This window comes from Cellulosimicrobium sp. TH-20 (genome assembly GCF_002105775.1).
GTDB lineage: Bacteria > Actinomycetota > Actinomycetes > Actinomycetales > Cellulomonadaceae > Cellulosimicrobium > Cellulosimicrobium funkei.
The window spans coordinates 4,065,700-4,123,370 of the sequence record NZ_CP020857.1 but is presented as its reverse complement, the minus strand read 5'-3'; the positions used below and the strand labels follow the sequence as shown (position 1 = coordinate 4,123,370).

Sequence of the window (57,671 nt, the reverse complement as noted above, 5' to 3'; positions counted from 1 at the left end):
CGCCTCCGCGGGCGCGCGCTCTCCGGCAGGCCGGACCGTCGGCAGGTCGGAGCCGCCCGCGGCGACGTTGCTCGCGACGGCGAGCAGGAGCGTCGACTTGCCGACGCCGGGCTCCCCGGCGAGGAGCACGACGGCGCCCGGCACGATGCCGCCACCGAGCACGCGGTCGAACTCGGACACGCCGGTGGGCGTGGCGCGCGCGGCCTCGACGCTGATCTCGCCGATGGGGCGCGCGGGGGAGCGCGTGGGGGACACGGCCGTGGTGCGGGGGCCCGAGGCGGCCGGGGCGTCCTCCGTCACCGTGCCCCACTCCTGGCACTCGCCGCACCGTCCCACCCACTTCGCGGTGGTCCACCCGCACTCGCTGCAGCGGTAGGCGGGGCGGGCTCGCTTGGCGGCCGCGGAGCGGGCCGCGGTGGTCGACGACGTCACGCGCCCCAACCTAGCCAGCACCCCTGACACCGGCACGCCGCCGCACGCCGCGACGAGCGGGCGTCGGCGCGGGATGCTGGGCCCATGCGCAAGCGCGGCCTCCCGCACGACAGCCCGTGGTGGACGCCGATCCTCACGGTGACCTCGACGGCCGCGTGCCTCACGGTCTACTACGGCGTGCCGCTGCCCGACGACGACGCGCCCGAGGTGGTCCAGCTCGTCTCCTTCGGCGTCGGGCTGGCGCTGCTGTGCGGGCTCCTCGTGGTCCAGGTGCGGCGCCAGCTCCGCGCGTGGGAGACGCCGAGCGTGCGGGTCCAGTCCGTCATGGGCCTGCTGCTGCCGGTCGTGACGTTCTTCGCCCTCGTCTACTACCTCCTCGCGGATCAGTTCGTGGGGATCGAGAACCGGACCGACGCCCTGTACTTCGCCGTCGTGACGCTCGGGACGGTCGGCTACGGCGACGTCCACCCGACGGGCGAGGCCGCCAAGATGGTGGCGATGGTCCAGATCGTGCTGGACCTCGTCGTCGTCGGCGTCCTGGTGTCGATCGCCACGTCGCGCGCGCGGGCCCGGGCGGAGCACCGCGAGCGCGCAGTGCGCACCGAGCGACGCCCCGACTGACGTCGCCGGCCGGCGGCCCGTGGCCCACGGTCCCGGGCGGGCGGTTCCCGGCGGGCGGTCCCCGAGGCGGACGCCGGGGCACGACGACCGGGTGAACCCGCTCCGCCCGGACGACACCCCGCGTCACCGCAGGGGGTCGGGCCCGCGCGCGTCCTACGCTGGGCCGCGGGGCCACGCCCCGGAGGATCGGCGGCCCACGAGGACGGCCGGGAGCAGAGAGGTGCGCGCGATGAGCCAGCCGCCCGGCGGGGGCACGCCAGGACGGGCCGCCACCCCGGCGCGCCCTGGGGCGACGGCGGGCGCGTCGGGTCCCCGCCGTCCCGCCGACGCGACGGGCGCGCGGGACCGGAGGCACTCCCGCCCCCCGTCGGCGGCGGTGTACCGGCGTCGCCGGCTCGTCGTGCTGGTCGGTCTCTTGGTCGTCGTCGGTCTCGTACTGGCGCTCCTCGCCTGGGTGTGGCCCGGGTTCGCCCGCTCGGACGCCGCCGCGGACCCCGAGCCGACGGTCACCGTCACCGCCGACCCGCCCACGCCGACGCTCGAGCCCGTGGCACGCACCGGCACGACCGCGTTCGCGCAGGCGCTCCCGGACACCGTGCTCGACCTCGTGCTCCGCAGCGACTCGGCGACGGACGCGTGGACCGCCGCGCGCGCCCTGGAGGCGTACCAGCTCGAGTACGCCGACGGCGAGGGGGACGACGCGACCCGGGTCACCGTCGTCGCGGGCCAGTGGCCGACGTCTGCGGAGGCGGAGGCCGCGGCGGACGACCTCGTCGCCGCGGCGGGCACGCCCACGGAGGAGGGCGACGTCGAGGTCGCCGGGGAGGTCGCGGGCCGGTACGCCGTGACCGACGCGGGCGACGGCCGGGCGACCGTCACGTGGCGCAACGACACGGCCGTCCTCCAGGCGACGGGGCCTGCCGACGTCGTGGCCGACGTCTACGCCGCCTTCCCGCTCTGAGCACCGGGGCCCTCGCGGCGGCCCGGACTCTCCGGGTGCGCAAGAATGCCCTTCACCGACTCCCGGGAGCTGATCGCCCATGACCGACCTGCCCACCCCCTCCGCGCCCCGGCTCGCCGTCCTCGGCACGGGCGTCATGGGCGAGACCGTCCTCGCGGGTGCGCTCGCGTCGGGGTGGCGACCCGACGACGTCGTCGCCACGGTCCGCCGGCCCGAGCGCGCCGACGAGCTCGCCGCCCGCCACGGCGTCCGGACGACGCGCGACAACGTCGAGGCCGTGCGCGGCGCCGGGGTCGTCGTCGTCGCGGTGAAGCCGAAGGACGTCGGCGCGCTGCTCGCCGAGGTCCACGACGCGGTGGGCGAGGGCACGGTGGTCGTGAGCGTCGTCGTCGGCCTCCCGACCGCCTTCTACGAGGAGCGGCTGCCCGCGGGCACCGCCGTCGTGCGGGTCATGCCGAACACGCCGTCCGTCGTGGGCGCGGGCGTGAGCGCCGTGAGCGGCGGGAGCGCGGCGGACGACGACGACGTCGCGCTCGTCGAGCGGCTCCTCACCTCGACGGGCCTCGTCGTGCGCGTCGCGGAGAAGGACCAGGACGCCGTCGGCGCGCTCTCCGGCTCCGGGCCCGCGTACGTCTTCTACGTCATCGACGCGCTCGCCGAGGCGGGCGTGCTGCTCGGCCTGACGCGCGCGACGGCGCTCGAGCTCGCGACCGCGACCGTGCACGGCGCGGCCACGATGCTGCGCGAGACGGGCGAGCACCCGGCGATCGCGCGCGAGCGCGTCTCCTCGCCGGGCGGCACGACGGTCGCGGCCCTGCGCCGTCTCGACGCCGGCGGGGTGCGCGCCGCGTTCCTCGACGCGCTCGAGGCCGCGCGCGACCGCTCGGCCGAGCTCGCGGCGGCGCTCGCGGACGCCCCGGCGCCGCGCGCGGGGACCGAGGGGGCGGGGTCGTGAGCGACGGGCCGTCGCCCCGCACTCGCCCGCCCGCGATGTCGGACGTCGCACGGCTCGCCGGCGTCTCGCACCAGACCGTGTCCCGCGTGCTCAACGACCACCCGAGCGTGCGGCCCGAGACCCGCGACCGCGTCCTCGACGCGATCGCGACGCTCGGCTACCGCCGCAACAGCGCGGCGCGCGCCCTCGTGACGATGCGCTCGGGCACGATCGGCGTGGTGACCACCGGCTCCGCGCTGTACGGGCCGACGTCGACCCTCATCGCGGTCGAGGAGGCCGCCCGCGAGCAGGGCTACTTCGTGAGCGTCGCGACGATCCGGCGCTACGACGCCGACACGATGCACCGCGTGCTCGAGCACTTCATGGACCAGGGCGTCGAGGGCATCGTCGTCATCGCGCCGCAGACGGACGTCGCGGCGGCGGTCGACTCGTTCCGCGCACCCGTCCCCGTCATCATGATCGCCGCGCGCGACCTCCCCGCGGACGGCGAGGCGACCGACGTCGTGCGCCCCGCGCCCGGTGCGCTCGGCGCGCCGGGGGCGATCCTGTCCATCGCCGTGGACCAGCGCCTGGGTGCGCGCGTCGCGACGGAGCACCTGCTCGGCCTGGGCCACCGCACGGTGCTCCACCTGTCCGGGCCGCTCGACTGGTTCGACGCGCGCGAGCGCGAGACGGGCTGGCGCGCCGCGCTCGAGGAGCACGGCGCCCCGGTGCCCGAGCCGGTGCGGGGCGACTGGTCGTCGGACCGCGGGTACGCCGTCGGGCGCGAGCTCGCGGCCGCGGTCCGCGCGGGCGACGGCCCGACGGCGGTGTTCGCGGGCAACGACCAGCTCGCGCTCGGCCTGCTGCGCGCGTTCTGGGAGCAGGGCGTGCGGGTGCCGGCGGACGTCTCGGTGGTCGGGTTCGACGACGTCGCGGGCGCCGGGCACTTCATCCCGCCGCTGACGACGGTGCGCCAGCCGTTCGGGTCCCTGGGCCGCCGGTGCATGGGGATGATGATCGACGCGCTGGCGGGCGCGACGGTCCGCCCCGTCTCGATCCCGCCCGAGCTCATGGTGCGCGAGAGCACGGGCACGCCGCGCGACTGACCGCTCGCTCGCACGGACGAGCGCGGAGGGAGTTGGCCTCGCCGGTTGTGAGCGCTAACATTCGAAGGACACTCAACGACCGAGGCGCGACGCCGCGACGAGGAGAAGCAGCAATGGTGCAGCAGGACGAGGTCGGGCGCCGTCGGGCGGCCGTCGTGGCGGGGGACACCGCGCTCGGGATCGAGCTCGGGTCGACGCGGGTCAAGGCATGCCTCGTGGACGGCGACGGCACGCCGCTCGCGAGCGGGAGCCACGCCTGGGAGAACCGGTTCGAGGACGGCACGTGGACGTACCCGCTCGACGCCGTGGAGGCGGGGCTGCGCGAGTGCTACGCGCGCCTCGTGGCCGACGTCGAGGAGCGGTACGGCGTGCGACCCACGACGTACGGGGCGCTCGGCGTCTCCGCTATGATGCACGGCTACCTCGCGTTCGACGCCGACGGCGAGCTGCTCGTCCCGTTCCGCACGTGGCGCAACACCTCGACCGGCCCGGCCGCCGCCGAGCTCACCGAGCTGCTGGGCTACAACGTCCCGCTGCGCTGGTCGGTCGCCCACTGGTACCAGGCGATCCTCGACGCCGAGCCGCACGCGGCGTGCGTCGCGTCGCTCACGACGCTCGCCGGGTACGTGCACCGGCGGCTCACGGGCCGCCACGTGCTCGGCGTCGGCGACGCGTCCGGCATGTTCCCGGTCGACCCGGCGACGCGCGACTACGACCACGCGCTCCTCGCGCTCGTCGACGAGCGCGCCGCCACCCACCGGGCCGGGCCGAAGCTCGCCGAGCTGCTGCCGGACGTCCTCGTCGCGGGCGAGGACGCCGGGCGCCTGACCGCCGAGGGCGCGGCCTGGCTCGACCCCACCGGTTCGCTGGAGCCCGGCGTCCTGCTGTGCCCGCCCGAGGGCGACGCGGGCACGGGCATGGTCGCGACGAACGCCGTCGCGCCGCGCACGGGCAACGTCAGCGCGGGCACGAGCATCTTCGCGATGGTCGTGCTCGAGGGCCCGCTCGCCGCCGTGCACCACGAGCTCGACCTCGTCACGACGCCGGCGGGCGACCTCGTCGCGATGGTCCACTGCAACAACGGCGCGAGCGAGCTCGAGGCGTGGGCCGGCCTGCTCGGCGAGCTCGCCGCGGCCGTCGGCAGCGACGCGGGCCCGGACGACGTGTTCGGCGCGCTGTTCCGCGCCGCGCTCGACGGCGACGCCGACGGCGGCGGGCTGCTCGCCTACAACTACCTCGCGGGGGAGCCGATCACCGGGCTCGACGAGGGGCGCCCCCTGGTCGTCCGCACGCCCGGCAGCCGCCTGACGCTCGCCAACTTCGCGCGGACGCAGGTGTACGGCGCGTTCGGGACCCTCGCGCTCGGCATGCGCGTGCTCGCGCGGGAGGGCGTCCGGATCGACGGGATGCTCGCCCACGGCGGGATGTTCCGCACCGCGGGCGTCGCGCAGCGGCTCCTCGCGGCGGCGATCGGCGCGCCCGTCAGCGTGGGGCGCACGGCGGGCGAGGGCGGGGCCTGGGGCATCGCGGTGCTCGCGGCCTTCGCGCGCGCCTGCGCCGGGGAGCGCGCACCGGGCGCCGACGTGGGTGCGGACCTGGGCGACTACCTGCGCGACCACGTCTTCGCGGCGGCCGAGACCGTGACGGTCGAGCCCGACCCCGCGGACGTCGCCGGCTTCGCCGCGTACCTCGAGCGGTACGCGGCCGGGCTCGCCGTCGAGCGTGCCGCCGTGACAGCGCTGCCCACCCGCACCGGAGGAGAGGACCCCGCATGAGCACGCCCACCCCGTCCGCGGACGCGACGGCCGCGCGACCCGCCGTCCCGGCGGTGCCCGCGCACCTGCGCGACGCCGTCGACGCCGCCAAGGAGCGCGTCGCCGCGCTGCACGCCGAGCTGCCCCGCTGGGAGCTCGTGGTGTGGACCGCGGGCAACGTGTCCGAGCGCGTCCGGGACACCACGCGGCCCGACGGCGCGGGCGACCTGCTCGTCATCAAGCCGTCGGGCGTCGCGTACGACGACATCACCCCCGGCGCGATGGTCGTGTGCGACCTCGACGGGGCCCTCGTCGAGGGCGACCGGTCGCCGTCGTCGGACACGGCGGCGCACGCGTACGTGTACCGCCACCTGCCCGAGGTGGGCGGCGTGGTGCACACGCACTCGACCTACGCGACGGCGTGGGCCGCGCGCGGCGAGCCGGTGCCGTGCGTCCTGACGATGATGGCCGACGAGTTCGGGGGCGACATCCCCGTCGGACCGTTCGCGCTCATCGGGGACGACTCGATCGGGCGCGGCATCGTGGAGACGCTGCGCGGGTCGCGCAGCCCCGCGGTCCTCATGCGCAACCACGGGCCGTTCACCATCGGCAAGGACGCGCGCGCGGCGGTCAAGGCGGCCGTGATGTGCGAGGAGGTCGCCCGCACCGTGCACGTCAGCCGCCAGCTCGGCGAGCCCACGCGCATCGCGCAGGACGACGTCGACGCGCTCTACGCGCGCTACCAGCACGTCTACGGGCAGCAGCCCGCGCGCTGACCGGCGGGCCGCTCCGACCCGGTTCCCCGGGGCCGGCGGCGCACCGGCACGACACGCAGCACGACCACCGGGACGGGACCGCAGCGGTGCGGCCCTCGCCCACGACACGAGAGATGGACCGACATGAGCAAGCCCTACGCGGACCGCGAGATCTGGTTCCTCACCGGCAGCCAGGACCTGTACGGAGAGGAGACGCTGCGGCAGGTCGCCGAGCAGTCGCAGGAGGTCGCGCGCGCCCTCGACGCGTCGCCGGACGTCCCGGCGACCGTCGTCTGGAAGCCCGTCCTCAAGGACGCCGGCGCGATCCGCCGCGCGATGCTCGACGCGAACGCCGACGACCGCGTGCTCGGCGTCGTGACGTGGATGCACACGTTCAGCCCCGCGAAGATGTGGATCGGCGGTCTCGACCAGCTCCGCAAGCCGCTCCTGCACCTGCACACGCAGGCGAACGTCGAGCTGCCGTGGGACACGATCGACTTCGACTTCATGAACCTCAACCAGGCCGCGCACGGCGACCGGGAGTACGCGTACGTCGCGACGCGGCTCGGGGTGGCGCGCACGACGGTCGTCGGGCACGTCTCGAACCCGGCGGTCACCGCGCGCGTCGGCTCGTGGGTGCGCGGCGCCGCCGGCTGGGCGGCGACGCACGAGCTGCGCCTCGCCCGCTTCGGCGACAACATGCGCAACGTCGCGGTGACCGAGGGCGACAAGACCGAGGCCGAGCTCCGGTTCGGTGTGAGCGTGAACACGTGGGGCGTGAACGACCTCGTGCGCGCGGTCGACGAGGTCTCGGAGGCCGACGTCGACGCGCTCGTCGCCGAGTACGAGGACCTCTACGACGTCGTCCCCGAGCTGCGCAAGGACGGCGACCGGCACGCCTCGCTGCGGTACGCGGCCCGGCAGGAGATCGCGCTCGAGACGTTCCTCGAGTCCGTGGGCGCCAAGGCGTTCACGACGAACTTCGAGGACCTGGGCGACCTGCGCCAGCTCCCCGGCATCGCCGTCCAGCGCCTCATGGCCAAGGGCTACGGGTTCGGGGCCGAGGGCGACTGGAAGACGGCCGTGCTCGTGCGCGCCGCGAAGGTCATGGGCGAGGGGCTGCCCGGCGGCGCGTCGCTCATGGAGGACTACACCTACGACCTGACCCCGGGCAGCGAGAAGATCCTCGGCGCGCACATGCTGGAGATCTGCCCGTCGCTCACGACCTCGACGCCCCGCGTCGAGATCCACCCGCTCGGCATCGGCGGCAAGGAGGACCCGGTCCGCATGGTGTTCGACGCCGACCCGGGCGTCGGCGTCGTCGTGTCCCTCGCGGACATGCGCGACCGCTTCCGGCTCACGGCGAACGTCGTGGACGTCGTCCCGCCGAGCGCGCCGCTGCCGCACCTGCCGGTGGCACGTGCCGTGTGGGAGCCGCGGCCGGACTTCGCGACGTCCGCCGAGGCCTGGCTGACGGCGGGCGGCGCGCACCACACGGTGCTCTCCACGGCTGCGGGGATCGACGCGTTCGAGGTCTTCGCGGACATCGCGCGCACGGAGCTCCTGGTCATCGACGAGAACACGACGCGGCGGGGCTTCCGCGACCAGGTGCGGTGGAACCAGGTCTACTACCGCCTCGCGCAGGGCCTCTGACGCCTGGGGGAGCCGTCCGTGCACGGTCCCGTCACGGCCACCGGCCGTGACCGAACCGTGACGGGGCGGCGGCTTCCCCTGGAGCCGTGTGAGCGCTAACATCGTCTCTCGGGAGGCTGTGAGCGATCACATCCGCGGGCCCGGGGTCCTGCCCCTCGCCTGGCTCCGCAGCTCGAGCACGTCGCAGTGCCGAGCGGTGACCGGAATGGTTACCGAACGGTGATGCGGAATGCCGAGTGGGGGCTTGCGGGAGCGGCCCTGACACCGCTAGACATTGACACAAGCAAACATGTATCAACAAGAGTCAACAGTCCGATGAGGGGCTGGCACGACCCGACGGTCCTCGGCACGGCGCCGAGGTCGCATCTCAAGGAGGAGAGCATGTTCAGCACGACCAAGGCGCGCACGCGTCTGACGGGTGTCCTCGCCGGCGTGGCGGTCCTCGCGCTCGCGGCGTGCAGCAGCGGGGGCGGCAGCACGGACGGCAGCAGCAACGACGCGGGCGGCGACGGCGGCGGTGGCGGCGACACGATCTCCGTCGGCTTCTCGCAGGTCGGCGCCGAGTCCGGCTGGCGCGCGGCGAACACCAAGTCCATCCAGGACACGCTCACGGCCGAGAACGGCTTCGACCTCAAGTTCTCCGACGCGCAGCAGAAGCAGGAGAACCAGATCCAGGCGATCCGCTCCTACATCGCGCAGGGCGTCGACGTCATCGCGTTCTCCCCGGTCGTCGAGTCCGGCTGGGACGCGGTGCTCGAGGAGGCCAAGCAGGCCGGCATCCCCGTGATCCTCACCGACCGCGCGGTCGACTCCGAGGACGACACCCTCTACGAGTCGTTCATCGGCTCCGACTTCGTCCTCGAGGGCGAGATGGCCGGCGACTGGGTCTCCGAGAACCTCGCGACCGAGCCCATCAACGTCGTCGAGCTCCAGGGCACCACGGGCGCGGCGCCCGCGATCGACCGCAAGACCGGCTTCGAGAACGCCACGGCGGACAACCCCAACGTGACGATCATCGACTCGCAGACCGGCAACTTCACGCGTGCCGAGGGCAAGACGGTCATGGAGGGCTTCCTCCAGGCGCACGACGACATCGACCTCGTGTACGCGCACAACGACGACATGGGCCTCGGCGCCATCGAGGCCATCGAGGCCGCCGGTCTCGTCCCGGGCGAGGACATCAAGATCGTCACCGTCGACGCGGTCAAGGACGGCATGCAGGCCCTCGCCGACGGCAAGATCAACTTCATCGTCGAGTGCAACCCGCTCCTCGGCCCGGACCTGGCCGACATCATCAAGAAGGTCGTCGCGGGCGAGGAGGTCGAGAAGCGCATCGTCGTCAAGGACGAGTCCTTCACGCAGGAGCAGGCGATCGAGGCGCTCCCGACGCGCGAGTACTGAGCGCACCGCGCGCGCCGAGCGGGCGCCCCGGACCTCCGGGCACCCGCTCCGCACCGCCCCGGCGGGGCCGGTCGACGCCGACCGGCCCCGCCACCACGGACGGGTCGCGCGCCGGGAGAGCACGGCTCCCCGGCGCGCGGCCGACGCACCACCGCCGGCATGCCGACCCCGCCGGCGTCCTGAGGCGCCCCGGGGCCCGGCAGCCCCGCCGCCACCGCTGCACGGAAGGTCACCCATGACTACCGCCGTCCCCGACGGTCGGCCCGTCGTCGAGATGACCGGGATCTCGATCGAGTTCCCGGGCGTCAAGGCGCTCGACGGAGTCGACCTCACGCTCCGGCCCGGAGAGGTCCACGCCCTCATGGGCGAGAACGGCGCCGGCAAGTCGACGCTCATCAAGGCGCTCACCGGCGTCTACTCGATCGACTCCGGTCGCATCCTCGTCGACGGCGCCGAGCACACGTTCTCCGGTCCGGGCGAGGCCCAGGCCGCCGGCGTCTCGCCGGTGTACCAGGAGGTCAACCTCTGCGAGAACCTCTCGGTCGCCGAGAACATCATGCTCGGCCACGAGCCGCGCCGCCTCGGCGCGATCGACTGGCGGGCCACGCGCCGTCGGGCGGGGGAGATGCTCGCGCGCCTCAACCTCGACATCGACCCGGCGTCCTCGCTCTCGAGCCACTCCCTCGCCGTGCAGCAGCTCGTGGCCATCTGCCGCGCGCTCGTCGTCGAGTGCAAGGTGCTCATCCTCGACGAGCCGACGTCCAGCCTCGACGCGGACGAGGTCGCGCAGCTCTTCGCCGTCGTGCGGCGCCTGCGCGACGAGGGCGTCGCGATCCTCTTCGTCTCGCACTTCCTCGAGCAGGTGTACGAGATCTCCGACCGCATGACCGTGCTGCGCAACGGCAAGCTCGTCGGCGAGTACGTCACGGCCGAGCTGCCGCGCCTCGAGCTCGTCTCCAAGATGATCGGCACCTCGCTCGAGGTGCTCGAGGAGCTCGAGGAGGCGCCCAAGCGCTCGGTCGCCGACCGCGAGGCGACGCCGTTCGTCCAGGCGCTCGGCGTCGGCCGCAAGGGCTCGGTGCAGCCGTTCGACCTCGACGTCTACCCGGGCGAGGTCGTCGGGCTCGCGGGCCTCCTCGGCTCGGGCCGCACCGAGCTCGCCCGGCTGCTCGCGGGCGCGGACCGCGCGGACAGCGGCCAGGTCCGCGTCGGCGGCGCGCTCGCCCGGCTGCGCACGCCGCGCTCCGCGATGCAGCGCAAGATCGCGTTCTCCTCGGAGCACCGCAAGGCCGAGGGCATCGTGGGCGACCTGACGATCCGCGAGAACATCGTGCTCGGTCTCCAGGCCGAGCGCGGGTGGGCCCGGCGCCTGCCGCGCAAGCAGGTCGACGAGATCGTCGAGAAGTACATCAGCGCGCTCGCGATCCGCCCCGCCAACCCGGACGCGCTCATCAAGAACCTCTCGGGCGGCAACCAGCAGAAGGTGCTCCTCGCGCGCTGGCTCGCGACGGCCCCCAAGCTGCTCATCCTGGACGAGCCGACGCGCGGCATCGACGTCGGGGCGAAGGCCGAGATCCAGAAGCTCGTCGCCCAGCTCTCGGGCGAGGGCATGTCGGTCGTGTTCATCTCGGCCGAGCTCGAGGAGGTGCTGCGGCTCAGCCACCGCATCGCCGTCATGCGCGACCGGGTCAAGGTCGCGGAGATCACCAACGACGAGGACGTCACGGTCGAGGACGTCGTCGAGCTCATCGCGAGCGGAGGGCAGGAGTCATGAGCACCACGGCACCCGCCTGGCAGCGCGCCGTCCAGCACCGGCTCTTCTGGCCGATCGTCGCGCTGGTCGTGCTGCTGGCGGTCAACACGGTCAACCGGCCGAGCTTCCTGTCCATCAGGCTGCAGGACGGCCACCTCTTCGGGTCGCTCGTCAACCTGCTGAAGAACGGCGCGCCGCTGCTGCTCGTCGCGCTCGGCATGACCCTCGTCATCGCGACGCGCGGCATCGACCTGTCGGTCGGCGCGGTGGTCGCGATCTCCGGGGCCGTCGCGCTGAGCTTCATCGCGTCGTCGCCCACGCCGGACAGCCTGACGACCGTCCTCGTCGCCGTGGGGATCGCGCTCGCGCTGTCCTTCGTCCTCGGCGTGTGGAACGGCTTCCTCGTCTCCGTCCTCGGGATCCAGCCCATCATCGCGACGCTCGTGCTCATGACCGCGGGCCGCGGCGTCGCGATGCTCATCACGGGCGGCCAGATCACGACGGTCAACAGCGCACCGTTCAAGTCGATCGGGTCCGGGTTCTGGTTCGGGATCCCCGTCGCGGTCGTGCTGGCCGGTATCGTCTTCGCGGCCGTCGCGCTGCTCACGCGGCGCACCGCGCTCGGCATGCTCATCGAGTCCGTCGGCATCAACCCCGAGGCGAGCCGCCTCGCGGGCGTCAAGGCGCGCAGCATCATCTGGACCGTCTACGCGGTCTGCGCGCTCTTCGCGGGCCTCGCCGGCCTCATGATCTCGTCGAGCACCATGGCGGCCGACGCCAACAACGCCGGGCTCTTCATCGAGCTCGACGCGATCCTCGCCGTCGTGATCGGCGGCACGTCGCTCGCGGGCGGGAAGTTCTCGCTCTCCGGCACCCTGGTCGGCGTCCTCATCATCCAGACGCTCACCCTCACGGTGACCATGCTCGGCATCTCGCCGTCCGTCACGCCCCTGTTCAAGGCGATCGTCGTCATCGCGGTCTGCCTCGCGCAGTCCCCGAAGGTGCGCGACCTGGTCGCCGCCCGACGACGTCGCGCGGCCCCGACGGCCGCCGCGGCCGCGGAGGTGAGCGCCTGATGTCCGCCGTGCAGACCCCTGCCCCGACCTCGCCGCCCGACCCCCGGGCCCCCGAGACCGCTGCCCCCGGAGGCCGACCGACCATGACCGAGCGACTCACGAGCCGCGTGCGCCTCGACCGGCGCTACCTCCCGGTCCTCGGCACGTTCGCGGTGCTCGCGCTCATGCTCGTCGTGGGCGGGAGCCGGTACGAGAACTTCCTCTCGGCCCGCGTCGTCTCGAACCTGTTCATCAACAACTCGTTCCTCATCGTGCTCGCGGTCGGGATGACCTTCGTCATCCTCACCGGCGGCATCGACCTCTCCGTGGGTGCCGTGGTGGCGCTGTCCGGCATCACGACGGCGTCGCTCCTGCAGAGCGGGTGGCCGGTCGCGGTGGTGCTCGCCATCGCGGTCCTCATCGGCACCGTGCTGGGGCTCGCCGTCGGGCTCATGGTCCACGTGTTCGACATCCAGCCGTTCATCGCGACGCTCGCCGCGATGTTCCTCGCGCGCGGCCTGTGCTACGTCATCAGCCTCCAGTCCATCCCGATCACGAACGAGTCGTTCGTCGCGCTCGCGGGCTGGAGCCAGGAGATCGGCGACGGCTGGCGCCTGACGACCGCGGTCATCATCGCGCTCGTCGTCGTGGCGATCGCGTTCTACGTGCTGCACTACACGCAGTTCGGCCGCACGGTCTACGCGATCGGCGGCGGCGAGCAGTCGGCGATGCTCATGGGCCTGCCCGTCGCGCGCACCAAGGTGCTCGTCTACGTGGTGAGCGGCACGTGCGCCGGCATCGGCGGCCTCCTGTTCGCGATGTTCTCGCGGTCCGGCTACTCGCTCACGGGCGTCGGCATGGAGCTCGACGCGATCGCGGCGGTCGTCATCGGCGGCACGCTCCTCACGGGCGGGACGGGCTTCGTGCTGGGGTCCGTGCTCGGCGTGCTCGTGCTGGGCCTCATCCAGACGATCATCACGTTCGAGGGCACCCTGAGCTCGTGGTGGACGAAGATCGTCATCGGCGTGCTGCTGCTGGTCTTCGTGATCCTGCAGCGCGTCCTCGTCGTCAGGCGGAGGTGAGCCGGCGGCACCGGCCTCCGCCCCGGGCGTCCTCGTGACGTCCGCGGTGCGGGCCGGTGCCGCGGCCGTCTGCCCGGGCCGACGGCCCGGGGTCACCGGAGCAGGACGGGGGCCGGCACCCCTGGGTCGTTCGGGCGTACGCCCGACCGGCGGTGTCATGACGCCGCCCTTGTAGAATGTGAGCGCTCACACTAGGCTCGGGCCGAACTTGTGAACGCTCACACGCAATGGTGCGTGTCTCTCGACGATGAGAGGAAGCCCTATGGAAACGTCTGTTCACCCGTCCCTCCCCACGCCCCGGCGCAGACCGGCGCGCCGCCGGTCCGTCGCCGTCGCCCTCGTGGCGGGCATGGTCGGCACGGCCGCGCTCGCGACGTCGCTGCCGGCCGCCGCCGCGGAGCCCGACCTGCCCGACGGCGCATGGGTCGACACGTTCGACGGCGCCGCGCTCGGCCCGGACTGGACCGTCGTCAACCCCGTGCCCGAGGCGCTGTCCGTCGGCGGGGGGAAGCTCACGCTGACCTCGCAGCCGGGCGACACGTACCAGGACGCGAACAGCGCGAAGAACGTCGTGCTGCTCGACGTGCCGGCGGGCGACTTCACCGTCGTCACCCGGCTGGAGGCGCCCGTCGCCTCCGTCTACCAGGGCGCCGGCCTCGTCGCGTGGCAGGACATGGACAACTACGTCCGGTCGGGCCTGACCTTCGTGGGTGACCTCTCGCCGTCGGGCCGCGCGATCGAGAACGACGTCGAGACCGGCGGCGTCTTCAGCGCGGCGGCCTTCACCGACCGCCCGGGCTCCACCGGGGAGACGCTGCGCATGCAGCGCACCGGCGACACGATCGCGACGAGCTTCTGGGACGGCACCGCGTGGCAGCCCGCGGGCTCCGTGACCGTCGACTTCCCGACGACGCACGTCGGCCTCTACGCGCTCGCCGCGCAGAGCGGCGCGGCGCACACCGCGGCGTTCGACTACGTCGCGGTCCAGGCCGCCGAGGGCGCGGACCAGGTGCCCGACGGCACGTTCACGCTCGCGGGCCCGGGCGACGCCCGGTACCTCGTGGCGACCGACGACGGCCTCGCCCTCGACGACGAGCGCCCCGCGACGACCGTCGCGCTCGCCGCGACGGCGGTCGACGGCGCCGAGGGCACGTCCCCGGTGACGCTCGCCGTCGGCGACCGGCCCGTGGTCGTCTCCGGCGCGTCCCGGCTCTCCCTCGGGCCCGCGGGCGCGGACGCGACGGCGCTGCGGCTCACCGACGCGGGCGGCGGCACGGTCTGGCTGCGCAGCGCGGCCGACCCCGAGCGGTACGCCGGGGTGCGCGCGTCCGACGGCGCGCTCGTCCTCGGTCCGCGCGACGCGGCCACGAAGCTCACGATCACGCCCGCCACGAGCGCGGACCACGAGATCACCGTGGACCTCGCCGGCGAGCGCACGGAGATGAGCGACGAGCTCTACGGCATCTTCTACGAGGACATCAACTACGCGGCCGACGGCGGCCTGTACGCCGAGCTCGTGCGCAACCGGTCGTTCGAGTTCACCAGCCAGGACAACGGGTCGTTCACCGGGCTCACGGCGTGGAGCGCCGCGAACCGTGGCGGCGCGACGGCGACGACCCAGGTCGTGAACGACGCCGGGCGGCTCAACGCGACGAACCGCAACTACCTCAACCTCACGACGACCGGGGCGGGTGCCGGGGTGCGCAACGCCGGGTACAACACGGGGCTGTTCGTCGAGGAGGGCGAGTCCTACGACTTCTCCGTCTGGGCGCGCTCGGCGACGGCGCAGACCGTCACGGTGCGGGTCGAGGACGCCGCCGGGACGACGGCGTACGCGACCGGCCAGGTCGCCGTCGACGGCTCGGACGCGTGGAAGAAGTACGACGTCACGCTCACCGCGACCGGCACGACGAACGCCGGGCGCCTCGCGCTGCTCTCCGGCGCGGCCGGCACGCTCGCGCTCGACCAGGTGTCGCTCTTCCCGCAGGACACGTGGGTCGGCCCGGTCAACGGGAAGTCCGTGCTCCGCAAGGACCTCGCCGAGAAGATCGACGCGCTCGACCCGCAGTTCCTGCGCTTCCCCGGCGGCTGCGTGACGAACGTCGGCACCTTCCGCACGTACGAGGAGTCGGGCTTCACCGACCGTCGTCGCACCTACCAGTGGAAGGAGACGATCGGCCCGGTCGAGGAGCGCGCGACCAACTGGAACTTCTGGGGCTACAACCAGTCGTACGGGATCGGCTACCTCGAGTACTTCCTGCTCGCCGAGGACCTCGGTGCGACCCCGCTGCCCGTGGTGTCGGTGGGCGCCAACGGCTGCGGCAGCACGATCCCCGAGATGAAGGATCCCGCGCAGATCCAGCGCTGGGTCGACGACACGGTCGACCTCGTCGAGTTCGCGAACGGTGACGTCACGACCGAGTGGGGCGCCGTGCGCGCCGAGCTCGGGCACCCCGAGCCGTTCGGCCTGAAGTACCTCGGGCTCGGCAACGAGGAGAACACCAAGACGTTCGAGGCCAACTTCCCGGCGTTCCGCGACGCGGTCGCGGCCGCCTACCCGGACGTCCAGATCATCTCGAACTCCGGTCCGGACGACACCGGCCAGCGCTTCGACGAGCTCTGGGAGTTCAACCGCGAGCAGGACGTCGACCTCGTCGACGAGCACTACTACAACGACCCGCAGTGGTTCCTCGAGAACGACGAGCGCTACGACTCCTACGACCGCGAGGGGCCGCACGTGTTCCTCGGCGAGTACGCGTCGCGCGGCAACACGTTCGCCAACGCGCTGTCCGAGGCCGCCTTCATGACGGGTCTCGAGCGCAACTCCGACGTCGTGCGGCTCGCGTCGTACGCGCCGCTGCTCGCGAACGAGTCCTACGTCCAGTGGTCGCCCGACGCGATCTGGTTCGACAACGACGAGTCCTGGGGCTCGGTGAACTACTACGTCCAGCAGCTGTTCTCCGCGAACGCGGGCGACGAGGTCGTGCCCAGCACGCACTCCGGCCCGGCGCCCGCCGACGCGACGCTCGACGGCGGCGTCTTCCTCTCCACGTGGAACACGGCCGCGCAGTACGACAACGTGCGCGTGACCGACAACGCGAGCGGCGAGGTGATCTTCGCGGACGACTTCGAGTCCGGCGCGTCGCAGTGGGAGCCGCAGTCGGGCACGTGGGCGGCGCAGGACGGCGCGTACGTCCAGTCGGCGACGAACGTCACCGACGCCCGGTCGATCGTGGCCGGCGCGTACGCGAAGGACTGGTCGAGCTACACGCTCGAGCTCGACGCGCGCAAGACGTCGGGCGCCGAGGGCTTCCTCGTCGGCTTCGCCGCGGGCGGCCCGAACGACTACTACTGGTGGAACCTCGGCGGGTGGAACAACTCGCGCCAGGCCCTCCAGCGCGCGTCGGGCGGGAGCGCCAACGAGGTGCAGGCCGTCGAGAACCACAGCATCGAGGCCGGTCAGCCGTACCACGTCAAGGTCGTCGTCGAGGGCTCGACGATCGAGCTCTACCTCGACGGCGAGCTCCAGATGTCCTACGAGCAGCCGTCGACCAAGTCGCTCTATCAGGTCGTCACACGGGACGACGACACGGGTGACGTCGTGGTCAAGGTCGTCAACCCCACCGCGACCGCGGCGCGCACGCAGGTGCACGTCGAGGGCGCCGAGGAGATCGCGGACCAGGCGACGGTCACCGAGATGGTGGGCGCGCCGTCGGACACGAACACCAAGGCGGACCCCGAGCGGGTCGTCCCGGTGGAGCGGACGCTGACCGGCGTGGGGGAGGAGTTCTCCTACGAGTTCCCCGCCCACTCGATCACGTTCGTCCGGCTGCACGCGTCCGAGGCGGCTCCGGAGCTCGACCTCGCGGTCGAGGTCACGCCGCGCTGCCTGGCGGGCACGGCGTACGTCGCCGTGCGCGCGACGAACGGCGAGGACGTCCCCGTCACGCTGACGCTCGCGACGCCGTTCGGGCAGAAGGCGTTCGCGGACGTGGCGCCCGGCAAGAACGCGTACCAGTCGTTCGCGGCGCGCGCGACGTCGGCCCCGGCCGGCACCGCGACGGTGACGGGCACGGCGACGCTCGACGGCGAGCAGGTCACCTCGACCGTCGACGTCGCCTACGACGCGCTCGACTGCGGCTGAACCATGCCGAGGTAGAACCGCAGGTCGCGAGGTAGAAGCCCCCGGGCTCTACCTCGCGACCGCTGGCTCTACCTCGCGAGAGCACGCTTCCCTCGTGGCCGGTCCGGCGGGCCACGAGGGCGCGGCCCGCGCTCCCCGCGCGGGCCGCCACCGCACGACACCGCACGACACCGCACGTCTCGACGCGCGGGCGACGACGCCCGCGCCGACCAGAGGAGCACCGATGCACCCCCGACCGACCGACGGCGTCCGCTGTCGACCCGGCGGCGTGGCCCGGCTGGCGGCCGTGGCGGCCGCCGCCGCGCTCGCCGTGACCGCGTGGGCACCGTCCGCCGTCGCGGCCGACGCCCTGCCCGCGCCCGTCCTCGACCTCGCGTTCGACGGCGACGTCGCCGACGCGAGCCCCCTCGCGCACCCCGTGGCCCTGCGCGGTCACACGGGCTCCGCGCCGACCGGCTTCTCCTACGTCGACGGCGTCGACGGGGCGGGGCAGGCCCTGCGCCTGAGCGGCAGCACGTACCTCGACCTCGGGTCGTCGACGGCGCTCCAGCCCGAGGACCTGACGCTCTCGTTCTGGGTGGAGCCCAGCGGGAAGCTGTCCGGGGAGCACGTCATCACGTGGAACAAGCGGGCCTACAACTCCGACGGCTGGTACCTGTCGTCCGAGTCGGACACGGTGCCGCTCGCGCTGTCGGTGGGGCCGGCGTCGGGCCAGCCGTACAAGGTGCGGGTCGCGAGCTCCGACCGCGCGGCGTTCTTCCCCGCGGACGAGTGGACGCACGTCGTCGTCACGTACGACCACGCGACGAAGGCCGTCGCGTTCTACCGCAACGGCGAGCAGGTCCCGTCGACGGTGGCCAGCGCGGTCGCCGGCGACGCGACGGGGGTCCTGGGCTCCGACCCGGCGCTGCCGAAGACGATCGGGTTCAACGGGCCCCAGTACAACGGCGCCTACCTCAAGGCCGCGCTGGACGACTACCGCCTGTACGACGCGGTGGCGGACCTGGGCGACGTCGTCGGGCTGTTCGAGGAGAGCGGGCGCACGGTGGACCGCGACGCGATCGCGCAGGACGACGCCGACGCGCTGTCCCTGCCGGAGCGCGCGACGGTCGCGCTCGTGCTCCCGGCGACCGGCTCGCGCGGGTCGACCGTGACGTGGCGGTCGTCGCATCCCGAGGTCGTCGCGACCGACGGGACCGTGGTCCGGCCCGCGATCGGGGAGGACGACGCGCACGTCACGCTGACCGCGACGGTGCGCTACCTCGACGGCGAGCCGGCGACGCGCGACCTCGAGGTCGTCGTGCCCGCGCTCGTCGACGAGACGCCGCTCGAGGAGACCGCGCTGCCGTCGGTGCTGCTCTCCGACGACTTCCTCCAGAACGCTGCCGCGAAGGAGCACGAGTACCTGCTGAGCCTGGACTCCGAGACGTTCCTCTACGAGTTCTACAAGGTCGGCGGGCTGACCCCGACCACGGCCGCCGGGTACGGCGGCTGGGAGCGCAGCAACGCCGTGAACTTCCGCGGCCACGCGTTCGGCCACTACCTCTCGGCGCTCGCGATGTCGTGGTCCTCGACGCAGGACGAGGCGACGAAGGACGCGCTGTTCACCGAGATCGAGGAGGGTGTGGGCGGGCTCGCGCGCGTGCAGGACGCGTACGCCGCCGCGCACCCCGGCTCGGCCGGGTACGTCTCCGCGTTCCGCGAGTCGATCCTCGACCAGGTGCAGGGCACCGGGACGTCGGACGAGAACGTCATCGTGCCCTGGTACAACCTGCACAAGGTGCTCGCCGGGCTGCTCGACGTCGCCGAGCACGTGGACGGCCCCGTCGGTGACCAGGCGCTCGCCGTGGCGACCGAGTTCGGGCTCTACGTCCAGGGCCGCGTCGCGAAGCTGCCGAGCACCGACGTCATGCTGCGCACCGAGTACGGCGGCATGAACGAGGCGCTGTACGAGCTGTTCGACCTCACGGGCGACGTCCGGATCAAGGAGGCGGCCGAGGCGTTCGACGAGGTGACGTTCTTCCGTCAGCTCGCCGCGGGCCAGGACGTGCTGCCGGGCAAGCACGCCAACACGCAGATCCCCAAGCTGCTCGGCGCGCTCAAGCGCTACCAGGTGTTCACGCAGAACCCCGCCTACTACGACCTGCTCACGCCCGCCGAGAAGGACGAGCTGCCGATGTACCTCGCGGCGGCGGAGAACTTCTTCGACATCGTGGTGCGCGACCACACCTACGTCACCGGCGCGAACAGCCAGGCGGAGCACTTCCACGCGCCCGGGTCGCTGCACGAGCGCGCGGACGAGCAGGGCACCGCGCGCAACGCCGAGACGGCCGAGACGTGCAACGAGTACAACATGCTCAAGCTCGCGCGCGAGCTCTTCACGCTGAGCAAGGACGTGCGGTACGCGGACTACTACGAGAACGCGTTCATCAACACGATCCTCGCGTCGCAGAACCCGGAGACCGGGACGACGACGTACTTCAACCCCATGGCGTCGGGCTACCACCGCGTCTACAACCTGCCGTTCACCGAGTTCTGGTGCTGCACCGGGACGGGCATGGAGAGCTTCTCCAAGCTCGGCGACTCGATCTACTTCACCGGCCAGGGCTCGGTGTGGGTCAACATGTTCTTCTCCTCGACGGTCGAGCACGTGGAGCAGAACCTGCGGCTCACGCAGGAGGCGAACCTGCCGAACGAGGACACCGTGACCTTCCGCGTCGACGCGCTCGACGGCGGTGCGGTCGCCGAGGACGCGACGCTGCGCCTGCGCGTGCCGTCGTGGATCGCGGGCGAGCCCGCGGTCGAGGTGAACGGCGCCGCCGTCGAGCCGCACGCGTCGCGCGGGTACGTCGTGCTGCCCGTCGCCGCGGGCGACGTGGTCCGGTACACGATGCCGATGGCGGCGTCCGTCGTCGACACCCCGGACAACCCGTACTTCGTGGCCTTCCGGTACGGGCCCGTCGTCCTCTCCGCGAACCTCGGCGAGGTCCCCGAGCCGGCGTGGCAGGGCACGGGCATCCTCGTCCGCTCGTCCACGCGCGACGCCGACGCCCAGACGACGATCACGGCCGCGAACATGGGCGCCGACGAGTGGAAGGAGCGGATCGCGGAGAACCTCGTCCGCGTCGAGGACGACGCCGAGGGTCGGGTCCAGCTCGAGCTGCGGAACACCGCCGACGGCGGCGACCTCGTCTTCACGCCCCACCACACCAACTGGGACGTGACGTACGGGCTGTACCTCCACCTCGACGAGCCGGACTCCGCCGCGTCGCAGGAGCGCATCCTGCGCGGCAAGCAGGAGCTGCGCGACGCCGACCGCACCGTCGACAGCCTGACGAGCTTCGACGACAACAACTTCGAGAACGCGAAGAACCTCCAGCAGAGCGGGTCGTCGGTCGGGACGTTCTCCGGCCGCCAGTTCCGCCACGCGAACGGCACGGGCTGGTTCAGCTACGACCTCATGATCGACCCGGCCTCGGCGTCGAACCACCTGGGCGTCACGCTCTACTCGGGCGACCAGGGCCGCGTGTTCGACGTGTACGTGAACGACGAGAAGCTGAAGACGATCACCACGGTCGCGAACGCCCCGACCAAGGACGAGCAGGGGTTCTACGTCGACACGTCGCAGCTCCCGGCGAAGTACCTCGAGATCGGCGAGGGCACGCGCTGGAAGGTCGACAGCGCGGGGGAGTACGTGCTCGACGAGGACGGCGAGCGCATCCCCGTGGTCACCGTCCGCTTCCAGGCGACGGGCGGCTGGGCCGGAGGCGTGTTCGGCGTCCGGGTCGACCGCGCGGCGTCGTACGACGCGACGCCCGGGCTCGCGGCGCTCGCGTTCGACACCGGGTCGCTCGCCCCTGCGTTCGACCCGGCGGTGACGGACTACACCCTCACCGTCCCCGCGGGCACGACGAGCGTCGTGCTCGACGCCGACCCGCACGTGCCGAGCGGCCTGGTCCGCGTCGACGGCGTGCTGATCGACGACACGCAGGGTCGCGTCGTGCCGCTCGCGGCGGACGGGAGCGCCCGGACCGTGGAGGTCGTCGGCGTCGCGCAGGACCACGAGACCGCCACGACCTACCGGGTCGAGATCGTGCCGGGGGCGACGGCCGTCGTCCCGCTCGACGTCGAGGTCTCGTCGCGCTGCCTCGCCGGCAAGGCCTACGTGGCGGTCCGGGCGACGAACACGGGCACCACGCCGGTGGACGTCACCCTGGCGACGCCGTACGGGGAGAGGTCGTCCACGGGCGTCGCCCCGGGCGCGAACGCGTACCAGTCGTTCGCGTCCCGCGCGACGGCGGTCCCCGCCGGCACCGCGACGGTCACCGCGACGGCGGTGCTCGACGGCGCCCCGGTCACCACGACCCACGACGTCGACATCGAGCCGCGCACCTGCGGCTGAGCGACCCGCGCGCCGCACCGGCGTCCTCGCGGTCGGTCCGACGGGCCGCGAGGACGCCGCAGCGCGGCGACGCGGCGTCAGTCGATATCGGTACCGACATCGATATCCCCGGCATGAACCCACGACAGCAGCAGACCTCGACGAGGAGGAACGACATGAGCAGGCACCGGAGACGACGAGCCGCGGCGACGATCGTGGCGGGGGTGCTGGCGCTCGGGGCCGGCCTGCCCGCGGCGCACGCCACCGCGACGGCCGACGACGAGCCCCCGGCGGCGACCGCCCTCACCGGGCTGACCACGACGGACCGCGGCGACGGGACGTACGACGTCCCGCTCCTGCGCAGCGACGTCCCCGACATCAGCGTCACGCGCGTCCCCGCGGCCGAGAACGACGAGGGCCGCGACCTCTACTACATGATCAGCACGACGATGCACCTCGCGCCCGGCGCCCCGATCATGAAGTCGTACGACCTCGTGAGCTGGGAGATCGTCGGCTACGTCTACGACCGTCTCGGCGTCGGCGACGTGTCGTCGCTGCGCAACGGGAAGAACGGCTACGGCAACGGGCAGTGGGCGTCCTCGCTGCGCTACCGCGACGGCACGTTCTACGTGGTGTTCAACACCAACGACCTCGGGGGTCGTACCTCTTCCGCACGGACGACGTCGAGCACGGCGCGTGGGAGCGCACCGCGCTCGGCCGGGGGTTCCACGACCCGTCGCTGTTCTTCGACGAGGCCGACGGGGGGACGCCCTACATCTTCTACGGCTCGGGCGCGACGAGCGCCGTCCGGCTGAACGACGACCTCACCGCGATCGAGGCGGACTTCCCGAACATCTTCCGTGCCGCGGACTACGCGGGCGAGCCGTTCGTCGGCGGGCTGTTCGAGGGCGCGCAGGTGCACTACATCGACGGCGAGTACTACGTCGCGATCATCACGTGGCCCAGCGGCCAGAACCGGCAGGAGGTGCTGTTCCGCTCCCCGCACCTGCTGGGCCGCTACGAGACCGCCGACGGGTCGAACCCGTACGAGGCGCGCAGCGCGCTGAACTCGGACGGCTTCGCGCAGGGTGGGCTGGTCGAGGTGCCCGACGGCGCGGGCGGCTACGAGTGGTGGGGCATGTTCTTCCGCGACACCTACCCTCTCGGCCGCATCCCCGCGCTCATCCCCGCGACGTGGGAGGACGGCTGGCCCACGTTCGGCGACGACGGCGTCGTCCGCGTCGGCGACACGTTCGCCAAGCCGATCGTGCTGGACCCGGCGACGGAGCGCCGGGAGCGGCTGAAGAGCATCGTCGCCTCCGACGACTTCGCGAACGACGCCGAGCACCGCGCGTTCAGCGACACCGTCTGGGAGGTCCCCGACGCGCCCACGTACGACGAGTCCCTGCTCGGCGTCGAGCTCGTCGCCAACCCTGGGTTCGAGGACGCCGGGACCGCGCCGTGGGCCGCGCAGTTCGGGGCGACGCTGTCGCGCGAGACGAGCGGCGCGGCGTCGGGCACGGGCGCGCTGCGCGTCGCGGGCCGGACGCTCAACGGCTCCGGGCCGAACCAGCAGCTCGGCGGGAAGATCCAGGCGGGCGTGACCTACGAGGTCTCGGCCCGGGTCCGCTACGCCTCCGGGCCGGCGCAGGTCCGCTTCAACCTCGTCGGGGACTGGGGCGCGGGCGTCACCACGCTCGCGTGGGCGAACGCCACGCCGGGGGAGTGGACGACCGTGCGGGGCACCTACACCGTCCCGCAGGACGCGGACGTCCGGACCTTCAAGCTCGCGGTCGAGACGCCGTGGGGCAACCCGCAGCCGCCGTCGTCGAGCGTCGAGTACCTGCTCGACGACGTGTCCGTGGTCGGCCGCGCGCCGGCCGTCGAGACGCCCACGCTCGAGGAGGTGTCGTACAACGGCTCGGACCTCGACCTCGCCTGGCAGTGGAACCACGCGCCGGACAACCGGTACTGGTCCCTCACCGAGCGCGAGGGCTGGCTGCGCCTGACCAACGGGCACGTCGTGAGCGGCGAGGCGGAGTACACCAAGGCGCCCGGGCGCGACCTCACCTACCTCGAGGAGGCGCGCAACACGCTCGGTCAGCGCACCTTCGGGCCGACGGCCTCCGCGGAGACCCGCGTCGACGTGTCGGGGATGCTCGACGGCGACGTCGCCGGCCTGGCCGTCTACGGCCGCAGCTTCGCGTACGCGGGGGTCCAGCAGGTCGACGGCGAGCGCACGCTCGGCCTCGTCACGCGGCTCCAGCCGTTCACCGACACGATCGACCGCGAGGCGGTCGAGTCGTTCGTCCCCGGGTCGCAGGTCCCGCTCGGGGAGCGCGCGGACGTGCACCTCAAGGCGGACGCGGACTTCGCCTCGCCGGGCGGCCAGCTCTGGGTGCAGTACTCCTACAGCCTCGACGGGCGCACGTGGCAGCCGCTCGGGCCGCGCCAGGGGCCGCTCGTCATGGACTGGAGCCTGTCCCACTTCATGGGCTACCGGTTCGGCCTCTTCTCCTACGCCAAGGAGCGGACCGGCGGGCACGTGGACTTCGACCACTTCCTCCTCAGCGACGTGCTCGACGCCGACGGCGGCGCCGACCGGACGGCGCTCGACGCCGTCGTCGCCGAGGCGGAAGGGCTCGACCCGGCGGACCACACGGCCGAGTCGTGGGCCGCCGTCGAGCAGGCCCTCGCCTGGGCGCGGTCGACGACCGCGCCGTCGACGCAGAACCAGGCCGACGCTCCCGCCCGGGCGCTCGCGCTCGCCGTCGCGTCACTGGAGCCGACGACGTCCCCGGGCGTCGCGTTCGCGGCGGAGGCGAGCCTGCGCGCGCTCGCCGGCACGGACTACGTCGCCGTGCGCGTCGTGAACGAGGAGGACGTCCCGGTGGACGTGGTGGTCGCCACGCCGTACGGCAGCCGCACGTTCGCCGACGTCCGACCGGGGGCGAGCGCCTACCAGGCGTTCCCGACGCGACGGTCGCAGGCACCGGCTGGCGAGGCCACCGTCACCGTCACGCGCTCGACCGACGCCGCGACGACGACCCGCACCGTGCCGTTCGGCCGCTGACCCGCGCCCGACCCGGCGGGCCGCGCAGGCCGCGCCGGGTCGGCGCGCGAGGAGGGAGGACGCAGGACGACGGCGGGGACCGCCGTCGGGCACGACCGTCCGCGCGAGGCGCGCGGACGCGCAGGACACCCACATCGATCGAGGAGGATCCATGGACACGCACCACCGCAGACGACGTCGCCTGCGCGGCGCCGTCGCCGGGGCCGCGCTCGTGACGCTGCTCTCCGCGTCGCTCGCCGCGCTGCCGTCGTACGCCGCGGACGAGGAGCTGGTCGTCAACGGCGGCTTCGAGGACGGCACGACCGGCTGGTTCGTCAACAACGGCAACGCGACCGACAAGGCCGTGCTGTCGACCACCGACCAGGCGTTCGCGGGCGAGGCCGCGGCCCTGACCACCGAGCGCGCGACGACCGGCTCCGGTCCGATGCAGGACCTCAGCGGCAAGGTCCGCGCGGGCGAGACGTACGAGCTCACCGCGAAGATCCGCTACGACGCCGCCGCGGCGCCGGCCACCAAGCAGTTCTTCGCGACGATGCACTACGGCGGCGGGTCGTACACGAACCTGGTGAGCGTCACCGCGACCAAGGGCCAGTGGGCGACGCTCGACGGCCGGTTCACGATCCCGGCCGACCAGAACGTCGGCACCGCGCGGCTGTTCTTCGAGACGCCGTGGACGAGCAACCCGTCCGCCGACCCGGCGACGCACCTCATGGACTTCGTGCTCGACGACGTCTCCGTCGTCGGCGCGGCCCCGCCCGGACCGCCGTCGAAGACGATCGAGGTGCTCGGCAAGCTTCCCGGCGAGCACAACCCGCTCATCTCCCACAAGTTCGGGGCCGACGGGTTCGGGTTCGTCGAGGACGGGCGCGTGTACATGTACATGACGAACGACACCCAGGGCTACGCGCCCGACCCGGTGACGGGCGTCTCGCCGCAGATCAACTACGGCAGCATCAACCAGATCACGCTCATCTCGTCCGAGGACCTCGTGAACTGGACGGACCACGGCGAGATCCAGGTCGCGGGGCCGCAGGGCGTCGCCCCCTTCACCAACAACTCGTGGGCGCCGGGCATGGCGAAGAAGACGGTCGACGGCGTCGACAAGTACTTCCTCTACTACGCCAACGGCGGCGGGTCGTCGAACGTCATCACGGGCGCCTCGCCGCTCGGGCCGTGGACGAGCGAGCGCGACAGCACGCTCATCGACGGGCGCACCCCGGGCGCCGAGGCCGTGGCCTGGAAGTTCGACCCGGCGCCGCTCGTCACCGACGACGGCGCGTACCTCTACTTCGGCGGCGGCCCGGCGTCGACGTCGATGCCCGCGGCGGAGCGGTTCAACAACCCGAAGAACATCCGCGTCATCGAGCTCGGCGACGACATGGTCTCCACGCAGGGCACGGCGGCCGTCGTGGACGCGCCCGTGGCGTTCGAGGCGGCGCAGGTCTTCGAGCGCGACGGGAAGTACTACCTGTCGTACTCGTCGCACTTCGGCGGCAACGACTTCGGCGGCAACCAGGCCACGCTCCCGGGGTACCCGGGCGGCGGGCAGATCGGCTACATGATCTCCGACGACCCGATGTCGTTCCCCAAGGAGACGTACGCCGGCGTGATGTTCCCGAACCAGTCGCAGTTCTTCGGCGCGGGCACGGGTGGCAACAACCACCAGTCGGTGTTCGAGCTGGACGGCAAGTACTACTTCACGTACCACGCGCCCACGCTCAACAAGCGCATCAACGGCAGCACCACGCAGGGCTACCGCAGCCCGCACATCCAGGAGCTGACGTTCAACGCGGACGGCACGGTCCAGCAGGTCGTCGGCGACTACGCGGGCGTGGACCAGGTCAAGGACCTCGACCCGTTCCAGGTGCTCGAGGCGGAGACGTTCGCGTGGCAGCAGGGCCTCACCACCGCGAAGGTCGACGGCGGCTCGGCACAGTTCGGCGACCAGGCGCCGAACCTCGTCGTCCGCGACGTCGACGCCGGCGACTGGTCGGCGCTGTCGTCGGTCGACTTCGGCGACGGTGCCGCGAGCGTCACGGCGCGCGTCAAGCCGCTCGTCGAGGGTGCCACCGTCGAGGTGCGCCTCGACGACCGCGAGGGTGCCGTCGTCGGCACGCTCGACCTCGACACCCCCGTGGGCGAGTGGGCGGACGTGACCGCCGCCCTCGAGGGCGTGAGCGGCGTCCACGACGTGTACTTCACGTTCGCCGGCCCCGCGGGCGTCGACCTCGTCGAGGTGGACACGTGGGAGTTCGCGGCCGACGCCGCCGGCCCGGCCGTCGAGCTCGACGTGACCGCGTCCGCACGCTGCCTCGCGGGCAAGGCCTACGTGGCGGTGCGCGCGACCAACCTCGCCGACGTCGCGGCCGACGTCGAGCTCGTCACCCCGTTCGGCGCGCGCGTCGTGCGCGACGTCGCGCCGGGGGCGAACGCGTACCAGTCGTTCGCCACGCGGTCCGGGTCGCTCGCGGCCGGGGTCGCGACCGCCACGGGCACCGCGGTGCTCGACGGCGTCACGGTCGAGACCGCGCACGAGGCCGCCTACGGCGACCTGTCCTGCGGCTGACACCGGACGACCAGCACTGCCCGACGGCGGCCCGCACCCCACCCGGGGTGCGGGCCGCCGTCGGCGTCCGGGTGCGCCCGGGAGTCCTCACGCGCTTTTCGACATCGTTGTCGGTCCCGGGGTCCCTAGGCATGTTTGCGTTCACATGTTAGCGTTCACACGCGCGTCCGACGGCGGACCCGCGACCGGCGCCGACGCCGGGCACGACGACGAGGAGTCACCGATGACCTCACGCCACGAACCACCCCCGACGCCCGCGGAGCCCCGCGCCCGACGCCGACGCCGCTCGCTCGCGGCGCTGCTCGGCCTCGCGCTCGTCGCCCCGCTCGCGCCCGTGGGCGCGGCGGCCGCCGGCCCGATGCCCGCGGCGCCCGCACCGGCCCCCGCAGCGGCCGAGCCGACCACGGACGGTCTGCGGCTCTGGCTCCCGCTCGACGAGACCGAGGGCGCCGTCGCGCACGACGCGTCGGGTCACGGCCTCGACGCCGCGCTCGTCGGCTCGGGCGGCGGGTGGCGCGCGGGACAGGGGCTCACGTTCGGCGGCGCGAACCACGTGGACCTGCCCGACGACCTCCTGGCCGGCTACGACGCCGTGACGGTGAGCGCGGACGTGTGGGTCGACACGTCGCTGAGCGGCAACTACTTCTTCTACACCTTGGGCAACGCGGCGGTCGGGACCCCGCAGTCCGGGAACGGCTACCTGTTCTCGACGGGCAACGCGAACTACCGCGCGACGATCTCCGACCTCGCGTGGGGCCGCGAGCAGAACACGGCCAAGACCCCCGCGGGCGCCCTCCAGCGCGGCGTGTGGAAGACCGTCACCTACACGCTCGCGGGCGGCACGGCGCGGCTGTACGAGGACGGCACCCAGGTCGGGCAGAACACCGCGGTGACGATCACGCCCGGCGCGATCGGCGGCGGCACCACGACCGCGAACGCGCTCGGGAAGTCGGCCTACGCGGCCGACAACCTCTTCAAGGGGCGCATGAAGGACTTCCGGCTCTACGACCGCGCGCTCACCGCGCAGGAGGTCGCCGACCTCGCGTCGGACGCCGCGCAGGACGCCGTCGCGGCCGACGCCGCCGCGCTCGACCTGGGCGACACGAGCGCCGTCGCCACGGACCTCGCGCTCCCGGCGAAGGGCGTCGGTGGCTCCGCCGTCGCGTGGTCGAGCTCCGACGCGGGCGTCGTCTCCGCGAGCGGCGCGGTGACGCGCCCCGCGGGCGACGAGCCGGCGACCGCGACGCTCACCGCCACGGTGACGTTGCGCGGCGCGACCGCGACCCGCACGTTCGACGTCACGGTCCTGCCGGGCGACGGCGACCAGGCGAAGGCCGACGCCGCGGCCGCCGCGCTCGAGGTGACGAACCTCGACGACGTGCGCGGCAACCTCACGCTGCCCACCACGGGGCTGCACGGCGCGAGCGTGACGTGGGAGTCGTCGTCGGGCACGATCACCCCGACGGGCGAGGTGACGCGCCCGGCGCACGGCGAGGACGCCGAGACCGTGGCCCTCACCGCGACGGTGACGGTCGGCGCGGCCACCGCGACGCGCGAGCTCGCGGCGCACGTCCCGCCGCTGCCCGAGCAGGAGGACCTCGCGGGTTACCTGTTCTCGTACTTCGTGGGCGAGGGCACCGCCACGGGCGAGCAGGTCTACTTCGGGCTCAGCCAGGGCAACGACCCGCTGAAGTACCAGAACCTCAACGACAACCAGCCCGTCCTCACGTCGGAGCTGGGGGAGAAGGGCCTGCGGGACCCGTTCATCATCCGCTCGCCCGAGGGCGACAAGTTCTACCAGATCGCCACCGACCTCAAGATCTACGGCAACGGGAACTGGGACGCGTCCCAGCGCACCGGCTCGAAGTCGATCATGGTCTGGGAGTCCACGGACCTCGTGAACTGGACCGACCAGCGTCTCGTGCAGGTCTCGCCCGACACCGCGGGCAACACGTGGGCGCCGGAGGCGTACTACGACGAGACGATCGGCGCGTACGTCGTGTTCTGGGCCTCGAAGCTCTACGCGGAGGACGACCCGGACCACACCGGCAACACGTACAACCGCATGATGTACGCCACGACGCGCGACTTCGTGACGTTCAGCGAGGCGCAGGTGTGGGTCGACCCGGGCTACTCGGTCATCGACTCGACCGTGACGCAGCACGACGGCCAGTACTACCGGTTCACCAAGGACGAGCGGAACAACACGTCGTCCACGCCGTGCTCCAAGTTCATCCTCGCGGAGAAGGCGGCCGAGCTGCGCTCGACGGACTACGACTTCATCACCGACTGCATCGGCAAGGCGAACTCGCTGGGCGGCGGGATCAACCAGGGCGAGGGCCCGACGATCTTCAAGTCGAACACCGAGGAGAAGTGGTACCTCTTCATCGACGAGTTCGGCGGCCGCGGCTACGTGCCGTTCGAGTCGACCTCGCTCGACGCGGCCGAGTGGACCATGTCCTCCGACTACGAGATGCCGTCCCGCCCGCGCCACGGCACGGTGCTCCCCGTGACGCAGGCCGAGTACGACCGCCTGCTGCGGACGTACCAGCCCGACGCGTTCGTCGAGTCCGTCGAGGACGTCGCCGTGACCGTCCAGACCGGCTCCGCGCCGGTGCTGCCCGCGAGCGTCACGGCGCGCTTCGCCGACGGCTCCACGGGCTCGGCGGACGTCACGTGGGACGCGGTCGACCCGGCATCGTACGCGCAGGCGGGCTCGTTCGAGGTGCTGGGCACGCTCGGCGGCGGGGTGAGCGTCCGCGCCCGCGCGGTCGTCACCGTGACCGACGACGTCGTCCCCGTCGAGGGCCTCAGCGTCACCCCCGAGTCGCTCGAGGTGGGCGTCGGCGGCACGCGGCAGCTCACGGCGACCGTCACGCCCGCCAACGCGACGGCGCGCGCGATCACGTGGGCGTCGGACGACGCGGACGTCGCCACGGTCTCGGCCGACGGCGTCGTCACGGGCGTCGGCAAGGGCCACGCGCTCGTCACGGCGACCACGGCCGACGGGTCGCGCACCGCGTACGTGGCGGTCGAGGTGACGGCCGACGTGCCGGGGCTCGTCGTGCGGTACGCGTTCGACGAGACGAGCGGGACGGCGGCGGCGAACACCGCGCCCGGGTCGTCGTTCGGCCCGGCGACGCTGACCAACGGCGCGGCCTTCTCCGGCACCGGGGAGGGCGTCCGGCTCGACGGGACGGACGACTACGTCGACCTGCCCGACCACCTGCTCGCCGGGCTCACCGACGTCACGGTCGCGCTCGACGTCAAGGTCGCGACGGACCAGGCGACGCCGTACTTCGTCTACGGCCTCGGCAACACGAGCGGCACGGCGGGCAACGGGTACCTGTTCACCACGGGCAACGCGTACCGCACGTCGATCGCGACGGGGAACTGGACCACCGAGCAGACCGTCACGAAGAACGCGAACCTCCAGCGCGGGGTGTGGAAGCACCTCACGTACACCCTGTCCGGCACGACGGCCGTGCTCTACGAGGACGGCGTCGAGGTGGGCCGCCAGACCGGCGTCACCATCGACCCGAAGGACATCGGGAACGGCTCGACGCTCGCCAACTACATCGGCCGCTCGTTGTACTCGGGCGACCGCTACCTCAAGGGCTCGGTGCGCGACTTCCGGGTCTACGACCGCGCGCTCACGGCGGACGAGGTCTACCAGGTCGGGGCCGACCACACGGCCGTCACGGGCGCCGAGCTCGACGCGCTCAAGGTCCCCGCGATCGTCGACGGGGCGAGCTCGACCGTGACGCTCGCCGTCGAGCCGGGCACGGATGTCTCCGCGCTCGCGCCGGTCCTCACGGTCTCGCCGCGCGCGACGGTCACGCCCGGGAACGGCTCCGTGCAGGACCTCACGCAGCCCGTGGCGTACACCGTGACCGGGCCGGACGGGTCGTCGCGCACGTGGACGGTCCAGGCCAAGCAGATGGGCAGCCCCGTGCTCCCCGGGACGTACGCCGACCCGAACATCGCGCAGTTCGGCGACACGTTCTACCTCTACGCCACGACCGACGGCACGCCGGGCTGGGGCGGCAAGGACTTCTACGTCTGGAAGTCCACCGACCTCGTGACGTGGGAGCGCTCGGAGCAGCCGTTCCTCACGCTCGACGGCGCGAACGGGAACGTCCCGTGGGCGTCCGGCAACGCGTGGGCGCCCACCATCATCGAGCGGGACGGGAAGTACTGGTTCTACTTCTCCGGCCACAACCCGACCTACAACCGGAAGACGATCGGCGTCGCGGTGGCCGACAGCCCGGAGGGGCCGTTCACCGCGCAGCCGACGGCGATGATCACGAACGGCGAGGCGGTCACGTCCGGCCAGGCCATCGACCCGGCCGCGTTCCGCGACCCGGAGACCGGGAAGCACTGGCTGCTGTGGGGCAACGGCGGGCCGTCGAACGGCCCGGTCATGGCGGAGCTGGGCGACGACATGACGTCGATCAAGCAGGACACGCTGCGGCGCATCCCCGGCCTGACCGACTTCCGCGAGGGTCTGTTCCTCAACTACCGGGACGGCGTCTACCACCTCACGTACTCGATCGACGACACGGGCTCGGAGAGCTACCGCGTCGGCTACGCGACGTCGGACAGCATCGACGGCCCGTGGACGTACCGCGGCGTGATCCTCGAGAAGGACGCCTCGCAGGGCATCCTCGGGACCGGGCACAGCTCGATCCTCAACGTCGAGGGCACGGACGACTGGTACATCGCCTACCACCGGTTCGCCATCCCCGGCGGCGACGGGACCCACCGCGAGACGACGATCGACCGCCTCACGTTCGGCGAGGACGGCCTCATCCAGAAGGTCGTGCCGACGCTCGAGAGCGTGGACCCGGTCGACGTCGCCCCCGCGCCCCGGGTCGAGCTGACCGTCGAGGCCACCCCGCGGTGCCTCGCGGGCAAGGTCTACGTCGCGGTACGGGCGACGAACGCGGGCGACGTGCCCGCCGACGTCACCCTCACGACCCCGTACGGCACGAAGACGTTCGCGGGCGTCGCCCCGGGCGCGAACGCCTACCAGTCGTTCGCGACGAGGGCGACGTCGGTCCCGGCCGGCACCGTGACGGTCACCGGCACGGCCGTGCTCGACGGCACCCCGGTCACCACGCCCTACGACGTCGCCTACGACGCCCACCCCTGCGGCTGACGATCCCCCGAGGTAGAGCCCCGGTGAGCCGAGGTAGAGGCGTGGTCACGACCACGCCTCTACCTCGCGGGACCGGGGCTCTACCTCGCGACACGACCTGCATCTCGACGAGGAGAGGACGACATGATTTCCATACACCGAGCACGCTCGGCGCTCGCCGCCGGGCTGGTGGGGGCGCTCGCCGTCTCCACGCTCGCCGCCGCGGTCGCCGCACCCGCGGCCGCAGACGTCGGCGGGCCCACCGACGACGGGCTCGTCGCGTGGTACCCGCTCGACGCCGCGAGCACGACCGGCGGCACGACGGCGAACCGCGCCGAGGGCTCGACGTTCGGCCCGGCCACGGTGGTGGGCGGCACGGCGACGGCCGACGGCACGACGCTCGACGGGACCGACGACTACGTCGACCTGCCCGACCACCTGCTCGCGGGCCTCACGGACGCCACCGTGAGCCTCGACGTGCTCGTGAGCCAGGACCAGGGCACGCCGTACTTCGTCTACGGGCTCGGCAACACGAGCGGGTCGAACGGCAACGGTTACCTGTTCACGACCGGCAACGCGTACCGCACGTCGATCGCGACCGGGAGCTGGACCACCGAGCAGACCGTCACCAAGGGCGCGAACCTCCAGCGCGGCGTCTGGAAGACGCTCACGTACACGCTCTCCGGCACGACGGCGACGCTCTACGAGGACGGCGTGCAGGTCAAGCAGGCCACGAACGTCACGACCGACCCCGGTCAGATCGGCGGCGGTCAGACGACCGCGAACTACGTCGGCCGCTCGCTCTACTCCGGCGACCGCTACCTCAAGGGCCAGGTGCGCGACTTCCGCCTCTACGACCGTGCGCTGAGCCCGGCCGAGGCGGCCGAGCTCGCGGCCCGGACCTCCACGGCCGCCGCGGACGCCGACCTCGCCGCGCTCGACCTCGGCGACACGAGCGCCGTCACCGCGGACCTCGTGCTGCCCACCACGGGCGCGCAGGGCTCGCTCGTCACGTGGACGTCGTCGGACGCGGGCGTCGTCGGCGCCACGGGGAAGGTCACCCGGCCCGCCGCGGGCGAGGACGACGCGACCGTGACGCTCACCGCGCTCGTCACGCGCGGCGCGGTCGCGCGCACCGCCCAGTTCGACGTCACCGTCCTCGCCCACCTGGCTCCTGCCGCGGCCGTGGCGTGGGACGCGAGCCACGTCGTCGTGCCGCACCTCGGCGACGTGCGCGGCAACCTCACGCTGCCGGCCGAGGGGGCCAACGGCTCCGCCCTCACGTGGGAGAGCTCCGACCCCGCGACCGTCTCGGCCACGGGCGAGGTGACCCGGCCCGCCCACGGCGAGCCGGCCGCCGTCGTGCGGCTCACCGTCACGGCGACCAAGGACGGCGCGACCGCGACGCACACCTACGACGCGACGGTCCGCCCGCTGCCGGCCGCCGCCGACTACGAGGGCTACTTCTTCCCGTACTTCGAGGGGGAGAGCACCGCGGACGGCGAGTCGGTCTACTTCAGCGCGAGCAACGGGAACGACCCGCTCGACTGGGTCGAGCTCAACGACGGCGAGCCCGTGCTCACGTCGACGCTCGGCGAGAAGGGCCTGCGCGACCCGTTCATCATCCGCTCACCCGAGGGCGACCGGTTCTTCCTCCTCGCGACCGACCTGCGCATCTACGGCGGCAACAACTTCGGCAACGCGCAGGAGCGCGGGTCGCGCGCGCTGATGATCTGGGAGTCGACCGACCTCGTGCACTGGTCCGACCAGCGCATGGTCACGGTGTCGAGCGCGTACGCGGGCAACACGTGGGCGCCCGAGGCGTTCTGGGACGCGCAGCGCGGCGAGTACATCGTCTACTGGGCCTCGGCGCTCTACCCGACGACGTCGACCGACGGCCGCCGCATCGCCGACTCCTACCAGCGCATGATGTACGCCACGACGCGCGACTTCGTGACGTTCTCCGAGCCGCAGGTGTGGATCGACGAGAAGCGCGGCAACGGGCTGGGGATGATCGACTCGTCGATCGTCGAGCACGAGGGCACCTACTACCGGTTCACCAAGGACGAGGCGTACATGATCCCGCGCCTCGAGAAGTCGACGGACCTGCGCTCGACCGACTGGGACCTCGTCGCCGAGAAGATCGGCTACGGCCAGCCCAACCCGTGGGGCGGCACGCTCACCGCGGGCGAGGGCCCGACCGTCTTCAAGTCGAACACCGAGGAGAAGTGGTACCTCTTCGTCGACCAGCCGAGCTACCACGGTGGCCAGGGGTACCTGCCGCTCGAGTCCACCGACCTCGACTCGGGCGTGTGGACGTCGGTCGACGCCCACCTGCCGAGCAGCCCACGCCACGGCACCGTGCTGCCGATCACGGCCGCCGAGCACGCCGCGCTCCTCGCGGCGTACGGCGAGCAGCCGCCGGCGCCCGAGCTCGACCTCGCGGTCGAGGTCACGCCGCGCTGCCTCGCGGGGAAGGCGTACGTCGCGGTCCGCGCGACGAACGGGGAGGACGTCCCCGTCACGCTGACGCTCACGACGCCGTACGGGGAGAAGACGGTCGCCGACGTCGCGCCGGGCAAGAACGCCTACCAGTCGTTCGCCGCCCGCACGACGGCGGTCCCGGCGGGCTCGGTCACGGTGACCGGCGTGGCGACCCTCGACGGCCGGGAGGTGACGGCCACGCGCGAGGCGGCGGTCGACGCGCTCGACTGCGCCTGACCGTCCCCCGGTCCGGCCTCGGCCGGGCCGGGGGTGCCGGACCCCCGGGCCGTGTGCCGGCACGGCCCGGGTCCGGGCTCGGCCCCCGTCGCTCCGCGGAGCGGCGGGGGCCGAGCCGTGCCCGCCTGTCGACGGCGGTGCGACGCGTGGGTGAACAAACTGGACGGGTGTTCAGTTCGAGCGTCCAGGATGGCAGGATGTCCGTGAACTGGACGATCGTCCAGTCGGGTTCGGGGGCGACCCAGCGGTGCCCGCCCCGGGCCGGACGAAGAGGTTCCCCGCGTGACGACGACCACCCGCAGGCTGCTCGCCGCCCTCGTGCTCGCCGGCTCGCTCGTCGTGCCCGCGGGCACGGCCGGCGCGGCGACCCCGACCACCCTCCCTGCAGCGGCCGCCGCCCCGGCCGCCGCCCCGGCCGCCACCCCGGTCGCGATCTCGGTCACGGACCCCGCCGACAGCGTGCGCGTCAGCGTCGAGATCACCGAGCGTGAGGTGCCGACGACGCCGCGCGTGGCCGTCGTCGGCTCCGGGCCCTTCGTCGTCGGCGGCAGGCTCGAGCTGCGCGGGACCGGCCTCGCGCCGCACGCCGTCCACGAGGTCTGGCTCGAGAGCGATCCCGTGCTCCTGGGCACCGTCACGACGGACGCCGACGGGGCGTTCCTCTTCGTCGCGACGATCCCCGCGGGTACGACGCCGGGCGAGCACCACGTGCGGCTCGTGCCGACGGCGGGCGGTGCCGACGTGGTGTCCGAGCCGTTCCTCGTGCTCGCCGCCCCCGGCGAGCCGCACGAGCCCGGGATGACGCCGTCCGCGGGGTCCGGGGGAGCGGGCGGCTCGGGTGGTGCGGCGGCGGGCGGCGGGCCGGGCTCCTCACGCCCGGGCCTGGCGACGACGGGCGCGGGCCTGGCGACGACGGGCGCGGGCCTGGCGACGACGGGCGCGGGCCTGGGCCTCGTCGCGGCGCTGGCCGGGGCGGCGGTCCTGGCCGGGGCGGCGCTGCGCCGTCGGGCAGGCAGGGGCGGCGCGGCCTGAGCCTGCGCACCTCTCCGGGCGCACCTCGTCGGCGCGCCCCTCCGGCGCGCCCGCAGGGTCAGCTCTCCGGCTGCGGCTCCGTCTCGGCGCCAGCCCGCGCGGCCTCGACCGCACGCGCGTCGGCGTCGCGTGCGTCCGCCGCAGCCTCCGCGGCGTCCATCGCCCGGTCGTCGACGACGAGCATCCCCAGGAGCGTCGCGCCGGACACTGCCGCCATGACCACGAAGACCGTGCGCAGCCCGAAGAGCTCACCGAGCAGGCCACCCACCGCGGCGCCGAGGGGCAGCGTCCCCCAGGCGAGGAGCCGGTAGCACGCGTTGAGCCGGCCCAGCAGGGCGTCGGGCGTGATGCGCTGGCGCAGCGACAGCGTCACGACGTTCCACACGGCGATCCCGGCACCGCCGACGGCGGAGACGGCGCCGATCACCCACGCGTTCGTCGTCACCGCGGGGACGCCGACGAGGGCGACCGTGCCGAGGATCGTCAGCGCGAGGGAGCGCGCGCGCCCGATCGTCCCGACGACACGCTCGGCGACGAACGACCCCGCGAACGCCCCGACCGCCGTCGCGGTGAGGAGCACGCCGTACGCCGGCTCGGACAGGCCGAGGGGCGAGTCGGGGCCGACGGCGTAGAGCACGAAGACCGCGAACGCGGCGTTGCTCGCGAAGTTGATGCCGCCGACCATCATCGCGAGCGTGCGCAGGATGCGGTCGTGCCACAGGAACCGCAGGCCCTCGGCGACGTCCGCGCGCAGCGTCGTGCGGGTCGCGCGCACCGTCCGGTACGTGCCCGGGAGCCCGAGCAGCAGCACCACGGCGAGCGCCCAGAGCGCTCCGGGGACGCCGAACGCGACGGCGGCGCCCGCGGCCACGAGCAGCCCGCCCAGAGGTGGCCCCACGAACTGGTTCGCGGTGAGCTCCGCCGCGTAGAGGCGCCCGTTGGCGCGGGGGAGCGCGGTGCGCGGCACGACCTGCGGGAGGATCGACTGCGCCGAGGTGTCGTACAGCGTCTCGGTGACGCCGACGGCGAAGGCGACGAAGTACAGCACGGCGATGCTCCCGGCGTCGGGCACGAGCGCGACGGCCGCGAGCGCGACCACGAGGACCGCGCGCGCCACGTTGGCGCCGACCATCGCGAGCCGCCGGTCCAGACGGTCGGCGAGCGCGCCCGCGGGCAGCGCGAAGAGCAGCCACGGGAGCGTGAGGGCGAACGTCAGCCCCGCGACCAGCGCCGGCGAGTCGGTGTACCGGACCGCGACGAGCGGGAGCGCGACCTTGAGCACCCCGTCGGCGAGGTTCGACACCGTGGACGCGGCCCACAGGCGCCGGAACGGCGCGCCGAGCGGTGCGGCGGCGGGGCGACGGCGCCCGGGTCGAGAGGCCATGTCGCCCAGCATGGCACAGTGATCGAGAAACCCCAATCGATCGAGCGCTCTCGATCGAGGGTCCGTACGATGAGCCCATGACCCCCGAGCCCACCCCGGAGTCGACCTTGGAGTCGATCCCGGATCCCACCGCCGGGCCCGCCCCCAGGCCGGGCGCCCCCGGCGTCCCGGGCCGCCGTCCGCCCACCGCTCTCGAGGCGAAGGCGCTCGCGCACCCGCTGCGCCAGCGCATCGTGCGGCAGTGCGGCACGCGCGAGATGACGAACAAGGAGCTCGCCGACCACCTCGGCGTCCCGCCGGGCACGGCGCTGCATCACGTCCGCCTCCTCGTGCGTGCCGGGCTGCTCGAGCCCGCGGAGGTCCGCACGGGGGCGGGCGGGGCGCTCGAGCGGCCCTACCGCGCCACGGGCGCCACGTGGTGGCTCGACGACCCGCTGCGCGACGCCGAGCCCGGCGCGCGGTTCGGCCCCGTCGCCGCGGCGCTCGACGACGCCCTCGCCGCCGGTCCGGACGCCGTCACCACGTCTGCGGCGTTCTACCTGCACCTCTCCGACGACGACGTCGCCGAGCTCGACCGCCGTATCCTCGCCGTCCTCGACGAGTACGTCGCGACCGACGCCGACCGCCACGACCGCCCCCTGCACCGAGGCCTCTTCGTCCTGCACCGCCCACCCTCCTGACGACCGGCCGGACGAGCCGGGCAGGCCGACCGGCGAGGATCCCGGCGATGCGTGCCCCCACGCGGCGCGACAGCCTTGTGCCCCCCGTGGCACGACAGCGCCAGACCGACCCCGAGGGACCACCGGACCGAGGCCCGAACCGCGGGACGAAGGGCGACGGCCAGGACGAGCGGTGGGGTCGGACCGTGCGCGAAGGACGTCAAGGCGCACTCCTCAGACCTTCGCCCGGAAGACCAGGGCGACGGTGCGCCAGTCCGAGCGCACGGTCCGACCCCACCGCGGGCCCGACCCGCGGGCTGTGAACCCGATCGAACCCGACCCTCACGGCCGAGCGGCGAACCGCTCCAGGAGGTCGGCGTGACCCGACACGATGAGCAGGTCGTTCGCGCTGATCCGGGTCTCGGGGGTCGCGTAGAGGAACTCCTCGCCGGGCGACTTCACGCCGATCACGGTGACGCCGTACCGCTCGCGCACCTTCGACTGCGCGAGCGTGAACCCCTGCACCTCGCGGGGCGGCCGCATCTTGACGATCGTGAACCCGTCCTCGACCTCGATGTAGTCGAGCAGCTTCCCGGAGACGAGGTGCGCGACGCGTGAGCCGGCGTCGGCCTCGGGGAACACGACGTGGTGCGCGCCGATGCGCTGGAGGATGCGCCCGTGCTCCGCCGAGATCGCCTTGGCCCAGATCTGGGGCGTGCCGAGGTCGACGAGGTTTCCGGTGATGAGCACGCTCGCCTCGAGCGACGTGCCCACGCCCACGACCGCGACGGGGAAGTCGCGTGCGCCGAGCTGCTCGAGCGCGACCGGGTTGGAGGCGTCGGCCTCGACGAGCGGGAGCTGTCCGCTCCACTGGGCGACGAGGTCGGGGTCGCGCTCGACGGCGAGCACGTCCTGCCCGAGACGGTCCAGCGTCGCGGCGATCGCGGTCCCGAAGCGGCCGAGGCCGATGACGAGGACGCCCGCGTCCTTGCGCGGGGCCTTCGCCTCGTCCCGGCGCGCGCGCTCCGCGCGGCCGCGCTCGACGATGCGCTGGGCGACGGGGTCCGCGGACGCGCCGTCCTTCCCGTCGGCGGCGCGGGTGAACGGGTCGGTCACGGTGGGGCCTTTCGTCGGTCCGGTGGTGCGGTGTCTGGCGTGTCGGTGAGGTCTCGTGCGGCGGTCGCGTCCGGCGGTCGCGCCGCCGGGCGGGCCTGCTCACCCGATGATGGGGCGCTCCTCGGGGTAGCGCACGATGCGGCGGCGGTCGCGCAGGGCGAGCGCGGCGGCGAACGTCATGGTGCCCGTGCGCCCGACGAACATGAGCGCGATGAGGACGTACTTCCCGGCGTCGGGCAGGTCGGGCGTGATGCCGGTCGACAGGCCGACGGTCGCGAACGCGGAGATGGTCTCGAAGAGGATGACGTCGAGCGTCTCGCCGGTGATCTCCAGCAGGAGCAGGCTCGACAGGAGCACCGCCGTCGCGCCGACGAACGACACCGCGACCGCGAGCCGGAGGGTGTCGCGCGGGATGCGTCGCCCGAACGCCTCCATGTCCCGGTCGCCGCGGGCCTCGGACACGATGGCGATGAGCATGACGGCGAGCGTCGTGACCTTGATGCCGCCCGCGGTCGACGCGGAGCCGCCGCCGACGAACATCAGCGCGTCGGTGATGAGCCAGCTCGCCTCGTGCATGCCGCCGGTGTCCACGGTCGAGAAGCCGCCGGAGCGCGGCATGACGCCGGCGAAGAGCGACGCGAGCAGCTTCTCGCCGAGGTCGAGGGGCCCGAGGGTCCGCTGGTTCCCCCACTCGACGGCCGCGAAGAGCACCGTGCCTACGACGACGAGCGCCGCGCTCGTGGTGAGGGTGAGCTTGGTGTGCAGGCTCCACTTGGAGGCGCGGCGGCGGTTGCGCATGACGTTGAGGATGACGGGGAAGCCGAGGGACCCGATGAACACGCCGAGGATGATCGGCAGGCACAGCATCCAGTCGCCGACGTACGGCGCGAGACCGTGCTCCGTCGGGATGAACCCCGCGTTGTTGAAGGCGGAGATGCCGTAGAAGATGCCGTGCCACGCGGCCTCGCCGAACGTCTCCTCCAGCACGACGAACCGCGGCAGCAGGAGCAGCGCGATGAGGAGCTCGAGCGAGGTTGACGTGATGATGACGACCCGCACGAGCGAGCCGACCTCGCCGAGCCGCGTCGTCTTCGTCTCCGACGCGGTGAGGAGCTTCTGCGTGAGGCCGATGCGCCGGGACACGGCCATGCCGAGGATCGACGCGAGCGTCATGACGCCGAGGCCGCCGATCTTGATGCCGAGCAGGATGACGACCTGCCCGTACCCCGACCAGTAGGTCCCCGTGGGGACCACGACGAGACCGGTGACGCACACGGCGGACGTGGCGGTGAAGAACGCGTCGACGAACGGCGCGGACCGGCCGTTCGCCGTCGCCCAGGGCGCCATGAGCAGGGCGGTGAAGACGGCGATGACGGCGGCGAACACGGTGACGGCGAGGCGGGCGGGGGACTGCCGGGCGAGGCGGTCGACGATCTCCCGCCCCCGGAACAGGCGCCCGGTCATGCTCGTCGGCATGGAGCCTCCCTCACCACTCGCGCCACTCTGCCACGGGCCCGGTGGCCCGTCATGTCGCCGCTCCGGCGCCGGGACATCATGCCCGGTCGCGGGCCCGGACGCCGCACCGGGGCTCGTGGAGACCCGGCGGAACGCCCGGACCGGCGGCCCTGCGTGGTCCGGCGCGCGGTCGGTGGGGCGGGGGCGCGCCGTCGGGCGTTACCGTGAGCCATGCCCACGACCGACCCGACGTCGTCGCCCGCCCCGACCGGGGCGGCTGCGGCGCCCGGAGCCTGCGTCGTGTGGAGCCCCGAGCTCCTCGGCTACGACTTCGGTCCCGGCCACCCCATGGCGCCGGCCCGGCTCGACCTGACGATGGGGCTCGTGCGCGCCCTCGGCCTGCTCGACGACGACGCGGACCTGCGGGTCGTGCGGCCCGAGCCCGCGCCCGACGACGTGCTCGAGCTCGTGCACGAGCCCGCGTACGTCGCGGCGGTGCGCGCGGCGTCGGAGCACGGCACGCCCGACCCGGCCCGCGGCCTCGGCACCGAGGACGACCCGGTCTTCCGCGGGATGCACGAGGCCGCCGCGCGGATCGTCGCGGGCTCGTACGAGGCGGCGGGCGAGATCGCGGCGGGTCGCACCCGGCACGCGGTGAACGTCGCGGGCGGCATGCACCACGCGAAGGCGGGCGCGGCGTCGGGCTTCTGCGTCTACAACGACGCGGCCGTCGCGATCCGGCGCCTGCTCGACGACGGCGTCGAGCGCGTCGCGTACGTCGACCTCGACGCCCACCACGGCGACGGCGTCGAGGAGGCGTTCTGGGACGACCCGCGCGTCCTCACCGTCTCCGTCCACCAGAGCGGCGCGACGCTCTTCCCCGGGACGGGCCACCCGACCGACCTCGGGGGCCCCGGCGCCGAGGGGACGGCGGTCAACGTCGCGCTCCCGCGCCGCACCGACGGCGCCCGCTGGCTGCGCGCGGTCGACGCCGTCGTGCCGCCCGTGCTGCGCGCGTTCCGTCCCGAGGTGCTCGTCACCCAGCACGGGTGCGACGCGCACGGCGAGGACCCGTTGTCCGACCTCGACGTGTCCGTCGACGCGCAGCGCACGGCCGCCACCTGGATGCACGGGCTCGCGCACGAGCTGACCGACGGGCGGTGGCTCGCGCTCGGCGGGGGCGGGTACGCGATCGCGCGCGTCGTGCCGCTCGTGTGGTCGGCCGTCGTGGGGGAGGTCGTGCACCGGCCCGTCACCGCGGGCGTGCCCCTGCCCGCGGAGTGGCGCGAGCGCGTGGCGGAGGTCGCCGGGTTCGACGCGCCGCTCGCGTTCGGGCCCGAGGTCGAGGTCCGGCGGTGGAGCAGCGGGTACGACCCGGACGACGACGTCGACCGCGCCGTCGCGGCCACGCGCCGGGCCGTCTTCCCGCTGCTGGGCCTCGACGCGCACTTCGACTGAGACGCCCCGCGACCGGTCGCGTACCGGGGCACGGGCGCGAGCGGGTAGGCTAGGGGGCGGATTTCTCTCGTGTTGGTCGGCTTGCGGCGCCCTCGTGGTCGCCGGGGCCCCGATCAACCGTGGACCACCCGCGGCCGGTCGACCGGTCGCCGACCGACACGCCGCTCGAGCATTGCGAGGACCGTATGGGCTCCGTCATCAAGAAGCGCCGCAAGCGCATGGCCAAGAAGAAGCACCGCAAGCTGCTTCGCAAGACGCGTCACCAGCGTCGCAACAAGAAGTGACGTCGCGCGCGTCCTGACGCGCCGACCCGTCGTCGAGCCCGGTCCCTCCCGAGGGACCGGGCTCGACGCGTCTCCGGGCGCGGCCCGGGCGGGGTCAGAGGCGGGCGATGCGCCGGTCGACGGCGCGGCGCACCGAGCGCAGGACGAGCGCGGCGGCCCAGGCGGCGCCGGCCCAGCTCGCGGTGCGGACGCTGCTGCGGGCGACGCGGCGGCGGCGCCCGCGGAACTCGCGGATGGGCCAGCCGACGTCCTGCGCGTGGCGGCGCAGGCGGGCGTCCGGGTTGATGGGGCACGGGTGCCCCACGGCCTCCATCATCGTGACGTCGTTGAGCGAGTCGCCGTACGCGTACGACGCCTCGAGGTCGATGTCCTCGCGCTCGGCGAGCGCCCGCACCCCGGCAGCCTTCGCGCGGCCGTGCATCATGTCGCCGACGAGCCGTCCCGTGTAGAAGCCGTCCTCGTGCTCCGCGACGGTGCCGAGTGCGCCCGTCGTCCCGAGCCGGCGCGCGATGAGCTCGCCGATCTCGACGGGGGTCGCGGAGACGAGCCACACCTGGTGCCCGGCGGCGAGGTGCTCGTCGAGCAGGCGGCGCGTGCCGGGGTAGATGCGCAGCGACAGGACGGTGTCGTAGACCTCCTCGCCGATCGCGGTGACCTCGGCGACGGAGCGCCCCGCGATGAGCGCGAGCGCGCGCGACCGGATGCGGTCGATCTGCTGCTTGTTCTCGCCGAACACGAGGTACCGGGCCTGGTGCACGGCGAAGCGCACGATGTCGAGCGTCGAGAAGAACTCGCGCTGGTACAGGGCGCGCGCGAGGTGGAACGACGAGGCGCCGCGGATGATCGTGTTGTCGACGTCGAAGAACGCGGCGGTGCGGTGCGGCGGCCCGGGCGCGCGCGCGGGCGCCTCCTCGGGGAGCGTCGGCCGGGAGGTCGGGTCGGGGCCCGGGCCGGGAGACGTCGCCATGCCTCCACTCTAGGCGGTCGGCCTGCCGGGGCCTCGTACCCTGGGAGGCGTGAGCACCTCCGACGCCCCCGCCCCCGTCCTGCTGTTCGGCCGCGCGGGCTGTCACCTGTGCGACGACGCGCGGACGGTCGTCGAGGCCGTGTGCGCCGAGGCGGGCGTCGCGTGGGCGGAGGTCGACCTGGACGCGCCGGGCACGGACCCGGCCCTGCGCGAGCAGTACGGCGAGTACGTGCCGGTCGTCACGGTCGGCGGGGTGCAGCAGGGGTTCTGGCGCGTGGACGCGCGCCGGCTGGCGCGTGCGGTGGCCCGGATTTCGGCGCCGCGCGCGGACCTGGGATGATTCCTCCCGTGGAGCGTGACCGTCGACGAGGACGGTCCCTGGACGACGGAGTGACGGTGGCTGAGCAGGTAGTCGGTGAGGTGACGGCGCCGGGGATCCCGAGCGCGACGGTGGCGCGGCTCCCGTCCTACCTGCGCGCGCTGCGGGACCTCGTGGCGCGGGGCGTCGGGACGACGTCGTCGGTCGAGCTCGCGGAGCTGTCCGGCGTGGGCCCGGCCCAGCTGCGCAAGGACCTGTCGTTCCTCGGCTCGTTCGGCACGCGCGGCGTGGGCTACGACGTCGACTCGCTCGCGCAGTACATCACCGAGGCCCTGGGCCTCGTCGACGAGCACCGCATCGCGATCGTCGGGATCGGCAACCTGGGGCACGCGCTCGCGAACTACTCGGGCTACGAGCAGCGCGGCTTCCACGTGGCGGCGCTCCTCGACGCGTCGCCGGACGTCGTCGGGACGCGGGCCGCGGGCCTCGTCGTCGAGCACGTCGACGCGCTCGAGGAGGTCGTGGAGCGCGAGAAGGTGTCGATCGTCGTCCTCGCGACGCCCGCGGCGCACGCGCAGGCGGTCGCGGACCGCGTGGTCGCGGCGGGGGTGCGCGAGATCCTCAACTTCGCGCCGCGTGCGCTCCAGGTCCCGGCGGACGTCGACGTGCGCGGCGTCGACGTCGGCAGCGAGCTGCAGATCCTCGCGTTCCACTCGCAGGCCCGCGCCCTCGCGGCGTCGCAGGAGCGCTGAGCGGCCCCGGCGTCCGGACCCGGGGACGACGAAGGGCCGCGTGCCGGTGCACGCGGCCCCTCGGGGCGGCTCCCCTGCCGGAGGGTGCCGGTCTCGCCCGGGACGTGCCCGGGACGACGGTCAGGCCTGCTTGATGGCCGAGACGTCGAGCGCGATCTTGATCTTGTCGCCGACGAGCACCCCGCCGGTCTCGAGCGCGGCGTTCCAGGTGAGGCCGAACTCCTTGCGCGAGATCTCGGTGGTCGCCTCGAAGCCGGCGCGCGGGTTGCCGAACGGGTCGGTCGCGGTGCCCGCGAACTCCGTCTCGAGCTCGACCGGCTTGGTGACGCCGTTGATCGTCAGGTCGCCGGCCACGACGTAGTCGTCGCCGTCGCCCGTGATGCGCGTCGACGTGAACGTCCACGTCGGCTTGTTCTCCGCGTCCCAGAAGTCGGCGCTGCGCAGGTGGTTGTCGCGGTTCTCGTCGCCCGTGCTCACGGACGCGGCGTCGAGCTGGGCGGTCACGGACGTCGACTCGAGGTCGTCGCCGACGGTGATCGTGCCGTCGGTGATCGCGAGGGTGCCGCGGACCTTCGAGATCCCGGCGTGGCGGACGGTGAACGACGCCTGCGAGTGCGACGCGTCGAGGGCGTAGGTACCGGTCGTGAGGCCGGCGGGCAGCGACGAGGCCATGGGTGCTCCTGCGGGTGGTCGGGGTCCGGGCGGACCAAGTGGTTGAACGTTCAACTTCGGAACGAGCGTATCAACAGCACCCCTCGGTCCGTCTATTCCCGTGGGGTGGAACAATGTTCGCGACGCCCCCACGCCCCCGACCGCCCCCGCACCGCCGAGGACCCATGACCCGCAACGACGTCGACACCCCGACGGCGAGCACCGTCCGCACCCCCGCAGCCCCCGCCGCCGAGCCGCGCTGGCTCGACGCGGAGCAGCAGCGCCTGTGGCGCGCGTACCTCGACGGGACCGTGCGCTTCATCGAGGCGCTCGGCCGGGACCACGAGGAACGGTCCGAGGTGTCGCTCAACGAGTACGAGCTGCTCGTGCGTCTCTCCGAGAGCCCCGACCACACCCTGCGCATGTCGGCGCTCGCGGACGGGCTCGCCCGCTCGCGCAGCCGCGTGACGCACACCGTCGCGCGCATGGAGGCGCGCGGACTGGTCCGGCGCTCCGCGAGCTCGGGCGACCGTCGGGGCGTGAACTGCGCGATGACGAGCGAGGGCTACCGCGTGCTCGTCGCGTCGGCGCCCGCCCACGTGGCGGCCGTGCGCCGGTACCTGGTCGACGTGCTCACGCCGGAGCAGTTCCGGGCGCTGGGCGAGGCGATGGCGGCCGTCGCGGAGGCGTGCAAGGCCGACCGCGACGCCTGACCACCCGTCCCGGCCCGTCGCACCGGCTCGCGGTGGCGTGCGCTCGCCCCGAGTGCGGGACACTGGTGGGCATGGTCTCCACCATCGTCCACCTCCTGCGCCACGGCGAGGTCCACAACCCCGACGGCGTCCTCTACGGCCGGATCCCCGGCTACCACCTCTCCGAGCGCGGCCACGAGATGGCCCGCCGCGTCGCCGCGCACCTCGCGGGCGAGCCCGGGCCCGACGGCACGTCGCGCCCCCGCGCCGACCTCACGGTCGTCGTGGCCTCGCCGCTGCAGCGCGCGCAGGAGACCGCGACGCCTGCCGCCGAGGCGTTCGGGCTCGAGCTGGGCACGGACGAGCGGCTCATCGAGGCCGCGAACCACTTCGAGGGCAAGACCTTCGGCGTCGGGGACGGCTCGCTGCGGCACCCGCAGCACTGGCCCTACCTGTGGAACCCGTTCCGCCCCTCGTGGGGCGAGCCGTACGTGGAGCAGGTCGCGCGCATGCGGGCCGCCGTCGCCGACGCGCGGGACAAGGCGGCCGGGCACGAGGCGCTGCTCGTCAGCCACCAGCTCCCGGTGTGGCTCACGCGCCTGAGCTTCGAGAACCGCCGGCTCTGGCACGACCCGCGCAAGCGCGAGTGCTCGCTCGCGTCGCTCACGTCGCTGCACTTCGAGGACGACCGCCTGGTCGGCCTCCACTACACCGAGCCGGTCGCGGACCTCCTCCCGGGCGCGGCGACCGTCTCCGGGGCGTGACGTCGGTCATGTCCAGCGCTGTCGCCACGGCCGTCGCGTCCGAACTGCACGGTTCGGGCGTGGCGGAGGTCACGTCTCTCAGGTCCCGTTCAGGAAGCGCGGGCAGGGTGCGTCCCGTGATGCCGTCGTGACCGCCGACTCGCGCGCGCGTGCCGCGCGCCCCCTCTCCGTCGAGGCGCGGGCCGCTGCCCTGCCGTCGCGTCGGCGACCCGTGCGCCGTGCGCTGACGGGCGCCGTCGTGCTCGCCGCGGCCCTCGGTCTCGCGGCGTGCGCGCAGGACTCCGGCGCCTCGACCGACGTCGTGGGGCAGGGCTTCGTCTCGGGCGACGGGTCGGTCCGCACGTGGGACGCCGACGAGCGCGGCGACGTCGTCGCGCTCACGGGCACGGACTACGAGGGCGAGCAGGTCGACACGAGCGCGTGGCTCGGGGACGTCGTCGTGCTCAACACCTGGTACGCGGCGTGCGCGCCGTGCCGGGCCGAGGCGCCCGACCTCGTGGCGCTCGCCAACGACCGCGCCGACGACGGCGTGCAGGTGCTCGGGATCAACACGACCGACGAGGCGGGCGCCGCCCAGGCGTTCCAGCGCCGGTTCGACGTCCCCTACCCGTCGATCGACGACCGTTCCGGCGAGGTCGTCGCGGCGCTCTCGGGCACCGTCCCGCTCCAGGCCGTGCCGTCCACCGTCGTGCTCGACCGCGAGGGCCGCGTCGCGGCGCGCGTCATCGGGCTCGTCGAGGGCTCGACGCTCACCGCCCTGGTCGACGACGTCCTCGCCGAGGGCTGACCGTGCCCGTCCTCACGCCCCTCGCCGCCGCGGTCCCCGCGGCCGCCGCGTCGAGCATCGGCGACACCTTCGCGACGACCGTGTGGAGCGGCTCGATGCTGCTCGCGGTGCCCGTCGCGGTCATCGCGGGCCTCGTCTCGTTCGCGTCCCCGTGCGTGCTGCCGCTCGTGCCGGGGTACGTCGGCTACGTCTCGGGCATGGCCGCGGCCACCACCGGCAGCGGGGGCAAGGCGTCCGGGGGCACGACGACGGCCACCCGGGTCGCGGCACCGAGCCGGGGCCGCGTGCTCGCGGGGGTCGGGCTGTTCGTCGCCGGGTTCACGCTCGTGTTCGTGGCGCTCATGTTCGCGGCGGGCGCGATCGGCGTGCACCTGGTCCGCTGGGAGGACGTCATCACGCGCGTGCTCGGCGTGGTCGTCATCCTCATGGGCTTCGCGTTCCTCGGCTCCCTGCCCTTCCTCCAGCGCGAGCGGCGCCTGCACGTGAGCCCGCAGGCCGGGCTGTGGGGGGCGCCCCTGCTCGGCATCGTGTTCGGCCTCGGCTGGACCCCGTGCCTCGGCCCGACGCTCGTTGCCGTCCAGGCGCTGTCGCTCAGCGAGGCGTCGGCGGGGCGCGGCGCGATCCTCGGCGTCGCGTACTGCCTCGGGCTGGGCGTGCCCTTCCTCCTCATCGCGCTGGGGCTGCAGAGCTCGCAGCGCATGCTCGGGTTCCTGCGCCGGCACCGTCTCGCGATCATGCGGATCGGCGGCGGGCTGCTGGTGCTCATCGGTCTGGCGCTGGTCACGGGCCTGTGGACGACGTGGACGACGTCGCTGCAGGGCTGGATCGGCGGATACGTGACGGTGGTGTGAGATGAGCCGGCGGACCGGGGAGCCCGGGAACAGCGAGCAGGCCGAGCAGGCCGAGAAGGCCGAGAAGGCCGGCACGACCGTGCGGACGGGCTACCGCCCCGAGGGCATCGACGACGCGTTCTCCGCGGGCGACGGCCCGGGGGAGCGGACGCCGTCGGGCGGGAAGGGCGGCGCGGGAGGCGACGGCGGCCCGGCGCTCCCGTCGCTCGGGTGGCGCGGTGCGCTGCGCTGGACGTGGCGCCAGCTCACGAGCATGCGCGTCGCGCTCATGCTCCTCATGCTGCTCGCGGTCGCCGCGGTGCCCGGCTCGGTCCTGCCGCAGCGCCCGCAGGACCCGGCGGCGGTGCTGCGCTACCTCCAGGAGAACCCCACCACGGGGGAGTGGCTCGACCGTCTCGGCTTCTTCGACGTCTACGCGTCGGTGTGGTTCTCGGCGATCTACATCCTGCTGTTCGTCTCGCTCGTCGGGTGCATCCTGCCGCGGACGAAGGCGCACCTGCAGGCGCTGCGCTCCCGCCCGCCGCGCACGCCCCGCCGCTTCGACCGGTTCCCCGCGCAGGGCCGCGCCGTCACGGACGCGACGCCCGACGAGGTCGTCGAGGCGGCGAGCACGCACCTGCGCGGACGCCTGTCCTGGCTCCCGACCTTCCGCGTCGACACCGGCGCCGAGGACGCGACGCCCGCCCGCGGACGCGCCGCCGCCCGGCCCGCCGCGCGGACGGTCTCCGCGGAGCGCGGGTACCTGCGCGAGACCGGGAACCTGCTGTTCCACCTGTCCCTCGTCGGGCTGCTCGTCGCGGTCGCGACCGGCCAGCTCCTGCACTACCGCGGCCAGGCCATCGTCACCGAGGGCCGCGGGTTCGCGAACGCGGTCGTCGACTACGACACGTTCGAGAACGGCGCCTGGTTCCGCCCGTCGTCGCTCGTCCCGTTCTCCATGACGCTCGACGCGTTCGAGTCGGAGTTCGCGGCCGACGCCGCCGCGTTCGCCCAGTCGCGCGACTTCACGGCGTTCGTCACGGTGCGCGACCCCGACGGCGCCCATCACGAGGAGACCATCAAGGTCAACCACCCGCTCACCGCGGGCGGCGCGAAGATCTACCTCCAGGGCAACGGGTTCGCGCCCGAGGTGACGGTGCGCGACGCCGACGGCGAGACCGCGTTCTCGGGCCGCGTGCCGTTCCTCCCGGAGGACACGATGTACACGTCGCGCGGCGTCATCAAGGTGCCCGACGTCTCGGACGGCCTCGACCAGATCGGCCTCGTCGGGTACTTCCTGCCGACGGCCGAGATCAGCGAGGACGGCGAGACGGCGGCCTCGATCTACCCGCAGCCCATCAACCCGCTCCTCGTGCTCGAGGTGTACCGGGGCGACCTGGGCCTCGACGAGGGCCTGCCCCAGAACGTCTACCGCCTCGACACCGACGACCTCACGCCGTCGGTCGACGAGGACGGCGAGCGCGTGAAGATCCTCGTCGCGCCCGGCGAGACCGTCGACCTCCCCGACGGGCTCGGCACCATCACGTTCGACTCCCTGCCGCGCTACGTGGCCCTCGACCTGCGGCACGACCCGTCGCTGACGTGGGTGCTCGTCTTCTCGCTCGGCGCCCTGCTGGGCCTCGCCGTCTCCCTCTTCACGCCCCGCCGCCGCGTCTGGGTGCGCGCGTGGCGCGAGGAGGTGCCCGGCACGGGCGACGACGACGCCCCGCGCGAGCGGACCGTCGTCGCCGTCGCGGGGCTCGCCCGGGGCGACGACGCCGGGCTGCAGGGCGAGGTCGACTCGCTTCTCGCCGCGCTCCCGGGCGTGGCACCATCGGACGAGGGCGACCTCACCTCGTCGCCGGGGCGTGCCCCGGCGGACGGCACCCGCCCCACCGGGCGTCCCGCACAGGACCCGACCTCGCGCGACCGCGCACGAAAGGCTGACCGATGACCCTCGCCGAGCTGAGCCAGGACCTCGTCTGGGCCGCAGCGACCGCGCTGACCGTCGCGCTCGTCGCGTTCGCGATCGACCTCGCGCGCCTCGCGGGCCGCGCGGACCTCGAGCGTGCCGACGCCCGGGCCGGGGCGCGCGAGCGCTCCGCGGACCGCGCCGAGGTGCTCACCGCCGCGGGTGCCTCGTCGGCCTCCCCGTACGGGCCCGGCACGACGGACGCCGCCGACGCGGACCCGGCGGACGCCGCGCCGCCGTCGCGCAAGGCCGCGAACATCGGCGTCTCGCTGACGTGGCTCGGTACCGCGCTGCTGCTCGTCGCGATCGTCACGCGCGGGGTCGCGGCCGGGCGCACCCCCTGGGCCAACATGTACGAGTTCACGCTCGTGGGCACGTTCGTCGCGCTCGCGGCGTTCCTCGCCGTCTCCCTCAAGCGCGACGTGCGCTTCCTGGGCTCGTTCGTCACGGGGCTGTCGGTCCTGTTCCTCGTGCTCGCCCAGAACGCGTTCTTCGTCGTCGCGACGGGCGTGCAGCCGGCGCTCCAGTCCTACTGGCTCGTCATCCACGTCGGGGTCGCGATCATCGCGACGGGCATCTTCACCGTCGCGTTCGTCACCTCGGTGCTCCAGCTCCTGCGCGACTCGCGCGACTCGGGCAACGCGTTTGTCGGGGCCCGCGGGTGGCGCTGGCTCGACTCGACGCCGGGCGCTCTCCAGCTCGAGGCCCTGAGCTTCCGGCTCAACGCGGTGGCGTTCGTGCTGTGGACGTTCACGATCATCGGCGGGGCGATCTGGGCCGAGCACGCGTGGGGCCGCTACTGGGGCTGGGACCCCAAGGAGGTCTGGAGCTTCGTCGTCTGGATCGTCTACGCGGCCTACCTGCACGCGCGCACGACCCGCGGGTGGTCCGGCCGCCGCGCGGCGTACTTCGTGATCGTCGGCTACGCGTGCGTGCTCTTCAACTTCACCGGCGTCAACCTGCTGTTCAACGGCAAGCACTCGTACTCGGGCCTCAACCCGGGCGACTGACCCACCGCTGCGCAGCACCACGACGCGGCGCGGCACGACGAAGGGGGCCGCCGTCCGATCGGACGGCGGCCCCCTTCGTCATGCTGCGGGCTGGGTGGCGCGAGCCTCGTGGTGCTGCGGGCTGGGTGGTGCGAGCCTCGTGGTGCTGCGGGCTGGGTGGTGCGAGCCTCGTGGTGCTGCGGGCTGGGCGGTGCGAGCGTCGTGGTGTCGCGGACTCGGCGGTGCGAGCCTCGTCGTCGCGGGAGCCTCAAGTCGCGCCGGGCGCCTCAGCGCGTCGCGTCGTCGCCGTCCTCCGAGGGGTTGCTCGCGCCGGGGCGGCGCGCGTCGCCGTCGTCGGTGCGCTCGTCCCCGGGCGTCGCGTCCGTGGCCGGAGCGTCGTCGGCGGGTGCCGGGGAGTCGTCGCGTGCCTGGCGGCGCTGCTGCTGCTCGAGCCGCCAGAGGAACTCGGGGTCGTCGTCGGGCGCGACGGGCGCGTTGCGCCGACGCCGCGTGCCCCCGGGGGCCGAGCCGGGGCCGGGGCGGCCGGCGGGGCGGGAGCGCGTCCCGGACCGCGACGCCGAGCGCTTGACGAGGATCCACGCGATGGGGCCGAGGAACGGCAGGAGGATGATGAGCACGACCCACAGCCCCTTGGGGATGCCGCCGCGTTCGTCCTCGTCGCTCGAGGCGAGGTCGACGAGCGCGTAGACGGCGAGACCGACGGCGAGCAGCGGGAGCAGGACGCGGAGCATGGCTCCAGCCTACGGGCCGTACCCTGGAGTCGTGCCTGTCGTCGTCTACTCCGTCCTGCGTCTGCTCCTCTTCGCGGTGGCGCTCGGCGCCCTCTGGTTCGCCGGCCTGCGCGGCTGGCTGCTCGTGCTCGTCGCGGCCGCCGTCGCGCTCATGCTGTCGTACCTGACGCTGAGCAAGCCCCGCGAGGCGGCCTCGCGCTACCTCGCCGCCCGGGCCGAGCACCGCGCCCGCACGGGCGAGCGGTTCTCCCGGGAGATCGAGGACGACGCGGCTGCCGAGGACGCGGCCGTCGACGACGCCGCGGCTGCCGCCGGGTCCACGGACCCCGCCGCAGCGGACGGGACGTCCCGCCCCGAGGCCGAGGCAGAAGCCGACGCGACCGGCCGCCCGGGAGCCTCCCCGGCGCGCTGACCGGGGACGCCGGAGCCGGTCCGGCCGATCCCGCCCGCCCAGAGCCGGCCCGCCCGGAGCCCGCCGGCCCCGAGCGGGCCCACGCTCAGAGCGCCAGCCCGACCCCCAGCAGGACGCCGTAGCCGAGCTCGAACAGGCCGGTGCCCGCGAGCACCGGGACGAGCAGCGGACCGCGCGCGCCCGCGACCACCGGGACGGTGAGGAGCGCGGCGGGCAGCAGGAGCACGAGCGTGCCGAGCGCCCACGGCGACGCGAACGCGCACACCACCGCCAGCAGGAGCGGCACCCAGATCATCGCGACGTAGGCGCGGCGCGCCCGGAAGTCGCCGAGCCGCACCGCGAGCGTGCGCTTGCCCGCGACGACGTCGGTCGGGATGTCGCGGATGTTGTTGACCATGAGGATCGCGCACGCGAGCAGCCCGACGGCGACCGCGCCGACCGCGGACGGCCACGTGACCACCCCGGCCTGCGTGTACGTGGTGCCGAGCGTCGCGACGAGGCCGAAGAACACGAACACCCCGACCTCGCCGAGGCCGCGGTAGCCGTAGGGGTTGCGCCCGCCCGTGTAGTACCAGGCGGCGAGGATCGCGACGGCGCCGACCGCCAGGAGCCACCAGTGGCCCGTGACCGCGCAGAGGACGAGCCCCAGGACGCCCGCGACACCGAACGCGGCGAACGCCGCGGCGCGCACCTGCGCGGGCCGCGCGAGCCCGGACGCGGTGAGCCGCAGCGGGCCGACGCGGTCGAGGTCGGTGCCGCGCACGCCGTCCGAGTAGTCGTTGGCGTAGTTCACGCCGACCTGGAGCGCGAGCGCGACCCCGAGGGCGAGCAGCGCGGGCCAGAACGCGAACCCGTCCACCTGGGCCGCGGCGCCGGAACCCACGATGACGGGCGTCGCGGCGGCAGGGAGGGTGCGCGGGCGTGCGCCCGCGACCCACTGGGTGGTGCTGGCCATGGTGCTCCGTCTCGGTCGTGCGTCTCGGTCGTGCGTCTCGGGTCGTGCTGCTCGGTCGTGCCCGGGGTGGTCCGGCCGGCTCAGCCGGGCAGGGTGCGCCCGTGCCCGACGGCGATCCGGGCCACCGCGGCGCGGTCCACCTTGCCGGGCCCGCGCCGGGGGAGGTCCGGGACGACGAGCACGCGGCGGGGTGCGGCCGCCCGCTCCAGCCTATCCGCGACGCGGCCCCGCACGGCGGCGACGAGCTCGGGCGGGGCGCTCGTCACGCCCCCGGCGCCCGCCGTGCCCGCCGTGCCCGCCGTGCCCGCCGTGCCCGCCGTGCCCGACGCGGCACCGTCGTCGCGCTGCGCGCCCGCCAGCGTGACGACCGCGACGACCTCCTGGCCCCACTCGGGGTGCGGCACCCCGACGACGCACGCCTCCCCGACGCCCCCGACCTCGCCGACCACGGCCTCGACAGCCGCCGGGGCGACGTTCACGCCGCCCGAGACGATCACGTCGTCCGCGCGGCCGAGGACGGTGAGCACCGGCGCGTCCGCGGGGCCGTCGAGCCGCCCGAGGTCGCTCGTGCGGAACCAGCGCGTGCCGTCGTCGTCGGTGCGGAACGCGGCCGCGGTCCCGTCCGGCTCCCCGAGGTAGCCGTGCGCGAGGAACGGGCCGGAGAGCTCGACGACGCCCGCCCCCTCGCCCTCGGCGTCGCCCGCCGGGACCAGCCGGACGCGCGCGCCCGGGAGGGGGACGCCGTCGTACACGCAGCCGCCGCACGTCTCCGTCATGCCGTACGTGGTGACGACGCGCGCTCCCGCGGACCGCGCGCGGCGCAGCAGCGCGGGCGGCGTCGCGGCACCGCCGAGGAGCACGGCGTCGAGCGAGCGGAGCGCGTCGAGTCCTGCGGCGCCGTCGGCGGACCCGGCGTCGGCCGCCTCGACGAGGCGGTGGAGCTGGGTCGGGACGAGCGAGACGTACCGCCGCTCGCCGCGCGGGGCGCGGGCGACGAGCGCCGCGAACCCGCCGGGGGTGAAGGGCTCGCCCGCGGGCGCGACCGTGAGGCCCCGCCCCGCGGCGTGGGCCCGCGCGACGACCTGCACCCCCGCGACGTGCGTCGGGGGCAGCGTGAGGAGCCAGTGTCCCGGGCCGCCCAGCCGCTCGTGCGTCGCGGCGCCCGACGCGCGCAGGGCGTCGGCGCCGAGCAGCACCTCCCGGGGCGCGCCCGTCGAGCCCGACGTGCGCAGCACGAGCGCGGTGCCCGCGGGGACGTCGCCCGCGGCCGGTCCGGAGCCCGGGGGGCGGGGGAGCAGCGGGACGGGCGCGACGGGCGGGCCGTCGCCGTCGAGCGCGGCCCCGACCGCCGCGACGAGGGCGTCCAGATCGGCGGGGACGACGGCGCGGTTCACCGGATCAGCCTAGGTCGGGTCGTACCGTGGCCGAGGACACAGGTCCGTCGTGGTGCCGGCACGGGCAGGGGCCCCGGGCCGTCGGGAGGTCGAGGGTGACGAGGACGGGACGAGGAGTCCGGGGGAGCGCGCTCGCCGCGGTCCTGGTGGCGGCGGTGGTCGCGCTCGCCGGGTGCGCGGGCGAGCCGACGGCGCCGAGCACCACGACGGTCGAGCCGGACGCGTCGGGCACCAAGGGGGTGCCCCCGACACCGGACGTCCCCCTCGTGTGGCCGCTCACGGGCGTCGCGGCCGACGAGGTCGCGGACCGGCCGGCGCTCGCGGTGAAGATCGAGAACGCGCCCCAGGCGCGCCCGCAGACCGGGCTCGAGCAGGCGGACGTCGTGTGGGAGGAGGTGGTCGAGGGCGGCATCACGCGCTTCGTCGCCGTCTACCACTCGCAGGTGCCCGAGAGCGTGGGCCCCGTCCGCTCGGTGCGGCCCATGGACCCGGCGATCGTCGCGCCGCTGCACGGCGTCCTCGCGTACACCGGCGGGCAGCAGCCGTTCATCGACGCCGTGGGTGCCGCGGGCGTCCAGTCGGTCGTCATGGACGAGGGCGACGACGGCTTCACGACCACGCGCGCGCGGCGCGCCCCGCACAACGTGTACGGCAGCCCCGAGGCGTTCTGGGCCCAGGCCGACGACGACCGCACGTCCCCGCCGCCCGCGCAGCTCGTGTTCGCGCGCGAGCCCGGGACGGCGACCGCGACGGTCGCGGGCGCCGCGGCCACCCGGCTCGACGTGCGCCTCACGCACGCGAGCCGCGCGGTGTGGGAGTGGGACGGCGGCGAGGGCCGCTACGTGCGCAGCGAGGGCGACCGCCCGGCCGTCTCCGCGGACGAGGTGCGGCTGTCGGCGACGAACGTCGTGCTGCTCGCCGCGCCGATGGTGGACACGCCGTTCAAGGATCCGGCGGGGGTGCCGGTCCCCGAGACGCAGCTCGTCGGGACGGGCGAGGGCGTCGTCGCGAGCGGCGGCAAGCAGGTCGCGGTGACGTGGTCCAAGGAGGGCGTCGAGGCCCCGCTCGTGCTCAGCGGCGCCGACGGCGCACCCGTCGAGCTCGAGCCGGGCGCGTCCTGGATCGAGCTCGTGCCCACGGGGTCCGGGAGCTGGACGGTGGGCTGACCCTCCGCCGTCGGGCGGACGACGTCCTCCCCACGGCGTACGTCCGCTCCGCCCCGAGGGGGACCGCCCGCCGCACAGGTCGAGCCGCGGGGCCGACGCGCCGAGGGGTCCCGGGCGGCACCGTGGAGTCATGGCAACCGTCGTCCCGCACCCCGTCCACCCGTCCCAGCCCCGCACCCCCTCCGAGGACGCCCCGCAGCGCGCGGACCAGACCCCGCTCCCGCCTTCGTACGCGCCGCGTGCGTCGCGCGACGACGAGCCCGGCGTCGCCCGCTCGGCCGCCCCGGTCGTCGTCTCCGTCGGGCTCCTGTTCGGCCTCGCCGTCGCGGCGGCGTTCGTCGGGCGCGGCCTCATCGAGATGCTGACGAGCCTCGTCGGCGGCTCCTGAGCCGGCTCGTCAGAACGCGTAGCCGAAGCGTCCCCAGTCCGGGTCGCGCCGCTCGAGGAACGCGTCGCGGCCCTCGACGGCCTCGTCCGTCATGTACGCCAGCCGCGTGGCCTCGCCCGCGAAGACCTGCTGCCCCATGAGCCCGTCGTCCGCGAGGTTGAACGCGAACTTCAGCATCCGGATCGCCTGCGGCGACTTCGTCGCGATCACCCGCGCGTACTCGATCGCGAGCGCTTCCAGGTCCGCGTGGTCCGCGACCTCGTTGACCGCGCCCCACGCGTACGCGTCCTGCGCGGAGTACTCCCGCGCGAGGAAGAAGATCTCCCGCGCGCGCTTCTGGCCCACCTGCCGTGCGAGGTACGCCGAGCCGTAGCCCCCGTCGAACGACCCGACGTTCGCGTCGGTCTGCTTGAACCGCGCGTGCTCGCGGCTCGCGATCGACAGGTCCGCGACGACGTGCAGCGAGTGCCCGCCGCCCGCGGCCCAGCCGTTGACGACCGCGACCACGACCTTCGGCATCGTCCGGATGAGGCGCTGCACCTCGAGGATGTGCAGGCGCCCCGCGCGGCCCGGGTCGACGGCGTCGCGCGTGTGCACGTCCCCGCCGCCGTCGGGCGCGGTCGTGTACTGGTAGCCGGAGCGCCCGCGGATGCGCTGGTCGCCGCCCGAGCAGAACGCCCACCCGCCGTCCTTGGGCGAGGGCCCGTTGCCGGTGAGGAGCACGGTCCCGACGTCGGACGTCATGCGCGCGTGGTCGAGGACGCGGTACAGCTCGTCCACGGTGTGGGGCCGGAACGCGTTGCGCACCTCGGGCCGGTCGAACGCGACGCGGACCACGGGCAGGTCCCGCACGACGGCGCCGTCGGCGTCGCGCTCGACGCCGCGGTGGTAGGTGAGGTCGGTGAGCGCCTCGAAGCCGTCGACCTCGCGCCAGGCGCGGGGGTCGAACGTCTCGGAG

General features: G+C 73.8%; 43 protein-coding genes and 1 pseudogene (2 of these 44 only partly in view). 34 read left to right on the top strand and 10 right to left on the bottom strand.

The window, feature by feature from the left end:
* A protein-coding gene (locus B8281_RS18365) for a DNA repair protein RadA (protein WP_034654931.1) crosses the window boundary here: on the bottom strand, nt 1-432 show its beginning. Its footprint begins 1,032 nt before the window's first position; the window shows 432 of its 1,464 coding nt (coding positions 1-432); the start codon lies at nt 430-432; the stop codon falls past the left edge of the window.
* Nucleotides 433-516: 84 nt separating this feature from the next.
* Here B8281_RS18365 and B8281_RS18360 point away from each other — a divergent pair, with 84 nt between their 5' ends.
* From B8281_RS18360 to B8281_RS18270, 20 genes and pseudogenes are all read left to right on the top strand, one after another.
* Nucleotides 517-1,053: a potassium channel family protein gene (locus B8281_RS18360; RefSeq protein WP_085388456.1), complete on the top strand. Its 537-nt coding sequence runs from the start codon at nt 517-519 to the stop codon at nt 1,051-1,053.
* A 229-nt stretch (nt 1,054-1,282) separates the two neighbouring features.
* Nucleotides 1,283-2,014, top strand: a complete 732-nt coding sequence (locus B8281_RS18355) for a hypothetical protein (RefSeq protein ID WP_137281565.1) — start codon at nt 1,283-1,285, stop codon at nt 2,012-2,014.
* A 79-nt stretch (nt 2,015-2,093) separates the two neighbouring features.
* Complete coding sequence (proC, locus tag B8281_RS18350) at nt 2,094-2,969, top strand: pyrroline-5-carboxylate reductase (RefSeq protein WP_085388455.1); 876 nt, start codon at nt 2,094-2,096, stop codon at nt 2,967-2,969.
* A 35-nt stretch (nt 2,970-3,004) separates the two neighbouring features.
* Entirely contained in the window at nt 3,005-4,057 is a 1,053-nt protein-coding gene (locus tag B8281_RS18345; protein WP_034655503.1) for a LacI family DNA-binding transcriptional regulator, read from the top strand.
* A gap of 113 nt (nt 4,058-4,170) precedes the next feature.
* The gene (locus B8281_RS18340; RefSeq protein WP_085388454.1) at nt 4,171-5,832 is read left to right on the top strand and encodes a xylulokinase; all 1,662 of its coding nucleotides are present in this window, start codon (nt 4,171-4,173) and stop codon (nt 5,830-5,832) included.
* Nucleotides 5,829-6,587, top strand: coding sequence for an L-ribulose-5-phosphate 4-epimerase (locus tag B8281_RS18335; protein ID WP_085388453.1), 759 nt, complete (start codon nt 5,829-5,831; stop codon nt 6,585-6,587). Before B8281_RS18340 ends, B8281_RS18335 begins: the two co-directional genes overlap by 4 nt.
* A 123-nt stretch (nt 6,588-6,710) precedes the next feature.
* A complete protein-coding gene (araA, locus tag B8281_RS18330) occupies nt 6,711-8,219 on the top strand; it encodes an L-arabinose isomerase (protein ID WP_085388452.1) in 1,509 nt (502 codons plus the stop codon).
* Between the two features lie 381 nt (nt 8,220-8,600).
* Nucleotides 8,601-9,620: an ABC transporter substrate-binding protein gene (locus B8281_RS18325; protein WP_031315144.1), complete on the top strand. Its 1,020-nt coding sequence runs from the start codon at nt 8,601-8,603 to the stop codon at nt 9,618-9,620.
* Nucleotides 9,621-9,855: 235 nt separating this feature from the next.
* On the top strand, nt 9,856-11,394 hold the full coding sequence (locus tag B8281_RS18320; RefSeq protein ID WP_085388451.1) for a sugar ABC transporter ATP-binding protein: 1,539 nt from the start codon (nt 9,856-9,858) through the stop codon (nt 11,392-11,394).
* On the top strand, nt 11,391-12,449 hold the full coding sequence (locus B8281_RS18315) for an ABC transporter permease (protein WP_043655183.1): 1,059 nt from the start codon (nt 11,391-11,393) through the stop codon (nt 12,447-12,449). The genes B8281_RS18320 and B8281_RS18315 overlap by 4 nt, the downstream gene beginning before the upstream one ends.
* Before the next feature lie 83 nt (nt 12,450-12,532).
* A complete protein-coding gene (yjfF, locus tag B8281_RS18310) occupies nt 12,533-13,510 on the top strand; it encodes a galactofuranose ABC transporter, permease protein YjfF (RefSeq protein ID WP_144721705.1) in 978 nt (325 codons plus the stop codon).
* A 262-nt stretch (nt 13,511-13,772) separates the two neighbouring features.
* The gene (locus tag B8281_RS18305; protein ID WP_198163094.1) at nt 13,773-17,654 is read left to right on the top strand and encodes an alpha-L-arabinofuranosidase C-terminal domain-containing protein; all 3,882 of its coding nucleotides are present in this window, start codon (nt 13,773-13,775) and stop codon (nt 17,652-17,654) included.
* 223 nt (nt 17,655-17,877) lie between these two features.
* Nucleotides 17,878-22,056 carry a beta-L-arabinofuranosidase domain-containing protein gene (locus B8281_RS18300; protein WP_085388449.1) on the top strand — a complete coding sequence of 1,393 codons (4,179 nt, stop codon included), beginning with the start codon at nt 17,878-17,880 and terminating at the stop codon, nt 22,054-22,056.
* Between the two features lie 113 nt (nt 22,057-22,169).
* Nucleotides 22,170-22,850, top strand: coding sequence for a family 43 glycosylhydrolase (locus B8281_RS19930; protein WP_157446672.1), 681 nt, complete (start codon nt 22,170-22,172; stop codon nt 22,848-22,850).
* A pseudogene (locus B8281_RS19990) lies at nt 22,754-23,188 on the top strand (family 43 glycosylhydrolase); the annotation flags it as partial. The gene B8281_RS19930 and the pseudogene B8281_RS19990, both read left to right, overlap by 97 nt.
* Nucleotides 23,174-25,108, top strand: a complete 1,935-nt coding sequence (locus B8281_RS18295; protein ID WP_157446742.1) for a carbohydrate binding domain-containing protein — start codon at nt 23,174-23,176, stop codon at nt 25,106-25,108. The pseudogene B8281_RS19990 and the gene B8281_RS18295, both read left to right, overlap by 15 nt.
* Nucleotides 25,109-25,259: 151 nt before the next feature.
* Entirely contained in the window at nt 25,260-27,674 is a 2,415-nt protein-coding gene (locus tag B8281_RS18290; RefSeq protein WP_085388448.1) for a family 43 glycosylhydrolase, read from the top strand.
* 223 nt (nt 27,675-27,897) lie between these two features.
* Nucleotides 27,898-32,835 carry a family 43 glycosylhydrolase gene (locus tag B8281_RS19925; RefSeq protein ID WP_232322616.1) on the top strand — a complete coding sequence of 1,646 codons (4,938 nt, stop codon included), beginning with the start codon at nt 27,898-27,900 and terminating at the stop codon, nt 32,833-32,835.
* Nucleotides 32,836-32,958: 123 nt separating this feature from the next.
* A complete protein-coding gene (locus B8281_RS18275; protein WP_085388447.1) occupies nt 32,959-35,535 on the top strand; it encodes an immunoglobulin-like domain-containing protein in 2,577 nt (858 codons plus the stop codon).
* A 282-nt stretch (nt 35,536-35,817) separates the two neighbouring features.
* Nucleotides 35,818-36,567, top strand: coding sequence for a hypothetical protein (locus B8281_RS18270; RefSeq protein WP_085388446.1), 750 nt, complete (start codon nt 35,818-35,820; stop codon nt 36,565-36,567).
* Nucleotides 36,568-36,625: 58 nt separating this feature from the next.
* On the opposite strand, the gene B8281_RS18265 is transcribed toward B8281_RS18270, so the two are convergent.
* Nucleotides 36,626-37,951 carry an MFS transporter gene (locus tag B8281_RS18265; RefSeq protein ID WP_085388857.1) on the bottom strand — a complete coding sequence of 442 codons (1,326 nt, stop codon included), beginning with the start codon at nt 37,949-37,951 and terminating at the stop codon, nt 36,626-36,628.
* A gap of 77 nt (nt 37,952-38,028) precedes the next feature.
* Here B8281_RS18265 and B8281_RS18260 point away from each other — a divergent pair, with 77 nt between their 5' ends.
* The gene (locus B8281_RS18260) at nt 38,029-38,631 is read left to right on the top strand and encodes a transcriptional regulator (protein ID WP_157446671.1); all 603 of its coding nucleotides are present in this window, start codon (nt 38,029-38,031) and stop codon (nt 38,629-38,631) included.
* A 321-nt stretch (nt 38,632-38,952) separates the two neighbouring features.
* Here the strand turns inward: B8281_RS18260 and B8281_RS18255 are convergent, their stop codons facing one another.
* Nucleotides 38,953-39,657: a TrkA family potassium uptake protein gene (locus B8281_RS18255; protein ID WP_043655776.1), complete on the bottom strand. Its 705-nt coding sequence runs from the start codon at nt 39,655-39,657 to the stop codon at nt 38,953-38,955.
* 168 nt (nt 39,658-39,825) lie between these two features.
* The gene (locus B8281_RS18250; protein ID WP_085388445.1) at nt 39,826-41,202 is read right to left on the bottom strand and encodes a TrkH family potassium uptake protein; all 1,377 of its coding nucleotides are present in this window, start codon (nt 41,200-41,202) and stop codon (nt 39,826-39,828) included.
* Between the two features lie 210 nt (nt 41,203-41,412).
* Between B8281_RS18250 and B8281_RS18245 the strand changes: the two genes are divergently transcribed.
* The gene (locus B8281_RS18245) at nt 41,413-42,639 is read left to right on the top strand and encodes an acetoin utilization protein AcuC (RefSeq protein ID WP_085388444.1); all 1,227 of its coding nucleotides are present in this window, start codon (nt 41,413-41,415) and stop codon (nt 42,637-42,639) included.
* A 185-nt stretch (nt 42,640-42,824) separates the two neighbouring features.
* The gene (locus B8281_RS18240; protein WP_003792170.1) at nt 42,825-42,923 is read left to right on the top strand and encodes a 30S ribosomal protein bS22; all 99 of its coding nucleotides are present in this window, start codon (nt 42,825-42,827) and stop codon (nt 42,921-42,923) included.
* Nucleotides 42,924-43,017: 94 nt separating this feature from the next.
* Here B8281_RS18240 and B8281_RS18235 read toward each other — a convergent pair whose 3' ends face one another.
* The gene (locus B8281_RS18235) at nt 43,018-43,890 is read right to left on the bottom strand and encodes an HAD family phosphatase (protein ID WP_076403236.1); all 873 of its coding nucleotides are present in this window, start codon (nt 43,888-43,890) and stop codon (nt 43,018-43,020) included.
* A 49-nt stretch (nt 43,891-43,939) separates the two neighbouring features.
* On the opposite strand from B8281_RS18235, the gene B8281_RS18230 reads away from it, so the two are divergent.
* Nucleotides 43,940-44,230 carry a glutaredoxin family protein gene (locus tag B8281_RS18230; protein WP_232322615.1) on the top strand — a complete coding sequence of 97 codons (291 nt, stop codon included), beginning with the start codon at nt 43,940-43,942 and terminating at the stop codon, nt 44,228-44,230.
* 56 nt (nt 44,231-44,286) lie between these two features.
* Nucleotides 44,287-44,961: a redox-sensing transcriptional repressor Rex gene (locus tag B8281_RS18225; RefSeq protein WP_021482510.1), complete on the top strand. Its 675-nt coding sequence runs from the start codon at nt 44,287-44,289 to the stop codon at nt 44,959-44,961.
* 120 nt (nt 44,962-45,081) lie between these two features.
* Here the strand turns inward: B8281_RS18225 and B8281_RS18220 are convergent, their stop codons facing one another.
* On the bottom strand, nt 45,082-45,633 hold the full coding sequence (locus B8281_RS18220; protein ID WP_043655749.1) for a YceI family protein: 552 nt from the start codon (nt 45,631-45,633) through the stop codon (nt 45,082-45,084).
* A 164-nt stretch (nt 45,634-45,797) separates the two neighbouring features.
* On the opposite strand from B8281_RS18220, the gene B8281_RS18215 reads away from it, so the two are divergent.
* The 6 genes from B8281_RS18215 (at nt 45,798) to ccsB (ending at nt 51,667) form a co-directional block, all read left to right on the top strand.
* Complete coding sequence (locus B8281_RS18215) at nt 45,798-46,325, top strand: MarR family winged helix-turn-helix transcriptional regulator (protein WP_082774794.1); 528 nt, start codon at nt 45,798-45,800, stop codon at nt 46,323-46,325.
* 71 nt (nt 46,326-46,396) lie between these two features.
* Nucleotides 46,397-47,068: a histidine phosphatase family protein gene (locus B8281_RS18210; protein ID WP_043655743.1), complete on the top strand. Its 672-nt coding sequence runs from the start codon at nt 46,397-46,399 to the stop codon at nt 47,066-47,068.
* Nucleotides 47,069-47,279: 211 nt separating this feature from the next.
* Complete coding sequence (locus B8281_RS18205) at nt 47,280-47,855, top strand: TlpA disulfide reductase family protein (protein ID WP_085388852.1); 576 nt, start codon at nt 47,280-47,282, stop codon at nt 47,853-47,855.
* 56 nt (nt 47,856-47,911) lie between these two features.
* A complete protein-coding gene (locus tag B8281_RS18200) occupies nt 47,912-48,706 on the top strand; it encodes a cytochrome c biogenesis CcdA family protein (RefSeq protein ID WP_085388850.1) in 795 nt (264 codons plus the stop codon).
* 1 nt (nt 48,707) lies between these two features.
* Nucleotides 48,708-50,639: a cytochrome c biogenesis protein ResB gene (locus tag B8281_RS18195; RefSeq protein WP_085388443.1), complete on the top strand. Its 1,932-nt coding sequence runs from the start codon at nt 48,708-48,710 to the stop codon at nt 50,637-50,639.
* Nucleotides 50,636-51,667: a c-type cytochrome biogenesis protein CcsB gene (ccsB, locus tag B8281_RS18190; RefSeq protein WP_085388442.1), complete on the top strand. Its 1,032-nt coding sequence runs from the start codon at nt 50,636-50,638 to the stop codon at nt 51,665-51,667. The genes B8281_RS18195 and ccsB overlap by 4 nt, the downstream gene beginning before the upstream one ends.
* A 266-nt stretch (nt 51,668-51,933) precedes the next feature.
* Here ccsB and B8281_RS18185 read toward each other — a convergent pair whose 3' ends face one another.
* Nucleotides 51,934-52,398 (bottom strand): PLD nuclease N-terminal domain-containing protein, encoded by a 465-nt coding sequence (locus tag B8281_RS18185; protein ID WP_085388441.1) that lies wholly within the window; start codon nt 52,396-52,398, stop codon nt 51,934-51,936.
* A 31-nt stretch (nt 52,399-52,429) separates the two neighbouring features.
* Here B8281_RS18185 and B8281_RS18180 point away from each other — a divergent pair, with 31 nt between their 5' ends.
* The gene (locus B8281_RS18180; protein WP_085388440.1) at nt 52,430-52,810 is read left to right on the top strand and encodes a DUF4229 domain-containing protein; all 381 of its coding nucleotides are present in this window, start codon (nt 52,430-52,432) and stop codon (nt 52,808-52,810) included.
* 85 nt (nt 52,811-52,895) lie between these two features.
* Here B8281_RS18180 and B8281_RS18175 read toward each other — a convergent pair whose 3' ends face one another.
* Nucleotides 52,896-53,765 carry a 1,4-dihydroxy-2-naphthoate polyprenyltransferase gene (locus B8281_RS18175; RefSeq protein WP_043660717.1) on the bottom strand — a complete coding sequence of 290 codons (870 nt, stop codon included), beginning with the start codon at nt 53,763-53,765 and terminating at the stop codon, nt 52,896-52,898.
* A gap of 80 nt (nt 53,766-53,845) precedes the next feature.
* Complete coding sequence (locus B8281_RS18170) at nt 53,846-55,159, bottom strand: AMP-binding protein (protein WP_085388439.1); 1,314 nt, start codon at nt 55,157-55,159, stop codon at nt 53,846-53,848.
* 95 nt (nt 55,160-55,254) lie between these two features.
* Here B8281_RS18170 and B8281_RS18165 point away from each other — a divergent pair, with 95 nt between their 5' ends.
* Nucleotides 55,255-56,325 (top strand): DUF3048 domain-containing protein, encoded by a 1,071-nt coding sequence (locus B8281_RS18165; protein WP_232322614.1) that lies wholly within the window; start codon nt 55,255-55,257, stop codon nt 56,323-56,325.
* Nucleotides 56,326-56,455: 130 nt separating this feature from the next.
* Complete coding sequence (locus B8281_RS18160) at nt 56,456-56,713, top strand: hypothetical protein (protein WP_085388438.1); 258 nt, start codon at nt 56,456-56,458, stop codon at nt 56,711-56,713.
* Between the two features lie 9 nt (nt 56,714-56,722).
* Here the strand turns inward: B8281_RS18160 and B8281_RS18155 are convergent, their stop codons facing one another.
* Nucleotides 56,723-57,671 carry the 3' portion of a 1,4-dihydroxy-2-naphthoyl-CoA synthase gene (locus tag B8281_RS18155; RefSeq protein WP_085388848.1) on the bottom strand. 59 nt of this gene lie beyond the right edge of the window, so 949 of the gene's 1,008 nt are visible here — the last part of the coding sequence; its start codon lies beyond the right edge, outside the window; its stop codon occupies nt 56,723-56,725.

Bases quoted from the DNA above. Each gene is read 5' to 3' on its own strand.
- B8281_RS18250 (WP_085388445.1), bottom strand. From the start codon at position 41,202: ATGCCGACGAGCATGACCGGGCGCCTGTTCCGGGGGCGGGAGATCGTC.
- B8281_RS19930 (WP_157446672.1), top strand. From the start codon at position 22,170: ATGAACCCACGACAGCAGCAGACCTCGACGAGGAGGAACGACATGAGC.
- B8281_RS18185 (WP_085388441.1), bottom strand. From the start codon at position 52,398: ATGCTCCGCGTCCTGCTCCCGCTGCTCGCCGTCGGTCTCGCCGTCTAC.
- yjfF (WP_144721705.1), top strand. From the start codon at position 12,533: ATGACCGAGCGACTCACGAGCCGCGTGCGCCTCGACCGGCGCTACCTC.
- B8281_RS18265 (WP_085388857.1), bottom strand. From the start codon at position 37,951: ATGGCCTCTCGACCCGGGCGCCGTCGCCCCGCCGCCGCACCGCTCGGC.
- B8281_RS18275 (WP_085388447.1), top strand. From the start codon at position 32,959: ATGATTTCCATACACCGAGCACGCTCGGCGCTCGCCGCCGGGCTGGTG.
- B8281_RS18210 (WP_043655743.1), top strand. From the start codon at position 46,397: ATGGTCTCCACCATCGTCCACCTCCTGCGCCACGGCGAGGTCCACAAC.
- B8281_RS18320 (WP_085388451.1), top strand. From the start codon at position 9,856: ATGACTACCGCCGTCCCCGACGGTCGGCCCGTCGTCGAGATGACCGGG.
- B8281_RS18340 (WP_085388454.1), top strand. From the start codon at position 4,171: ATGGTGCAGCAGGACGAGGTCGGGCGCCGTCGGGCGGCCGTCGTGGCG.
- araA (WP_085388452.1), top strand. From the start codon at position 6,711: ATGAGCAAGCCCTACGCGGACCGCGAGATCTGGTTCCTCACCGGCAGC.
- B8281_RS18290 (WP_085388448.1), top strand. From the start codon at position 25,260: ATGGACACGCACCACCGCAGACGACGTCGCCTGCGCGGCGCCGTCGCC.
- B8281_RS18260 (WP_157446671.1), top strand. From the start codon at position 38,029: ATGACCCCCGAGCCCACCCCGGAGTCGACCTTGGAGTCGATCCCGGAT.
- B8281_RS18315 (WP_043655183.1), top strand. From the start codon at position 11,391: ATGAGCACCACGGCACCCGCCTGGCAGCGCGCCGTCCAGCACCGGCTC.
- B8281_RS18335 (WP_085388453.1), top strand. From the start codon at position 5,829: ATGAGCACGCCCACCCCGTCCGCGGACGCGACGGCCGCGCGACCCGCC.
- B8281_RS18195 (WP_085388443.1), top strand. From the start codon at position 48,708: ATGAGCCGGCGGACCGGGGAGCCCGGGAACAGCGAGCAGGCCGAGCAG.
- ccsB (WP_085388442.1), top strand. From the start codon at position 50,636: ATGACCCTCGCCGAGCTGAGCCAGGACCTCGTCTGGGCCGCAGCGACC.
- B8281_RS18300 (WP_085388449.1), top strand. From the start codon at position 17,878: ATGCACCCCCGACCGACCGACGGCGTCCGCTGTCGACCCGGCGGCGTG.
- B8281_RS18355 (WP_137281565.1), top strand. From the start codon at position 1,283: ATGAGCCAGCCGCCCGGCGGGGGCACGCCAGGACGGGCCGCCACCCCG.
- proC (WP_085388455.1), top strand. From the start codon at position 2,094: ATGACCGACCTGCCCACCCCCTCCGCGCCCCGGCTCGCCGTCCTCGGC.
- B8281_RS18235 (WP_076403236.1), bottom strand. From the start codon at position 43,890: ATGGCGACGTCTCCCGGCCCGGGCCCCGACCCGACCTCCCGGCCGACG.
- B8281_RS18295 (WP_157446742.1), top strand. From the start codon at position 23,174: ATGTTCTTCCGCGACACCTACCCTCTCGGCCGCATCCCCGCGCTCATC.
- B8281_RS18220 (WP_043655749.1), bottom strand. From the start codon at position 45,633: ATGGCCTCGTCGCTGCCCGCCGGCCTCACGACCGGTACCTACGCCCTC.
- B8281_RS18245 (WP_085388444.1), top strand. From the start codon at position 41,413: ATGCCCACGACCGACCCGACGTCGTCGCCCGCCCCGACCGGGGCGGCT.
- B8281_RS18305 (WP_198163094.1), top strand. From the start codon at position 13,773: ATGGAAACGTCTGTTCACCCGTCCCTCCCCACGCCCCGGCGCAGACCG.
- B8281_RS18160 (WP_085388438.1), top strand. From the start codon at position 56,456: ATGGCAACCGTCGTCCCGCACCCCGTCCACCCGTCCCAGCCCCGCACC.
- B8281_RS18240 (WP_003792170.1), top strand. From the start codon at position 42,825: ATGGGCTCCGTCATCAAGAAGCGCCGCAAGCGCATGGCCAAGAAGAAG.
- B8281_RS18215 (WP_082774794.1), top strand. From the start codon at position 45,798: ATGACCCGCAACGACGTCGACACCCCGACGGCGAGCACCGTCCGCACC.
- B8281_RS18360 (WP_085388456.1), top strand. From the start codon at position 517: ATGCGCAAGCGCGGCCTCCCGCACGACAGCCCGTGGTGGACGCCGATC.
- B8281_RS18325 (WP_031315144.1), top strand. From the start codon at position 8,601: ATGTTCAGCACGACCAAGGCGCGCACGCGTCTGACGGGTGTCCTCGCC.
- B8281_RS19925 (WP_232322616.1), top strand. From the start codon at position 27,898: ATGACCTCACGCCACGAACCACCCCCGACGCCCGCGGAGCCCCGCGCC.
- B8281_RS18345 (WP_034655503.1), top strand. From the start codon at position 3,005: ATGTCGGACGTCGCACGGCTCGCCGGCGTCTCGCACCAGACCGTGTCC.
- B8281_RS18175 (WP_043660717.1), bottom strand. From the start codon at position 53,765: ATGGCCAGCACCACCCAGTGGGTCGCGGGCGCACGCCCGCGCACCCTC.